This window comes from Xanthomonas hortorum, from assembly GCF_040279205.1.
Lineage (GTDB): Bacteria > Pseudomonadota > Gammaproteobacteria > Xanthomonadales > Xanthomonadaceae > Xanthomonas > Xanthomonas hortorum_F.
On the sequence record NZ_JBEOLS010000025.1, the window covers coordinates 1 to 57,671 of the forward strand.

Sequence of the window (57,671 nt, forward strand, 5' to 3'; positions counted from 1 at the left end):
TAAGGGCTGGGTTTTTTGTTTGGAGCGGGGTTCGGGGATTATAACATTTAAGAAAACCCCCCCCGCGCGCCCACGCCCGCTCCTACGCTGCATGGCCTTGCTAGCCGCGCGAGAGGCATTGCCGCATTTTGACAATGCCGCGTGCAACCCTGCATATCGCGGCGCTGCACGCGATGCGCTGGCTCAGCGCTTTTTCGCATCGTGATGCGCGCTCAAGAACGCACGCAACGAGGCCGGCTTCACCGGCTTGGTCAGCAACCGATAGCCACGCGCACGCGCGAGTTGCTTGAGTTCGTCGCGGCCGTCGGCAGTGAGCAGTGCGCCGGCGATCGGCGCAGTTGCGGCGGCCTGCACCGCGTCCAGCGTGTCCAGGCCATCGAGCCGGTCGTGCAGGTGGTAATCCACCAGCATCAGATCCGGTTGTTCGCGCGCGCGCTCCAGCGCCTGGTCCACGGTGCTGGCGGTGATCACTTCCACCTGCCAGCGGCCGAGCAGTGCGCACATGCCGTCGAGAATTTCGCGGTCGTTGTCCACGCACAGCACGCGCAATCCGGCCAGCGAATCGCCGCTGGGCAGGGCGCGTGTGGCGACCACCGGCACGACCGGCGCCACCGGCACTGCAGCGACGCGCGGCAACAGGATCGAAAACATGCTGCCGCGGCCGACCTGGCTGCGCGCACTCAGATCGTGATCGAGCAAACGCGAGATGCGTTGGCAGATCGACAGACCCAAGCCCAAGCCCTGCTCGCCCCAGTCGAACGGCTGCTGATAGCGGCGGAACTCTTCAAAGATCTGTCGCATATGGTGTTCGGGAATGCCGGGACCGGTATCCCACACCTGCAATTCCACCTGCTCGCCGCGCCCGCGCATGCCAAGCACGATGCGGCCCTGGCGTGTGTAACGCAGCGCATTGGCGAGGAAGTTCTGCATCACCCGGCGCAGCAGGCGGCGGTCGCTGCGCACCCATAACGCGCGGCTATGCACCTGCAACTGCAGGCCGCGGCTGGAGGCCACCGGTGCGTACTGCGCAGCCAGTTCGTGCATCAGCGCGCTGGCATCGAAGTCCTCGACGGTGGGCCTCAAGCCGCCGGCATCCAGCCGCGAGACGTCGAGCAGGCCATCGAGCAGTTCCTCGGCCGCACGCAGCGAGGCATCCACACGCTCGGCCAGATGGCGTTGTTCTTCGTTGTTCTGATGGCTCTCGCGCAAGGCCGAGGCGAACAGGCGTGCGGCATTGAGCGGCTGCAACACGTCGTGGCTGATCGCAGCCAGAAAGCGCGTCTTGGATTGCTGCGCCAGCTCGGCCTCGCGCGAGCGGTCGGCCACGCGTTGTTCCAGGTTTTCGTTGGCGTCCAGCAGCGCGCGCTCGGCGCGTTTGTAGTCGGTGATGTCGTTGTAACTGGTGACATAGCCGCCGCCCGGCAGCGCCTGGCCGCGCATTTCGATCACCTTGCCATCGCTGCGGGTGCGCTCGAACACATGCGGCGAGCCGGCACGCATATGGCGGATACGGCGATCGATCTGGTCTTCGGTATCGCCCTCGCCCAACTCGCCGCGCTCGGCGTTGTAACGGATCAGATCCGCCACCGGGCGACCGACATACAGCATCCCGTCCGGATACCCGAACAGCTGCTGGTAACGACGATTCCACGCGGTCAGGCGCATCTCCGGGTCGACCACGCTGACCGCGGCACTGATGTTTTCCAGCGTGGTGGAGAGGATTTCGCGATTGAAACGCAGCTCCTGACCAGCTTCGTCCAGCACCGCCACCACCTCGCCCAGCTCCATGCCCGAGCCGCGCAACAGGCTGGTCAGCACCAGGCGCGCGGAGGCGGCGCCGATCGAAGCAGCAAGCAGGCGCTCGGTAAATTGCACCCAGGCGCGATCGGCCACCACGGTGGGTTGCAGCTCGCGTTCCAGCAGCACCGCCTGGTCGACGAAGGCGCGGTGCGCATGCCGCTCGCCCACCACACGCTCGGCTAGCGCCTGCAGGTCGGCCACGCGCACATGGCCGGGCCAGTCGCCGGCCACCGCCGGACGCTGCGCATACGGGTCCAGGAACGGCGCCGCGCGCAAGCGTTCGTCCACACCCGGACGCCAGCGCGCCGACACCAGCATCATCGCGCCGACGTTGATCAGCAGCGACCAGAACGTGCCATGCGCCAGCGGGTCCCAGCCACGCATGCCGAACAGTTGCTGCGGCTGCAGCCAGGCGATGCCGAACGGGCCGTCCACCAGCCACTCCGGCTGCAACCAGCCCGCACGCGTGGCGGCCGGCAGCAGCAGTGTGTAGATCCAGGTCGCAAAGCCCAGCACCATGCCGGTCTCCACGCCCTTGCGGCTGGCGCCGCGCCAATACAGCCCGCCGATCACGCCCGGCGCGAACTGCGCCACCGCCGCGAAGGCCATCAGGCCGTAGGCCGCCAAGGTGGTGTCGTTGGCCACGCTGCGGTGATAGCCATAGGCAACCAGCGCCAGCAGCAGGATGGCGACGCGACGGATCCACAGCACCCGCGAGGCCACCGCCGCGCGCGCATCGGCGCTGCCGCGGCGGCGCAGCAGCACCGGCATCACCAGGTCGTTGCTGACCATGGTGGCCAACGCGATGCTGGCCACGATCACCATGCCGGTGGCGGCCGAGAACCCGCCCACATAGGCCACCAATGCCAGCACGGTGTTGCCCTGGCTCAGCGGCAGCGCTAGCACCACCGCGTCGTCGACCACCGTGCTGCCCTTGCCGAACAAGGCAACGCCGGCCGATGCGATCGGCACCACCATCGCCGAGATGATCACCAGGTACGCACCGAACAACCAGCGCGCACGCCGGATGTCGCCGACGTCGCTGCATTCCACCACCGCCACATGGAACTGGCGCGGCAGGCAGATCACCGCCAGAAAGCTCAGCAAGGTCTGCGAAATGAAGCCCACCGACGGGGTGTGCTCGAACAAGGTGCGCGCCGAGTCGGCGATGGGCACCTGGTGGTCGCTCAGCCACACCCAGGCGAACAGGCCCACCGCGACGATGGCGATCAACTTGATCACCGACTCCAGTGCGATCGCCAGCATCATGCCGCGGTGGTGTTCGGTGGCATCGACCTGGCGGGTGCCGAACAAGGTCGCGAACAAGGCCATCAACAGCGCCACGTACAACGCCGGATCGGCAAGGATGCCGCGCCCGGCACTGCTATGCCCGGTCAGCACTTCCAGGCTCATCGCCACCGCTTTGTACTGCAGCGCCAGATACGGAACGATGCCAACCAGCGCGATCACTGCCACCAGCGCGGCCAGCCGCCGCGAGCGGCCGTAGCGCGAGGAAATGAAATCGGCGATGGAGACGGTATTTTCAGCGCGGGCGATCAGCGCTAGCCGCTCGATGATGCGCCAGCCGAACAGCAGCAACAGCAGCGGGCCGAGGTAGATCGGCAGGTAACCGATGCCGTTGCGCACCGCCGAACCGACCGCGCCATAGAAGGTCCACGACGAGCAGTAGACCGCCAGCGCCAGGCTGTAGACCGCGGGGCGCAGCCATGGCCGCTCCGGGTACAGCGGACGGCGATCGCCCCACCACGCCACGCCAAACAGCAGCGCGGCATAGCCGACGGAGACCAGCAGCAGGATCCAGCTCGAGACCAATGGGTGTCCTAGGCGGTGCGGTGCGAGCCTGGGAGTTTACGCAGTGGGGATTGGGGATTGGGGGTTTCGCTGCAGGGCGGCTGATCTGCAGCTTGGCTGTAGGGCCCTTGCCCGCCCACCATCGCGGGACACGCCGCAAGTACGTCCATGTAGGCTCTTACGCGGCATCCATGCCGCGTAAGGTCCCGCGACGGTGGGCGGGCAAGGACCAGTCAAGATGGTCGGTGTGCATGGTGCAAGCAATGCATGACGTGCGTTGTTTGGATAACGGCGCGTCCGATCAGCTTCTCACTGCAGGCAGAGCAATAGGCAGGCTTTCAACAAAGCAACCTGCAAACTTTCTGGTGCGGTGCCCTTACCGATTGCGGGACCGTGTGGCGGCATGGATGCCGCCACCGAGCCTACATGGACGTACTTGCGGCGTGTCCCGCGAGCGGTAAGGGCACCGCGCACTCGACTAACCAGGCTTTTGACTGCATCCAATAAGATGCAGATAACAAAAAACTGCGCTCAGCCTCAGGCAGGCGCTAGCTACAGTTTGTTGATCGCTCTAGCCGGGCAGGCGCACCTGCACCTGATACGTACGCCCGGCGACGATGCCGTGCACGCGCTGGTCCGGGCAGCGAGCGCCATCTACTGCCACTTCTACCTGCGTGCGCTCCGGCTCACGCGTCAGCGTCACCTCGAACTGCGCGCCACGGAACTGGCGCGTCACCTGGGCATGCGGCCAGTGCGAAGGTAGCTGCGGGCGGATCGCCAGTGCGTCGCCCTCGCCGACCAGGCCAAACAAACCTTCCAGCACGCAGCGATACACCCAGGCCACCGTGCCGGTATTGAACAACTGGCTCGAACGTCCGGCCGTACGCGGGTATTGGTGCCAGGCACCGCGATAGTAGTTGGGCAGCGACACCGGCAAGTGACCTCGCTGCAGCGCGTCCTCGCGGGTGGGGCCGGGCAGCATCGCGCGCAGAATCTCCCAGGCGCGATCGGCCTCGCCGATCTGGTACAGGCTGTAGAGATAGAACGCCACTGCGTGGTTGTAGACCGCGCCGTTCTCCGCCGCGCCCGGCCACTTCTGCGTCAAGCGTCCCACGTCGTCGCGCATCTGCGTATAAGCCGGCGCCAGCATCATCGGCCCGTATGGCGTGTGCAGTTGTTCGCGCACCGCGTCCAACAATGCCTCGCGCTGCGCCGTATCGGCAGTGCCGGCCAGCAGCGCAAAGCTCTGCGGATTGAGATAGATGCGTCCTTCCACATCCTCGGCGATACCGAAGCGCACACCATCATCGGTAATGCCGCGTGCGTACCAGCTGCCGTCCCACAACTCGCGATTGGCATCGGCGTTGACCGTCTCGACTGCCTGCGCAAATTTTTCTGCCTGCGCAGTGCGGCCTTGCGCGGCGCAGATGCCCGACCACAATCGCAACGCATACGCGGTGGCCACCGTGAGCCAGCCGGATACGCCTTTGCCGCGCCAGCCGACCATGTTCATCGGGTCGCACCAATCGCCTTGCGCGATGAAACTCAAACCCCGCGCATCGCGGGCATCCAGCAACCACTGCATCGCCGCATCCAGGCGCTCGGCCACGCTGAGCGCGTGTCCGTCGTGCGTGCGCACCATTTCATCGAGCACGCTGGCATCGCCGGTTTCTGCCAGATACGCGCTCAGGAAGATCGGCAACCACACGCAGTGATCAGTATGCGGCACCTGGTTGATGTATTTCAGCTCGGCGCCTTCCACCAGCAAAATGCCGTCCGGCATCGCGCCACTGGGTTCCTGCTGCGAGAGCGCGTGCAATAACGCCGCGCGCGCAGTGGCCGGCTGCAGATACGCCATGCCCATGTGGTCCTGCAGATAGTTGCGCGTCTGCGGATCGGTGGTCAGGCGATTGACGTCGCCGTGATAGAACACCTGCCGCGGCAGCCAATGGTTGACCAGGTTGTCCAGGGCCGGATCGGGCGTGGCGATCTGCGCGCAACCCCGCCCGCCCTGCAGATACTGCGCGTAGTCACGCGCGGCGGCGGCAAAGCCGGCTTCGGACAGATAACGCGCACGCAGCGCGGCGATTTCCGCATCGTCCTTGGCCGGCCCGAATGCGAAGCGATACACGCTTGCCGCATCGGCTTCCAGCGTCAGCCGATACTGCAACGCAGCTGCCGGGTTTTCGTAGTGCGCATCGCTATTGCCCAGCTGCTCGGCCTGGATGGCCGAGGGCGCATGCAGACCGCCCTCGCCTTCGAATGCCATCTGCTGCGCATCCCATGCCACCGGGGGCTGCTCGTGCAGCAGGAAGGTGCAGTCCTTGAAATCGCGTTGGCGAAAGTAATCGTCCACCTTCTGATACGGCGCCACGCTGCGGCAGACGATGCCGCTCAGTGCCGGCTCATAAGCGCCGCTCTGATGCATCCACGACATGTAACCGATCGGGAAATACGGATACAGGCTCAGCCTGCGCGTGCGCCCGGACATGTTGTGCACGCGGCATTCCCACAACTCCACCGCATCGTCGGTCGGCAACGCCACGCACAGCTCCACCACGATGCCATCGTGGCGCACACGCCAACGCACATCATGCTTGCCGGCAGAAAACTCGAACTGCTCCGGCGACGCGCGCACCGGTTCGTGCGGCACCGAATACAGCGCGCCGGTCTCTTCGTCCTTGAGGTAGAAGAAACGCCCAGGGTGATGCGCGTAGTACGGTTGCTCGGGCATCATGAAATTGCGCGCTTCCAGCAGCGGCGCATGCGCATATTTGGCCGGCTCCGGTTGCATGAACTGCCCGGTGGCATAGCCGCGGCAGGTCAGCTGCAGCATCATGCGGCGATTCCACAAAAACCCGCCCGCGTTCGGCATCGCGATGGGGCTGTAGAGCGCATAACGCGCGCCGTCGGCGCTGGGCGCCATCAACGTGGAAAGATCTTCGGCGTTGGAGGTTGTTTCGGAATCGGCAATGGACGTTGCAGACACGGTCAGCGATGCTCCTGTTCGTCGCGCTTGCGCGCGGCCAGTTCGTGCTGGATGCGACTCAACAAGCCATCATCGAGCGGATAGAAACGCATGGTCCAGGCCGCCAGCAACGCGACCGCGCCGGGGATCACCGTCAGCAGCAGCACGATGCCAGTCAGCGAGCCGGCAGACTGCGCGCTGTTGGCCACATAGCCCATGCCGGCCAGCACCCAGGCGATGCCGGCCGAGGCCAGTGCACCGCCCAGCTTTTGCGAAAACGTAGCTGCCGCGAATGTCATCGCGGTCGCACGGCGGCCGGTGCGCCACTCGGTGTAGTCTGCGGTGTCGGCATACATCGAGAATGCCAGCGGCGATTTGGGCCCCAGCGCCAGACCGATCAACATGTTCAGCGCAAAGATCGCCCACACCGCATCGGCGGGAATGAAAAACATCAGGCAACTCAACACGCCAACGACCGCCATCAGCGTGGTCATCAGCCGGCGTTTGTCCCAGTGCCGGGTCAGCAACGGGGTGATGCCCGCGCCCACCGCCAACGCCACCGAATACCCGCCCAGAAACAGCCCGGTCAACTCCGGCCGCTGCACGTAGTACTTGAGGTAGTACACGCCGGCACCACCGCGCATGACAATGGTGATCATGATGATCAGCGACAGCACGAACAGCACGCACCACGGCTTGTTCTGCAGCAAATCGGCAATGTCCTGCCGCACAGGCGTGCGTTGTTGCGGCGGCGGTTGCACGCGCTCGCGCGTGGTCAAGGCCACGGTGACGAACAGTGCGACCGCCACCGCGCCGTACAGCATCATCGTGCGTTGCCATCCCAGCGCATCGTTGCCGGCACCGAACCAGGCCACCAGATCCAGCGTGCAGTAATTGACCAAGGTGGTGCCGGCAAAGGCCGCAATGAAACGCAGGCTGATCAGACTGGTACGTTGGCTGCTGTCGGCGGTGATCACGCCCGACAACGCCGAGTACGGAATGCTCACCACCGTATAGGCCAGCATCATCACCAGAAAGCTGATCGTGGCCCACCACATGCGCCCGTTCTGATCCAGCGCAGGCGTGGTGTAGGCGAGCACGCCGGTCACCGCCATCGGCACTGCGCCCCACAACAGATACGGGCGAAATTTGCCCCAGCGGCTGCGCGTACGGTCGGCCAATGCGCCCATCGCCGGATCGGCGATCGCATCGGCAATCTTGGTCAGCAAAATCATGGTGCCCACTGCCGCCGCCGGCAGATGCATGGTGTCTGTATAGAAAATCAGCAAGAACGCGGAGATGTTGGCCCAGTAAAGATTCAGGCCCAGATCGCCGCCGCCGTAGCCCAGTTTTTCGCGCCAGCGCAGGCGCGCCGATGCAGGAGACGTTGCAGGGGATGACGTCATCGGCTGGCCTTGGAGTGCGTTGAACCTGGCCGAGCGCGCCGTTACGCTGGGCGGCCGCTCACCTGGCGAGGAGCGCCGACGCTACACCACGCATCGGCTGCCGCCAACGTGGAATCCGGCAACATGCCGAATCGATCCGGAGATATAACCTGACGTGATGGACACCGCCGCAACCCACACACCCGCGTCCGCTTCGCCCCTGGCCATCGTCGTCATGGGTGTTTCGGGCAGCGGCAAGACCACCATTGCGCAGGCCCTGGCAGCCCACTATGGCTATCGTTTTCTGGACGCAGACGACTATCACAGCGTAGCCGCACGTGCGCAGATGGCCACCGGCCAACCGCTCACCGATGCGATGCGTTTGCCGTGGGTAGAGTTGCTGTCGGCCACCTTGCGCGACTGTGTACATGCGGGCGAATCGGTGGTGTTGGCGTTCTCGGGTTTGCGCGGTACCCACCGCCAATTGCTGCGCCGCAGCGGCGTGCCGATGCGCTTTGTGTTCCTGCATGCGGCCCCGCACGTCATCGCTGCGCGCCTGAGCGCACGCGCCGGCCACTTCATGCCGCCCAGCTTGCTCGACAGCCAGTTGCAGACCTTGGAACTGCCGCTGGATGAAGCGGACGTGGTGTCGGTGGATGTGGACGCGACGGTGCCGGAGGTGGTGCAGGATGCGATCGCGCAGCTGGCGCTGATCGCTCCTGATGCACTGCAGAAAGCTGCGCATTTGCCTCAACGCGCGTGATGCGCTGGATCACGCAGCCGGACCTGACTGTGCCCTTCTCCCTCCGGGAGAAGGTGCCCCGAAGGGGCGGATGAGGGTACGTGCGAAGCCTCGCAATCCAGGCTCCCGAGTGGCTTCGCCCCGTACCCTCACCCCAACCCCTCTCCCACAGGAGAGGGGCTTAATCCGCGCTAGGCGGTTGGCTTGTAGCGATGACACGCAGCTCGATCGCGCCAAGCGCTCCGCACAATCACCATTCGGCCAGATATTGCTGCGCATCGAGCAGACATCGCTGCTCAAATCACGTATGTGATCCACCACACAAGGTGGCGCAAAATTTCCTGGTTACTTTTTGCAGACCGCTGTTCTGTATGGAAATACCAATCGCCTCGACGAATCATTTTCCCTATCGCAGCACGCGTAAATAGTGATGAATCATCACCATTTGTGCGAATACCGAACGCGGTGAACGCAATTTTTTCGAGCTGGTGACACCAGATGCAAACAGACCCGACCGTTGCGTGAATGCGGCGGCGCGCCTGTGTTGCACGGTCACCACAATCGGCCATCTTCAGTCGGCAGATCCGGGGGGATCCAGCGCTTCCTTCCATCAATGGACATGCCGTGATGACCAACTCTATTCGCCGCTTGCGATTTCGCAGTTTGACGCTCGTTCCCTGCCTGCTTGCCAGCGCAGTGGCTTTCGCCCAGTCCAGCCCCGCAACCGCACAACAGCCGGTGTCGTCCCTGGATGCCCAGGCGTTCGCGCGCTCCGGCCAGGTCTGGCGCAGCTTCGGCAACGACCTTCCGTTCGCAAGCCCCAGCAGCTGGCCCAGCGCTGGTGGCGGCTATTTCAACTCGCGCTTCGCACCGGGCGAGTGGAAGATCAATCGCACCACCGCCAAGACACTCAAGCCCGCATGGACCTTGACCACCACCGGCGACATCTCGGCCACGCCGAGCGTGGAAGGTGGAACGCTCTACGTCCCCGACTGGGGCGGCACGCTGTATAGCGTCGACACCCAGACCGGCAAGCCGAACTGGCAGGCCAAACTGTCCGACTACACCGGCAACGCCAACTCTGTGACGCGTAATACGCCGGCCATCAGCGCCAAGAGCATCATCGTGGGCGACCAGGCTGCCGGCACCGTACTGGCGATCGACAAGAAGACCGGCAAGCTGTTGTGGTCGAGTACCGTCGAAGCCAACCCGCAGGCGCGCATCACCTCGTCGCCGGTCATCTACGGCAACCGCATTTACGTGCCCGTGTCCTCCGGCGACTGGGGCAACCTCGACGCGACCCACACCTTCAGCTTCCGCGGCAGCGTGGTGGCTCTGGATCTGAACACCGGCAAGAAGCTGTGGCAGTTCTACAACTTGCCCGAGGGCTACACCGGCGCATCGGTGTGGGGCCAGGTGGCGATCGATCCGATCAGCCGCCGCCTGTATTTCGGCACCGGCAACAACTACAACATTCCCGCCAGCGTGGGTAATTGCGTGTCCAACGCGCGCTCCTACCGCGGCAGCGAACTCACCGTGCAGGACGAGCTCGATTGCATGGCGCCGGACAATTACGTCGACTCGGTGATCTCGCTGAACCTGGACACCGGCAAGCTGGTTTGGGCCAATCGCGCGCAGGGCTACGACGCATGGAATCTGTCCTGCATCGTCGCGCCCACCAATGGCCTGTGCCCGAACACCCAGGCAACCAACCTCACCGGTCCCGATTACGACTTCGGCGGTGCTGGCGTGCAACTGTTCACCGTGTGGCGCGACGGTAAGCCGCAGCAGTTGATCGGCGCCGGGCAGAAGAGCGGCATCTACTGGGCCTTCGACGCCAAGACCGGGGCCAAGGTGTGGTCCACCCAGGTCGGCCCGGGCGGCACCACCGGCGGCGTCGAATGGGGCACCGCGTTCGACCCGTACAAGTCGCAGGTCTATGTGGCCATCAACAATAGCTCCAACGCCAGCTATACGCTGGGGCCGGCCAATACCGAACGTCACAATGGCGGTTCGTGGGCGGCGTTGGATGCAGCGACCGGCAAGATCAAGTGGCAGGTCAAGGTGCCCGGCATCAACCGCGTGAACCCGACCGTGCCGGCCGGCGGCCAGGGCTCGCTAACGGTGTCGCCGAACCTGCTCTATGCCGGTTCGATGGCCGGCAACATGGTCGCACTCGACACCGACACAGGCGCCACGCTTTGGAACTACGACGCTGCCGGCTCGGTGATCAGCTCGCCGGCGATTGCGGACGGCGCGCTTTACTGGGGCGCCGGCTACGGCCGCTTCAACTTCGGCACCGCTGCAACCAGCAACCAGCTGATCAAGTTCGTACCGGACAGCAGCGCAGCCAAGTAAGCGTCAACACACGTGAATTGCGTTGAATGACGGCTAGTCACGGCAGAACAACGGCGCCACCTTCGGGTGGCGTCGTTGTGTGTGGCGGGAACACGCCGCTACAGCCGCGTGACCTGGCATAAGCGGATTTGTCCCGCTTCCAGCCCGTGCGCCTCCGCCGCGCGACGACGCAACGCACACACCAATCCGGCGGCATCCAGCACGCCATCGGCAGGCACCTCCACGCTGTGGGCGAGTTGCCCCCACAGCACCGGCCGACCGTCGCAATAGCCCTCGTAGTCGGCGAAATAATGCAGCTGACGCAGCTCAGGTACCGACGTGGACATCGCCCCGGATCTCCGTGCAGCCCAGATGTTCGAGCGCGATTTCCAACCCCAGCAGATAGCTCTGCGCGCAGTAACCGCGCACCGTCGCAATGCGCTGCCCGAACCCTTCCGGGAGGCATCGCTCCGGCCGGTCCACGCTATCGTCGTGGGCTTCCACAAACGGATATGGCAGCGCGCTGAGCACGCGATGCAGACGCACGCTGTCCACGCAACTGCCCGGATCGATCAAGGCGATTTCCATCCGTGCCTGACCGGCCACACGCAAGGCATCCAGCAACTCCTGCTCGGATCCGCAAGCACGCAACGCCACCGTCTTGCCCGCATCCCCCGCGCATGCCACCAATTGCCGGATGACGGCACGCGGCAACGGCTGCGGACCACGCACCAGCGGCATCGCCGCCTCCGGCCCACGCACGATCATGATCGACATGTCAGCCCCTCAGGCAACAGCGCGCAATGGCGCGCGCAAGGTTGGCAAGCAACGCGCGGCAATCCCCAGCGACATCGCATACGCACGCGGCGCATCGTGCGGCGTGATCACCACCGCCAACGGTGCGTGCTGCGGATGCAGCCATGGCTCCAGTTCCTGCGCCGCATCGGTATGCAGTTCGATATATGGCGTGGGCAACGCATCCAATGCCGCGCGCAATGCCTTTGCATGCCCAAGCGCATGCTTGGACGGCGAAAGATCGCCCGAATCCAGCAATACCAACTCCACCTCCGCATCGCCACCGGCCGCATGCAACTCGGCGATCAAGCTATCCACATCGACACACGCCAACGTACGCAGCGCACGGCCAGCACACTCAGGCAACTGCATCGGCACCAACGGTGCCGGATCAGCCTGAGGACCTTGCAGAATCAGGATACACATCGTGTTTGGCTCAACGCACCACTGTGCGGGAGTGCCAAGGTAGATCTGCCCGGCATAAAGGCACTATCCGCGCCTTGGTGTCCCGGCATAAAGAGTGCGTAATGCCATGCCCAAGAACGGTAACGCGTAATAACTCGAGGCAGACCCGCTCACACATAAACTGTCTGGCATCACTTCGTCAGCGACACCCGAACCGTGCAAACCAACACCTGGCGTACCGCCATTAGCTGGCTTCACGAGGTCAGCAGCTGCTGGCTCCAACCGTCTCTACAAGCACGCGCACTTCATAATGACAAAGCGGAGCCGCGCTACTTCTCTCGCCGCCAATTCACTGACCCCTTGGTCTCCACCGTGCTGGATTCGGCTTCCACGTCGAAGCCGCGGCTGAGCAGGTATTTCAGCGTCAGGACCGAGCCGCTGCCGACCATCGAGACGCCGTAACCGACGTAGAGTTTGGGCGAGAGGTATTTGCCGAAGCCCACCACCGAGCCGACGGTGCTGGATTCGCTGACGCCGGCTTCGTCCAGGCCGAGCTTGGCGCCGATCTGCGAGGCGATCAGGCTGCTGCCGGCCGACAGGGCCGCCGAGGCGGCGCTGACCTGCTGGGTTTCGTCGCTGCTGGCGGTGGACAGGCCGCGGCCGAGCACCAGGTAGGAAAGTGCTTCGGATTGCGACATCGCCGGCTCCGACCACACATCCGCGCGTGGCGATTCTGCGCGGCCGCTGACGTCGATACCGGCGGTGACATCGCCGATCTTGCGTTCGGCGCGCAGGCTCACGCGCGGGTCGGAAACGATGTTGTTGTTCCAGGTCAGCTGGCCGCGGCTGATGGTCAGATCCTGGCCATAGGCCTTGTAGCGGCCGCGCACATCCAGCCCACCGTTGGCGGTCATTTCGCGGCCCGGGCGCGCGCGGATCTGCATCTGCCCGCTCAGACCGCCCTTCAAGCCGAAGCCACTCATGTTGACCTTGTCGCCGAGCACGATGGCAAGGTCCATATCCAGCGGCGAGGCCGGTGCGGCTTCCGGATCTACCGGGTCCAGCACCACCACGTCTTCGGATACCGAGGTGCCGCGATCCAGGCGTTCCAGGTCGATGTCGGCTTCGGGCACGGTGACCTTGCCGCGCAGCTGCATGGTGTTGTCGGTGATGCCGAACTGCATGTCCGGGTTGGCGATGATGCGCAACTCGCTGGTGTTGTAGGCCAGCACATTCTCGCCGCGGATATTCAGCAGCAACGGCGTGGTGGTACCGAACCACGACAGGCCGCCGTCGATGTTGAGCGTGCCCTCGCCCGACTTGGCCGATGCGGTGATCTTGGCCGAGCCATCCGGCAAGGCGTCGAAGCGGCCCTTGCCCTCGCTCAGGGTCAAACCCATCGAGGGATATTCGGCAGTGAAGTTACTCAAGGTGGCATCGCCGCCGAGCAGCGGTTTGTCGCGGGTGCCGCGCAGGCTCACATGGCCTTCGACCAGGCCCTTGGGCTGCACCACATCGGCAATCACCAGCTCCAGCCAGTACAGGCGCGACATATTGAGATACAGCTCGCCGTTGAGCGGCGCATATGCATCCCAGCCGGTATTGAACTTGGCATCGACAAAGCCGGCGCCCTGGAAACCAATACCGAGCTTGCCCTGGATCTGTTGCGGGTTGAAATCGGCCTGCATGCTGAATTGGTCGTAGCGCAGCAACTCACCGCGATTGGGATTGCCGGCCACCGCCGCATAACGGGTTTCGCCCAGACGAATACCACCCTCGGGCGAGGCGATCCGGAACGAACCTTCCCACGCATTGCCGCGCGGCTTGAAGCTGCCATCGAGCGCGAGCTCGCCACGCAGATAGATCTGCCGGCCTTGCTGCTTGGGCAACCACGGTTGCACCAGCGACAACGGCAATGCATCGCCGTGCACCACCATGCCTTCGCGCGGCCAGTTGGCGCTGGCGCACAACGCGCCACCGGTGGCGGCGCCCAGGCAGGTATCGGACAAGGTAAATGCCGCGCCGTCGGTGCTGAACTGCGCCGGCTGCCGCAGCGCCCACGCAGCGCCCTTGGCCGGTGCGATCCGCAGCGTGCCGACCTGGCCCTGCCAACGCTCGCCGTTACGGCGCACATCGCCCTGCAAGGCGACGCTGGCCATGCTGTTGGCGATGTCGGCATCCAGGCGCAAGGCTTCCACCGCGCCACGTGCCTGCACACGCACGCTGTCCAGCACCACGCCGGCTTCGATGGCAGTGCCTTGCAACGCCAGTTGTCCATCGCTGCCGCGCCACGGCAACCGTCCACGCAAACTGATGCTCTGCGCGCTGTAGTCGTTCCAACGCAAGCCATTGCCGACGATGTCGGCAGTGATGTCGGGCGCGTCGCGACGGCCGCTGACCTGCAATTGCCCGCGCACCGTGCCAGTGGCGCCGGGCAACACATCGTCCAGCTGCAGCGGCTGCAGTTGCGCGGCGATGTCGAGCTGGTCGCCGACCTTGCCCTTGGCGTTGATGCGGCTATTGCCCAGAGACAGCTGCAATTCGCCCTCGCCCTGTTCGCCACGCAGGGCGAACTTGCCATTGGCCGACAGCGCGCGTTGACGCAGCTGGCCGGTCAGGGTCGGAATATCCGCAGTGGCTTCGAACCCCGGCGATACGCCGCCGGCCGGTGCCGGCAACTGGCGACCCTTGGAGGCGACCTTGCCAGACAGATTGCCGTTCCAACCCGGCGCAAAATAGCCCGGATCGAACTTGGCCAGTTGCGCGGTGACATCCCATTGCAGCTCCGGCGTCCAGCCCACTTCGCCGGTGAGATCCAGCGAGCCGCCCGGGGTTTTGGCCTGCACCTGCTTGAGCTGCGCGCGTTGATCGTTGCCGCGGCTGTCGAACACCAGCGCGGCCTGTTGCCCGTCGCGTTCCAGCGTGGCGCGACCGATCGCCGCCCACGCTTTCAAGGTGCCGGCCACACCCAGACGCGCATCGACCAGTTCCACCGGCACAGCGGGCGCATCGGGGGTGGCCGGGTCCGGCGTCGGGGTGAAGCGCAAGCCGCTGGCATTGACCGCGAAACGGAAGCTTGGATTCTGGGTGTCGCGGAAATCCGCAGTACCACGCAACTGGGTGCGGCCTTCGAACGTGTCGATGACCAACGGCTCGACCGTGATGACCTGGTCCAGCAGGCTGATATGGGAGGGCTGCAGCGTGGCGCTCAGCTCGCCTTGTTTGACGCTGCCTTGCAGATCGGCGGCGCCGCCCTTGCCGGAGGCTTGCAGGTTCAGTGCGATCGGCGTGGCCGGGGCGGCGTACTGCCCGTTGGTGGCCGGCATCAGCAGCGAGGTATCCAGCGCATCGGTGACGGCCTTGAACGCCCAGGTCGGCGCGTCGCGCCCGGTAAACACCAGGCTGGCCTGCAGCGGGGCCGGCGCGCGGCCGGCGATGGCCACTTCCATCTTGTCCAGATCGCCGCGTGCAACTAGCCCCAGGCTGGCCGGTGTGCGCCCGCGTGCGGCCGGCAACACGGCGGTGGCGGTGAGGTCGGCGCGGTAATCGTCGTTAGGCACATAGTCGCCGTGCAGGCGGAAATCGCCCATGTCGGTGTCGACCACCAGATTGCGCGTGCGCAACTCGCCGGTCGCCACTTCCAGCCCGCCCTGCACTTTGTGCAGGACAATCATCGGCTGCTGCAACTGGGTGATACGCAGGTTGTCCACCGCGATCTTGTCGGCCTGGATCGCCAGCGGCACGTTGATCTGCGGCAACGATTCGGGCCAGCTCGGCAGCGTGAACGGTTCGTCGCTCTTGCCCAGATTCAGGGTGGCATTGCTGACCTGCACCGCATCCAGCTGCAGCTTGCGGCCGAGCAACGGGCGCAGGTCCGGTTCCAGATACACGCGCTCGGCGGTGAAATGGATGTCCTGATAACGAAAATCGACGTCGCGCAAGGTCAGCGGACCGGCGACCGGGCCTTCGACCTTGCCGTAGGTAAACGTGGCGCCGACCGGCAGGCGCGCCACCACCTGCGCCAGCAGCACATCGCGCCCGGCCACGGTCTGCAGCAACCAGTACACCGCGATCAGGGCCAGCAGCACCAATCCCAGCACGGTCAAGCCCGAGCCCACCCAGAACCGGCGCCGGCGATAGAAACGCGCGCGGCGCGGCGCGGGCGGCGGCGTAGGCGTAGGCGTGCTCACAGGTTGGCCCCGATATCGATATAGAGCTGAAACTGCGAGTCGGGGTCGTTCAGGCCATGCGCGATGTCCACGCGCACCGGTCCCACCGGCGAGCGCCAGCGCAGACCGAAGCCGATACCGGTATGCCAGTCGGGCGTGTCGTCGAAGGCGCTGCCGCTATCGACAAACACCGCGCCGCCCCACGGGCCGCCCTTGAGGTAATGCTCGTACTCGGCGCTGGCGGTGACCACGTTCTTGGCACCGAGCGCGAATTCGTCCGGCCTGGGCGTGCGTGGGCCGACTTCGCGGAACGCATAACCGCGGATGCTGTTGGCGCCACCGGCAAAGAAGCGCAGGCTCGGCGGCATCGCCACCAGATCGCTGGTCCAGGTGGTGCCGCCTTCGCCGCGCAGGATTACCCGGCCGTTGTCGCCGGCGCCCAGAAACCAGCGCAGCTGGCCGTAGACCTGGCCGAAGTTGGTGTCCGAGCCGGCGCCTTCGGCACCGCCGCGGATGAACGCCTGCCCGGACACGCCACTGCGCGGGAACAGGCGGTCGTCGACGTTGACGTAGTTCACCTGCAACTGCGGATAGACCAGCGTGGAAGTCTCGTACACCGCACCTTCGAAATCGTCGCCACTGCTGAAACGCCAGCGCTCGCGCAAGGCGTTGATCGAGGCGATCGCGCTCCAGCGCTCGTTGATCTGGCCACTGCGGCTGCCGGTGAGTTTGACGTTGCGCAGGTCGATGTATTCGGTCTGTTCGTCGTATAGCCGCGCCGAGGCGGTGTACCAGCCATCCAGCCAACGGAACGCCGGCACGCGGTAGCTGGTGGTCAGGCTCTTGCGGTTCTGCGCGTAGTCCAGCTGCGTGTCCATCTTGTGGCCGCGCGAATTCACGTAGCGCCGCTCCACGCCGCCACGCACACCGGCGCCGCTCTCGCTGCCGTAGCTCAAGCCCGAGGTGTAGACGGTGCGCTTGGCGCGGGTGAGCTTGACCTCCACCGGCACGCGGCCCTGGTCGTCGGCGTCTTCGGGCTTGGGCTGGATGTCGATGGTGCTGAAGTAATCGAGTTTGGTCAGCGACTCGCGCAGGCGATCCAGCTTGCCTTCGTGGTAGTAGCTGCCTTCGTCCCAGTACACCAACGGGTCGAACAGGCCTTCGCGGAAGTAGTCGTAATCGAAGTGCACCTTGCCCATGTCGTAGCGGCGGCCGCTGTCCCAGTTCAAATCGATATCGGCGGCATGCTCGGCACGCGTCACCGCGACCCTGCGCTGGGTGAAGTCGGCATCGAAGTAACCACGCTCGGCCAGGCGGCGGGTGATGCGCACCTTGCTGGCTTCGTACTGCGGGTGGCTGAAGACCTGACCCTCGTGCGGCTCGAACTGCTTGAGGTCCTGGCCCAGGTAGCGGTCCTGCTCGGCCCAGCCGGTGATGGAGATATGCGACTGCCGCACCCGCACCGGCTCGCCACGCTCTACCGTGATCACCACCGTGACCTTGTCGCCTTCGCGCGGTGCGGCCAGTTCGATGGTCGGCGAGTAGTAGCCGAACGGCTCCAACGCCTCACGCGTCTGCCGCTCGGCCTGCGCCAGCAAATACTCGATGCGCGACTCGCCCTGCTCCTTGCCGACAGCCTCATAAAGAGACAGGGAGACTTCGATGTTCTCGATCATCTCGGCGTCGTCGTCGCCGTCCAAGCCTTTGATTTCGATCTTGTCGATGGTTCCGCGGGCAGCCGCTTGCAGCGGAACGAGCAGGGTGCACACCAGGGAGAGAGCAAACACGACTTTAAGCATCGGCAAAGGATACCCAGCCTGGGCGTGAAGGGACAAAAAATCTAAGCAATCTCGACTATACGGACGCGCATGCGCTGGTTAGAGTCGGGGTGTTGTTAACGTTTCGTTGACAGCATGCCAAGCGGCCCTCCCCCGGATTGCCGCGCGCCCTGTTCCACACCTTTGGAGAGAGAGGTTTTCATGAAGCGTCATCTATTGGTCAATGCCGTCTGCGCCGCCCTTGCATTCCCGTCGCTTGCCCTGCCGTCGCTTGCGATCGCACAGAACAAGGACGAAGTGACCGAATTGAACAAGGTCACCGTGACAGGCTCGTTGATTCCCCGATCGCAGGTCGAAACGGCCAGCCCGGTGTTCTCCATCACCGCCCAGGACATCCAGCGCCGCGGCTTCAAGGATGTCTACGACGTGCTGCGTTCGCAGCCGATGGCCACCGGCTCGGTGCAGGACGGCCAGTTCAGTGGCGGCTTCACTGCCGGCGCCAAGTCGCTGAGCCTGCTCGGGCTGGACCCCGGCTTCACCCTGGTGCTGATCGACGGCCGGCCGATGGCCGACTACCCGCTGCTCTACAACGGCCAGAGCAACTTCGTCGATCTGGCCAGCGTGCCGGTGGGCATGGTCGAACGCATCGATGTGGCGCCCGGCAACCAGTCCTCGATCTACGGCTCCAGCGCCATTGCCGGTGTGGTCAATATCATCCTGAAGAAGCACATCGACGGCGTGCAGATGAATTACCGCATGGGCACCTACGACGGTGGTGGCGGCAACAACCAGCGCTTCCAGCTCACCGGCGGCAGCACCCTCGGCAAGGCCGATATCGTCTGGGGCCTGCAGCTCAACAATCAGGACCCGATCTACGGCTACCAGCGACGCGATTTCGATTCCACCTCCGACAATCCGGACCCGACCCTGCGCTATGGCTCGCGCATCGCACTGCACAACACGCCAACCACTTACATTGACCCGGGCGCCGCAAACTGCGATGCACTGGGCCCGCTGTTCAACGGCTCGGTGCAATACGACAACCGCGCCAATCGCGGCAACTTCTGCAGCAGCCGCACCGAGCCCGGTTACGCCAGCATCCTCAACAAGGAACGCAGCGCCAGCGGCTATGCCAACCTGACTTACGCTTTCAACGACAACACCGAAGGCTACGCAACGCTGCTGCTCAATCGCACCAAGGTGGAGGTCAACGGCGGCTCGCGCTTCTGGCAGACCTCGTCCGACACCGGCGGCTTGTTCTACAATCAGGATAGCCAGCAACTGGAGAGCTACCAGCGCATCTTCGCGCCCGAAGAAGCCGGTAGCCCGACCTTCAACAACGACCGCCAGACCGCCGATTCCTACAACATCGCCGCCGGCATCAAGGGCGGGCTGGGCGCCAGCAACTGGACCTACGATGCGTACTACGCGCGCGCCGAATACCGCATCGACAGCCGCCAGCAATGGCCGTTGGCCGACCGCATCGAAGATTTCTTCCGCGAACAGTTCCTGGGCGCGCCGCAGGGCGACTTCTCCGGCTACCCGATCTATTCGCCCAACGATGCCAACTTCTATCGCGCGTTGACGCCGGCGCAGTACCGCAGCTTCAACGACGAGATCCGCACCAAGTCCAGGACCTGGACCCAGAACGTCAACCTGCAACTCACCAACACCGAGTTGTTCAGTCTGCCGGCCGGCGCCGTGGGCGTTGCCGGCGTGCTGCAGGCAGGCAACCAATACTGGGAGAACCCGACCGATCAACGCGTCATCGCTGGCGATTTCTATCAGCTGACCGGCACCCAGGGCAGCGGCAAGCGCGAGAATTGGGCAGCGGCGTTCGAGACACGCGTGCCGATCCTGAGCACGCTTACCGCCAACCTGTCTGGCCGCTTCGACGACTACAAGAACCAGGGCGGTGGTAGCGATTCCAAGTTCACCTACAAGGCCGCGCTGGAATTCCGCCCGACCGATTCGCTGTTGTTCCGCGGCAACTACGCCACCGCGTTCAAGGCACCGGACATGGCGTTCACCTTTGCCGGCGATAGCGGCTTCTTCCAGGGCGTCAACGACTACTACCGCTGCGCGCTCGAAGAACCCGGCGTGCCGATCGCCGACTGCACTTACGCCGGCACCAGCATCCAGGGCCGCCGTGCCGGCAATCCCGAGCTACAGTCGATCACCGCCAAGTCCTTCGGCTATGGCGTGGTGTGGTCGCCCAGCGCGCGCTTCAGCGTCAATGCCGACTACTACAACATCAAGATCGACCAGAAAGTCAGCGACCTGAGCACCGACAATCTGTTGCAGACCGAATCGGCCTGCCGCCTGGGAAGCCTGGATATCAGCTCGCCCACCTGCGTGGATGCGTTGTCGCGCATCGATCGCACCGCAGCCGATGCCCCGGTTCCGAACCGCTTGAGCAATATCCGCATCAACCCGGTCAATATCTCCAACGAGGAAATTTCCGGCGTGCTCAGCAAAGCGACGTACAACCTGGCCACCGAATCCTGGGGCCTGTTTGTCTTCGACGCGCAATACAACTTGACGCTCAAGCACGAAAGCCAGCAGTTCCCGCAAGATCCGGTGCGCGATCTGCTCAGCGAGCCGTTCTTCTCCTCCGAGTTCCGCAGCATCGTCAATGCCTCGGTGACGTGGCAGAAAGATGCATGGACCACCACGCTGTTCGGCCAGCGCAATGGCCGCACGCCCAACTTCGTCGCGCAACAAAGCACCGATGGCTATGCGGTGGAAGGCGCACGCAAGGTCGGCGCGTGGACCACGCTCAATGCAACGCTGGATTACGCGGTCAACGACGACATCTCGCTGACGGCGACGGTCAACAACCTGGCCGACACCCGGCCGCCGCGCGACCGCACCTACACCAGCTACCCGTACTACAACATCTTCAATTACACCGGCTACGGCCGTTCCTACATGCTGGAATTGAACTGGCGCTTCGGCGCGCACTGAGTCACTGCGTTGCATTCGTCCAGCGGCAGCCACAACGGCTGCCGCTGGCGTCTTTGGCCCATGCAGGTTCGGGGCAGGCACGTTCGGGGCGGGCAAGACGCATCCGTCAGTTGTCTATCCGCTCCAAGGCAAAGCGTCCAGGACGTCGCGCGCGTCGTCGCAGCCGGATCGCCTGCTGCTCACTGAGAGAGTGCGTCGGCCGTGCAGGTAGATTGAAGACACGCGCAGGTCTTCAGGCGTGGCGCCTCAGATCTGTTCGGCCCCGCTAATGCAAGCCCACGTCGATCAGGCCTGCCTGCAACAATGCCTGCCGCAGCGGCTCCAGCTGCGTGGCATAGCGCCGCCATTCCTCCACGTTGCGCCCATGCACACCCTCGCGCACCTGCACGCTGCTTAGCGTGGCCGATGCGGCCGCATTGCGGGTGATATCGATCTGCCCAGGCTCGATCTCCAACCCACAGCGCAGCATCAACTGCTCCAGCACCATGGATGGCTCACGCACCATCTGCGCGTAGTCCACATCGATCACCCGGCCCGGCAACGCAGCGCGCCATTGCGCCATCAACGCGTGATACGCCTGATAGTGACGCGCCAGCGTGTGCAGATCGTAGCTGTAGGCATAGGAATCGCCGAACAGCGCACGGTAATTGGAAAAACACACCGCCATCGGCTCGCGTACCAGATGCACGATCAACGCACCTGGCAAAGCACGCGCGATCGCGCCGATCGCCACCGCATTGGTCGGCAACTTATCGATGTACCAGCGCGCCGATCCGGCGCGCCACTGCGTCTGTTCCAGATAGCGCGTGCCGATCTGTGCGTAATCCAGCGTTGGCAGCGCCTGCAGCAGGCGCGCATCCAGCAGGCTGCGGCCGGCCTGGTCGGCGCCCCAGCGCAGCTGATGGCCGAAGTCGTTCAATTCGCCGGCCGACACGATCTGCAAATGATTGCCCAGCATTCGCTCCAGAACCGTGGTGCCCGAGCGCGGCAAACCCAACACGAAGATCGGTTGCGGGCCTTGCGCGTTACTGGATTCCTGCGCGGCGAACACGCCCTGGTCAGCCAATGCACCCAACTGCGCGTACAGCGCTGCTTCTGCGTCGGCATCGTGACGCAAGCGCGCATGCATCACCGCATTGCCATGCTGCAGAGCCTCCCAGGCGGCATCGGTCTGGCCAAGGTCTTCGAGCTCCTTGTACAGCGCGAACGCCAGCCCGGCGTGATCTTCGCTGTCGGGCTTGGCGAGCTGCAGCTGCTGACGTAACTGATCGAGATGATTGCTGCTTGCAGTCTGACGGCGTAGCCGCGCACGCGTCAGCGCGGCGCGGCCATAGCCTGGCGACAGCGCCAATGCACGATCCAATGCCTGCGCTGCATCGTCTAGGCGATTATTGAATTGCAGTTGCACCGCAAGAAAGAAGCGGAAATCCGGGCCATCGAATCCGCACGCCTGCGCGCGCTGCATCATCGCCAGTGCTTCGACATGTTCGCCGAGGGATTGATGCACATGCGCGAGCAGCGCCAGGGTCGCACCATCCTGGCACTGCATCACCGATGGATGCCGTAGCAATACATGCAGTTCGCGATGCTCGCCGACGCGTAACAAGGCTTGCGCCACGCGGCAACGCATCGCCACGTCGTCACCAAGGTTTCTGGCGGCCAGCCGTAACTGCGCAACCGCCTCGCGCATCTTGCCGTTGGCCAACACGGTGCCGGCCAGCAGCACGCGTGCGGACACATGGGTGGGGTCCACTGCCAGCAGCGCCTGCAATGCAGACGCCGCCACACCCAGGTCGCGACGTGCCAACGCCGCCTGGGCGGTCTGCCAGTGCACCGCGCCGGCGGACGCTGCCATCAGCTGGACAGATGCTCGATGGCGGCGACGCTGCCGAGGCGGTCGCCGAGCTTCTTCAGCAACGCGAGCCGATTGGCGCGCAGCTGCGCGTCTTCGGCGTTGACCATCACACCATCGAAGAACGCATCCACCTGCGGGCGCAACCGCGCCAGGCGCGCGAGCACGGCGACATAGTCGTGGCGATGCAGCGCATCGCCGGTATCGCCGATGGCCGCTTCCACTGCTTCGGCCAGTGCTTCTTCGGCCGGCTCACGCAGCAGGCTGGTGTCGATATCGCCGGGAATCTCGCCCTCGACCTTGCGCAGGATATTGCGGATGCGCTTGTTGGCTGCGGCCAATGCTTCGGCCTCGGGCAGCGTGGCGAAGATGCCGATCGCATCGATGCGGCGGTCGAAGTCGTAGAGGGAACCGTGGGTCGCGCCCAGGTGCGCTCCTACGCCAAGCGCTGTAGGAGCGCCCTCGGGCGCGACCGAGAACAAGGCAGCGACCGCATTGAAGTGCGTGGCAGGCACGCCCTTGTCTGCGTAGTAGCCGCGCAGGCGGTCTAGGATGAAGTCGAAAATCTCCGCATCTTGACCAGCCAGCGCCAAGGCGGTGTGTGCTTCTTTTTCAACAGATGGCGGCAAAGCAGCGCCGGCATCTTTTGCCTTGGTAATCGCAGTTTCTGTCTTAAGCAATTGTCTGGCACTTGCTTGGACATTGATCTGATTCCTAGCCTCTACAAGCAGATTCTTCACATCCAGCTCAAACCCACTCTCAATCACCGTCCGCGCCAACCCCAACGCATTGCGCCGCAGCGCGAACGGATCCTTGTTGCCGGTCGGCTTCAACCCGGCCGCAAAGCCACCAGCCAACGTATCCAACCGCTCGGCAATCGCCAACACCTTGCCCAACGGCGACAACGCAATATCGTCGCCGGCAAAACGGGGTTGGTACGCTTCATCAATCGCCAGCGAAATCTCGCCAGGCTCGCCAGCAGCCTTGGCGTAATGTCGGCCGGCAATGCCCTGCAATTCCGGAAATTCGTTGACCATGCGCGACTGCAGGTCGTTCTTGGCCAATTCCGCGGCGCGACGCGCCTGCACCGGATCGGCACCAACCTGCGGAGCAATAATTTCGGCCAGCGCAGCCACGCGCGCCACCTTGTCGGCCACCGTACCCAGCTTGGCCTGATACGTGACGCTGGTCAGGCCCGCACCCATCGCCTGCAGCCCCTGCTTGAGGTCTTCGTCGAAGAAGAACTTGGCATCGGCAAAGCGCGGACGGATCACCCGCTCGTAGCCCTTGGCGACTTCGGCCACATCCTTGGAGACGATATTGGCGATGCCGATGAACTGCTCGGTCAACTTGCCGCCGGCATCCAGCACCGGGAAGAACTTCTGGTTGATTTCCATGGTTTCGATCAGCGCTTCCTGCGGCACCGCCAGGAAATCGCGCTCGAAGCTGCACAGCACCGCCGACGGCCACTCGACCAGGTTGACCACCTGATGCAGATTGTCCTCGCTGATGCGCGCACTGCCGCCGGCCTGCTTTGCGGCCGCTTCGACTTCTTCCACGATGCGCGCACGGCGTGCGTCCGCATCCACCAGCACGTGCGCAGCGCGCAGCGCTTCGACGTAATCGCCCGGTGCAGCAAGCGCTATCTCGCCCTGATGCATGAAGCGGTGCCCGCGGGTGAGGCGATCGCCACGCACGCCCAGCAACTCGGCTGGAATCACCGCATCGCCGAACAGCAACACCAGCCACTGCACCGGCCGCGCGAACGCGTATTCGTGCGCGCCCCAGCGCATCGGTTTCGGGATCGGCATGGCGGCGATGGCTTCGCGCAGGATGTCGGGCAACAAATCGGCGGTGCGCGCGCCCGATGTCACCGCGCGATGCACGAAGCGCTCGCCCTTGGCATCGCTGGTGCGCTCCAGCGCGGTCCAATCGATGCCGGCCTTGCCCGCGAAACCGGCCAGCGCCTTGGTCGGCTTGCCCTCGGCATCCAGCGCGATGTTGAGATACGGGCCCAGCACTTCGGAGCGCTGCTCGGGCTGCTCGGTGGCCACACCCGGCAGCAGCACCGCCAGACGGCGCGGTGTGGACAGCGGCTTGGCATCGCCACGCGTGACCGCAACGCCGCGCTTTTCCAGACCGTGCAGCACGCCATCGAAGAAGGCCTGCGCCAGACCCGGCAGCGCCTTGACCGGCAGCTCTTCGGTGCCCAGTTCGATCAGCAGGGGAAGTTGTTCGCTCATAAGACGTGGACCTTTACGTGTTCCCTTCTCCCGTCGGGAGAAGGTGCCTCGAAGAGGCGGATGAGGATACGGGCGAAGCTCTGTGGAGTTTGGGTGCACGAGGGCTACGCCTCCGTACCCTCACCCCAACCCCTCTCCCGGTGGGAGAGGGGCTTGCTGGTCCTTCTCCCGCCGGGAGAAGGTGCCCCAACGGGGCGGATGAGGGTACGGGCGAAGCTCTGTGGAGTTTGGGTGCAGGAGGGCTTCGCCTCCGTACCCTCACCCCAACCCCTCTCCCGGCGGGAGAGGGGCTCGGTTACTTCTTTACCCCTGGGAACCCCAGCTTCTCGCGTTGTGCGTAATACGCCTGCGCCACGCCTTGCGACAATGTGCGCACGCGCAGGATGTAGCGCTGGCGTTCGGTCACGCTGATCGCGCGGCGCGCGTCTAGCAGGTTGAACGCGTGGCTGGCCTTGGTGACCTGCTCGTAGGCCGGCAGCGGCAGGCCGACTTCGACCAGGTGCCTTGCTTCGGCTTCGCAGGCGTCGAAGCGATGGAACAGCTCGGCCACGTTGGCATGCTCGAAGTTGTAGGCGCTCTGCTCCACCTCGTTCTGGTGATAGACATCGCCGTAGCTCACCGGGGTGCCGTCCGGGCCGTAGGTCCACACCAGGTCGTAGACGTTGTCGCAGCTCTGCAGATACATGCACAGCCGTTCCAGCCCATAGGTGATCTCGCCCAACACCGGTTTGCACTCCAGCCCGCCAGCCTGCTGGAAGTAGGTGAACTGCGTGACCTCCATACCGTTGAGCCAGACTTCCCAGCCCAGGCCCCAGGCGCCGAGCGTCGGCGACTCCCAGTTGTCTTCGACAAAGCGCAGATCGTGCACCAGCGGGTCGATGCCCAGCGCCTGCAACGAGCCCAGATACAGGTCCTGGATGTTGTCCGGGTTGGGCTTCATCGCCACCTGGTACTGGTAGTAGCGCTGCAGACGGTTGGGGTTTTCGCCGTAGCGGCCGTCGGTGGGGCGGCGCGAGGGCTGCACGTAGGCCGCATTCCACGGCTCCGGCCCCAGCGCGCGCAGGAACGTGGCCGGATGGAACGTGCCCGCGCCCACTTCCAGGTCTAGCGGCTGGATCAGCACGCAGCCTTGCTCGGCCCAGTACTGGTTGAGGGTCTGGATCAGGCCCTGAAAAGTGATTGGAACGCGCCGGGAATCGGACATGCAGCAAGGGCCGTGCGGAAGGGGTGCGCTAGTATACCGGCCGACCCGCAGCGCTTTGCCGCGGAGCACCGCGGCAGGGGAACATCGAGCATGGAACAGCGGCGTACGGCCGATCCTGAAGGCGCAGTGGCACTGCTGCCGCGCGGCCGGCTGATGTTCGACCCGGTGGCTGCCGCGTTGCTTGCCGATGGCATGGTGGTGCCGCACGAACACGAGCGCGTGCAGTTCTCCGCCGCCGGCGTACGCAACGCCAGCGAAGTGCATCCGCTGGTGCTGCTGGCCAACCTCAAGCTGCATGCCGCGCAGCCGCCGGCCGGCGAACTCGGCCTGGAACGGCTGACCGAATGGATGGCCACCCGCACCGGCTTGCGTTATCTGCGCATCGACCCCACCCGCATCGATGTGGCCGCCGTCACCGGCGTGGTGTCGCATGCCTACGCACGCCGCCACCGCATCCTGCCGCTGGCGCTGGACGCCGAGCGCGTGCTGATCGCCACCAGCGAGCCGCTGGCGCTGGAATGGCTGGCAGATGTGCAGCATCTGAGCCGGCGGCGCATCGAGCTGGCGCTGATCAACCCGCTGGACCTGCATCGCTACACGATGGAGTTCTTCGGCGTCACCCAATCGGTGCGCGGCGCGCGTGGCGATGTGCGCAGCGCCGAGCCGGGCGCGGGCCTGCCCAGCTTCGAGCAATTGGTGGAACTGGGCCGCGCCGGCGACGTCAATGCCGACGACCACCACATCGTGCATATCGTCGACTGGCTGCTGCAATACGCCTACGAGCAGCGGGCAAGCGACATCCATCTGGAGCCGCGCCGCGAAGCCGGGCGCATGCGCTTTCGCATCGATGGCGTGCTGCACAAGGTGCTGGAAGTGCCGCCGTCGGTGATGACCGCGGTGGTCAGCCGCATCAAGGTACTCGGCCGCATGGACCTGGCCGAACGCCGCCGCCCGCAGGACGGCCGCATCAAGACCCGCTCGCCGGGCGGGCGCGAGGTGGAAATGCGCCTGTCCACGATGCCCACCGCGTTCGGCGAGAAGTGCGTGATGCGCATCTTCGACCCGGATTCGGCGTTCAAGAGCATCGAGCAGCTGGGTTTCAGCCCCGAAGAAGCGGCCGGCTGGAGCGCACTGGTCGAGCGCCCGCACGGCATCGTGCTGGTCACCGGCCCCACCGGCTCGGGCAAGACCACCACGCTGTATTCCACGCTCAAGCGCCTGGCCACGCCGGATGTGAACGTGTGCAGCGTGGAAGACCCGATCGAAATGATCGCGCCGGAATTCAATCAGATGCAGGTTCAGCAGAACATCGACCTGGATTTCGCCAGCGGTGTGCGCACGCTGCTGCGGCAGGACCCGGACATCATCATGATCGGCGAAATCCGCGACCTGGAAACCGCGCAGATGGCGGTGCAGGCCTCGCTCACCGGGCATCTGGTGCTGTCGACACTGCACACCAACGACGCCGCCTCGGCGATCACCCGTTTGCTGGATCTGGGCGTGCCGCACTATCTGGTCGCCTCCACGCTCAACGGCGTGCTGGCGCAGCGGCTGGTGCGCACCTTGTGCGTGCACTGCAAGCGCCCGCACACGCTCAGCGACGACGACTGGGCGGCGATCCGCGAGCCGGGCGAAGCGCTGCCGGAGGTGCTCAACGTGCACGCGCCGGTCGGCTGCCTGGAATGCCGACGCACCGGTTATCTGGGCCGTGTGGGTTTGTACGAATTGCTGCCGGTGACCCCGCGCCTGCGCAGCCTGATCCGCGCCGACACCGACCTGGCCAGCTTCAGCCACGCCGCTCGCGGCGAGGGATTGCGCACGTTGCGCCGGACGGGCCTGGAGAAGGTCGCAGCCGGGCTGACCACGGTGGAAGAAGTGTTGTCGGTGTTGCCGCCTCGGGAGTAGCGGATTGCGGGGTTTGCGCCGTTATCGTCGCAGGCAACCCTCACCCCAACCCCTCTCCCGGCGGGAGAGGGGCTCACTCAGTTCTCCCACCGTTGTTCCCTTCTCCCTGCGGGAGAAGGTGCCCGAAGGGCGGATGAGGGTACGTCAGCACGCACATGCCGCAATCGGCAGAGAATTCGGCCTCACCATTGATCAGCTACACGGCACGGCCGAGGACGGCCGGATCAGTGGCGCGGCGATCACTGCGGCAACCAAGCCGGGGACCAACGTGACCCAAACCATCTCCGCCATCACTGCTCTTACCCACACAGTGCGCGTGGCCAGCTCCCGCCCAGCCAGCAAATCATCAACACATAGCCATCCGGCATAACCTTAGCTGGATGCGTTGGCTCGCCAGTTGAAAAAAACCGGCTGGAGCTGCATACAATCGGGCACATCAGTCGCCGCTGGATTTCTCGACCGCATGTCCGCCTTGCCGTTCCTGATCATCGAAACCGGGCACCCCGTGCCGGAGATGAAGCGATACGGCCGTTTTCCGCACTGGATCCGCGTGGCGGCCGGGCTGGCCGAGCGTGAGACCGTGGTCATCGATGTCGCCAACGGCGATCGCCTGCCGGATCGCGACGGCTTTGCCGGCACCATCGTCAGCGGCTCGGCCGCCTATGTCACCGACCGCGCCGAGTGGAGCGAACGCAGCGCCGACTGGCTGCGCGAGGCTGCCCACCAGGGCATGCCGCTGCTGGGCATCTGCTACGGGCACCAGCTGCTGGCGCATGCGCTGGGCGGCGAGGTCGATTACAACCCGGCCGGGCGCGAGTCCGGCACCATCGCGCTGGAACTACACCCGCCTGCCGAGCAAGACCCCTTGTTTGCCGGCCTGCCGGCGCATTTCCCAGCGCACGCCACGCATATGCAAACCGTGGTGCGCGCCCCCGATGGCGCCATCGTGCTGGCGCATTCGCGCCAGGACCGCTGCCATGCGTTCCGCTGGGGTCAGGCCACCTGGGGCGTGCAGTTTCACCCGGAGTTCGCCACCCACCATATGCGCGGCTATGTGCAGGCGCGCGCCGAGTGCATCGCCCGCCACGGCCACTGCGCGCGCACGGTCGCCCGCGAGGTCACCGCCGCGCCGATCGCCCGCAAGCTGCTGCGCCGCTTCGTGCATCACGCACGCGGCCTGCAAACAGTGGCCACTCATTCCGCCGCGCACACCTAAAAGCAGCGATAATCGCCACACGCCGGATGGTCCGGTGCGTGTCGATCCGGAATGGGAATGAGCGAAATCCGCAAGGTGCCGGCGTCTGCCGGCGCAGAATGGCTGTTGACCGGTTTCTCGCTGCTGAAGCGGGCGCCGCTGGCGCTTGGCTCGCTGGGGGTGATCTGGAGCGTGACCGCCACCCTGGTGGTGTCGCTGTCGGTGCTGGTGCCGCTGCTTGGCCCAGCGTTGCAGTTCCTGCTGGTCCTGGCCGGCCCGTTGTTCATGGGCGGCATGCTGTGGGCGATCCGCGAGGTGGACGAAGGCCGCATCGCCAAACCGTCGCATCTGCTGCACGGCCTGCAGGACGGCCGCGCGCCGCATCTGCTGGTGTCGCTGCTGCCGCAGCTGATCGCCGGCCTGCTGCTGGGCGTGCTGCTGCTGGTGATGATCGGCGCCAACGGGCTGCAGCAATTGTCCGAGGTGATGGTCAAGATCAATCAGATCAGCCAGTCCGGCGCGCAACCGGACCCGGTGCAGATCGAGCAGCTCGCCGCCAGCCTGCCGGCCGGCCGCATCCTGCTATGGCTGCTGCTGACCATCGCCACCTTTGCGGCAATGACGCTGGCGCTATTCGTGATGCCGCCGCAGGTGATGTTCGACCGCAGCACCGGCGGCCACGCGCTGCGCGAAAGCCTGCGCGCCAGCCTGCACAACCTGCCGGCGATGCTGGTGTTTTTCGTGCTGGCCTTCATCAGCATCTTCGCGATCTATTTCGCGGTGATGATCGTGGCGCTGATCGTTGGCCTGGTCGCCGGGCAGACCGTGGCGATGTGGCTGGCCCAGCTGCTGCTGATGGCGGTGCTGATGCCGGTGTTCGCAGGCTCGGTCTACGCCGCCTGGAAGCAGATGTTCACGCACGAAGGCGCCGTTGCACAGCCGGCCCCGCCGTCGCGCCCGGACGTGTTTGCTGCCTGAAGTGTAGGAGCGCACTCGTGCGCGAAGAAGCTTTCCCGGGAAAGCCTCTATCGCGCCCGGGTGCGCTCCTACGATGAGCGGCACCTTCGGTGCCAGCTAGCACCTGCGTTGGCCTGGCGCCTTGTGCAAACAGGCGTCCATTTCGCACATCCAACCGTCGTCCTGGCACGTCAAGCACTGCGCTCTGGCCATCAAGCGCATATGTGCTTGCGACCGGATCACTTGGGATCGTAGTAGCACGCTTGCGCGCGATGAAGCTTTCCCGGGAAAGCTTCATCGCGCACAAGTGCGCTCCTACAAGGAGATGCCTGGCCACTGTCGGTGCCCGACGCGGGGCGCGCTAGGCGGCTTTCGGCCCGACCGCGCGTGAGGCGACGATGCCGAGTTCGTAGAGCAGGCACATCGGGATCGCGAGCATCAGCTGCGAGACCACGTCCGGCGGGGTGAGGACCGCGGCCAGGATGAAGATGCCGACAATGGCGTAGCCGCGGCCTTCGCTCAGTTGCTTGGGCGTGACCCAGCCCAGTAGCACCAGGATCACCAGCGCCACCGGCAACTCGAAGCTCGCACCGAAGGCGAAGAAGATCGCCAGCACGAAATCCAGATAGGAATTGGCGTCCGGGGTAATGGCGATCACGTCCGGCTTGAACGTGGTCAGGAAGTGAAACACCGCCGGCAGCACCAGGAAATAGGCAAAGGCGCAGCCGATATAGAACAACGCCACCGCCGAGGCCAACAGCGGAAACGCTAGCTTCTTTTCGCGCTGATACAGGCCAGGCGCCACGAATGCCCAGGCCTGATACAGCAGCCACGGCACGCTGAAGAACACCGCCACGAAGAAGGTCAGCTTGAGCGGGGCGAAGAACGCGCCGGCCGGGTTCATCGCGATCATCGTCTGCCCCAGCGGCAGCTGCGAAATCAGCGGTGCGGCCAGCCAGGAATAGATCGCCCGCGAAAACGGCAACAGCGCCAGCAGCACCACGCCCAGGCCGATCAGGGCGCGCACCAGCCGCGCGCGCAACTCGACCAGATGCTCGATCAGACTGCTTTCGGCCTGTGCGTCGTCGAACAGGCTCACGGCTGCTTCTCCTGGATCTTGGTTGGCGCAGTCGGCTCGGTCGGCTCGGTCGGCGCCTTCAGCGTGCTTGGCTCCATCGGCGTGGTGGTGACCGGCGTCCGAGCCTGCGCGCTGGTGCTGCTGAGATGCGCTGCATGCGGTGCCGGCACCACAGAGTCATGTGGGGCCGGCACCAATGTCTGATGGGGCGCCGGTGCAATGGGCTGTGCCTGGGCAATGACCGGTGCCGCAACCGCTGGAGCAGCGGCTGCGTCGGCAAGCGCCGACGTCCCTGCGACCGACTCAGCACTGGTCCCAGCCGACAGATCCGCATGCGCCAGCTCCAGCGGCGTCGCCACCGGTGTCGCACTGCTGCTGCGGATATCGATATCGCGGCCCACCTCGTCATGCAGCGCGCGGGCGCCCTGCTCCAGGTGCTGCTGCTTGTTGCGCAACTGGTCTTCGGCCTCGCGCAGCGAGGTCTGCACGTCCTGCAGGCTGCGCTTTAGCTCTTCGGCCTCCAGCTCGCGCTCCAGTTCCTGCTTGACCGAATCCCACTGCATGCGCGCGCGGCGCACCCACAATCCGGCAAACCGGGCCGCCTTGGGTAAACGCTCGGGACCGAGCACCACCAGGGCGACGATCGCGATCAGCGTCAGTTCGCCAACACCTATGTCAAACACCGACGCCGCTCCGGATCAACGCGCGTCGCGGTCGCGCTCGGCCTGCGCCTCACGCGCCTGCTCGGCCGTGCGTGCGTCGTCGCCAAGCTTTGCGGCCGGCTTGTCGTCGTCGTGCATGCCTTTCTTGAATTCCTTGACCGCGCTGCCGAGATCCTTGGCACCGCTGGTGAGCCGCTTGGTACCGAACACCAGCAACACGATCACCAGCACGATCAGCCAGTGCCAAATGCTGAAACCGCCCATGATCTGCTCGCTTGCTGAAAAGAAGGAAGACGCAGGATACCCCAGCGCACCGCGCAGGGGGATGACAGCGGTTTAGCGGTTGCCGTCCAGCGATTCGGTACGAATTTCGCCATCGGAGACCGGCTGGAATCCCTGTTGCGGCGGCGGCGTGGTGCTGGGCTGCATCGGCACGGTGCTGGCCTCGTTGGCCGGCGGCGGCGGAGTGCTCGCGGCCTGTGCCGGTGACGGGGTCTGCGGACGCGGTGCAGGTGCGGTGCTCTCGGCGGCGCCGTCGGTGCCGCGGTTGGCGCGCGCTGTGTAAGTGGCCTCTTCCAGGCGATCGCGGAAGGCGATCACGTCGGTGGAGGCACGCTCGTTGGTACGGCCTTCGAAGATCATGCGCGGGGTGGCGCCACCGCCGTAGGCATTCAGATCGGCGGCATCGTCGATCTGCAGGATCGCGCCATCCAGTGCGACGCCGGCGAACAGGCCGCGGGCGCGCGACCACGACCAGATTTCGGCCTTGAGCTGGCCGTCGGTGGCGGCGGCGGCATTGCGGCCGACCGGGCCGGCGGCCACGCCGGCATCGGCGCCGAGGGTGAATTTGCCGTTGACGATGTTGTCCAGGCTGCGGTCGTTGCGGAACACCAGCACCACGTCGGAGGACTGCACGCCGGCCTGGAAGCCGATGCTGCCGCCGGTGAGCTTGACGAACACCGGCTGCGACCAGCTGCCGTCGGCGTTCTTCATCGACATCAGGCCGTGGCCGCGACGGCCGCCGATCACCAGACCGGCCTTGAGCGTGTCGGGGATGACCACGATGGCGCGCGCCTCGTCGAGCAGCTTGTCCGGAATGGACTGCTCGGGGATCTTCATGATCTCGTTGAGCACGCGAACCGCGTTACGCGCGCGCTGGTCCTCTTCCGGGCCGGCAACGGCATGGCCGGCGGCGAAGGTCAACGACAACAACAGGGCCAGGCGCGACAAACGGGGCATGACAAGCTCCAAAGGACGATCCGTCAAAGATAGCAATGGCGTGACGTTAGTGGTGGCGCAATGAATCGGTGGTGAGCGCAACCGGGCGATCAAGAGGCCGTCAATCAGGTCGATCGGTGCGCTGTCCTCGGCAGCGCTGCTGCGCTCTGCCAGAATGCTCGGCATGAATACCACCTCCGATACCGCCCTGCTGGTCGTCAATCTCGGCACGCCCGAGTCGCCCACCGCCCCGGCCGTGCGCCGCTACCTGGCCGAGTTCCTCAGCGACCGCCGTGTGGTCGCGATCCCGCCGCTGTTCTGGAAACCGCTGCTGTACGGGGTGATCCTGCCGATCCGCGGGCCCAAGTCGGCGGAGAAATACGCCAAGGTGTGGCTGCCGGACGGCTCGCCGCTGGCGGTGTACACGCGCCGCCTGGCCGAGGGCCTGAAAGAGGTCATGCCCGATTGGCACGTGGAATGGGCCATGCGTTATGGCCAGCCCGCGCTGCGCAAGACGCTGGACGGCCTGCGTGCGCGCGGCATCAAGCGCATCGTGGTGCTGCCGCTGTATCCGCAGTATTCGACCACCACCACCGCCTCGATCCAGGACGTGGTGGATGCCTGGCGCCCGAGCGCGCCGGAGATCGCGGTTGAGGTGATCCAGGACTATTGCGAAGACGCCGGCTGGGTCGCAGCGATTGCCGATTCCATCCGTGCGCACTGGCAGGCGCACGGGCGCAGCGAGAAGCTGATGTTCTCCTTCCACGGCCTGCCACAACGCGTGGCCAATGCCGGCGACCCGTACCCGCAGCAATGCGAGCGCAGCGCGCAGGCGATCGTCGCCGCGCTGGGCCTGAGCACGGACGACTGGGAGATGGGTTACCAGTCGCGCTTCGGCGCGGAGCGCTGGCTGCAGCCCTACGCCGAACCCACGCTGTGGAAACTGGCCGAAGGTGGCGTGCGCAGCTTCGATCTGGTCTGCCCGGGCTTTGCCACCGATTGCCTGGAAACGCTGGAAGAAGTGGCCTTGGGCTTTGCCGAAACGCTGGCCGAGCGTAACGCCACACTGAGCTATATCCCGTGTCTCAACGCCAGCCCGGCACATGCGCAGGCACTGGCCGCGTTGGCACGTCGCGTATGAGGTTGGAGCCGTTTGCGTGCGACCTGGACATTGGCCGGATCACAGGGTTACGCAATCACGAACGCGGCCCGCGCCGGGTGCTGGCCCTGCATGGCTGGCTCGACAACGCGGCCAGCTTCCTGCCGCTGAGCGCGCATCTGCACGCGCAGGATCTGGATCTGGTGCTGCTCGATCTACCTGGTCATGGCCACAGCGCGTGGTTGCCGAGCGGTGCCGAATACACGCTCAGCAGCGCGATCGGGATTCTGCTGCAGGTGGCCGATGCGCTGGGCTGGGAGCGCTTCAGCGTGCTCGGCCACTCGCTGGGCGGCGGCGTTGCCAGCCTGCTCGCGGCCGCAGCGCCGGAACGCGTGGAAGCCTTGATCGCGATCGAGGCATTGGGCGCACTGGCCGAGCCGGTGGAGAGCACGGCCACTCGCCTGCGCGATGCAGTGGCCTCGGCTCGCACGCTGGCGCAGCGGCCGCTGCGGGTGTTTCCATCGATGGAGATGCCGGTCCGCGCACGCATGATGGCCAACCAGCTCACCGAACCGGCCGCACGCCTGCTGGTGGAGCGCGGCGTGCGCGCGGTGGAAGGCGGCTATAGCTGGTGCAGCGACCCGCGCCTGACCTTGCCGACCGCGATCCGCATGACCGAGGCGCAGATCGACGTATTGCTGGCCTCCATCGCCTGCCCGACCCAGGCCATCTTCGCCACGCCGGCGCAGGTGTATTTCCCGGATGCGTTACGCGATCACCGCGTGGCGCTGATGCGCGATGCGCGCCTGCATCTTCTGCCGGGCACGCACCACGTGCATATGGAAACGCCGGAAGCGGTGGCGGCGGTGATCAATGGGTTTTGGAAATGTCTCTGATCAGCCCACCCAAATCAAATGCATATCTCGTATCAAACAAGAATTTAGATCCAAAGCAGGCTGCAATCCTGTAAAAGCCCGAAGATTATCTATACAGAGAGAAAAGGATTTCCAGATGGGAGACGTCTCGCTATGAGAAGCCCGTTGTTCAAGACCGGTATGACGCTGTGTCTGTTGGCGCTTGCCTTGGTAGCGGGCCTTTACTTATCTAGCCAGCTAACTCTGGCGTTGTTGAAGCTTACTGTGCCGCTCCGCTGGGGCGCCTACTGGTCTTACGTCAAAGCGCTCGACCTCCCGCAGTTCGCTCCCTATGCCAGCAAGATCAAGCTGGCCGGCGCCATTGGCTTCGGTGTGCCGCTCCTGGCCTGGTTCGCGTTGCTGATCCCCCTGTTCAAGCCAAAGGCCGCCGCCTTGCATGGCGACGCGCGCTTTGCCTCCGGAAGTGATCTGGCCAAGAAGGACATGCTCAAACCGTCGCCAACCGGCATTGTGGTTGGCAAGCACGGCGGCAAGCTGGTGCGCTTGCCTGGTCAGCAGTTTGTGATCCTGGCCGCGCCGACGCGCTCAGGTAAGGGGGTGGGCATCGTCATTCCCAATCTGCTCGACTACCAAGGCTCAGTGGTGGTTCTAGACATCAAGCAGGAAAATTTTGATCTGACTTCCGGCTGGCGCAAGAGCCAAGGCCAAGAGGTCTTTTTGTTCAACCCCTTTGCCGAAGACGGGCGCACCCACCGCTGGAATCCACTGAGCTACATCTCTCCGGATCCGGCGTTTCGCGTGTCGGATCTGATGAGTATCGCGGCGATGCTCTACCCGGATGGCTCCGATGCCCAGAAGTTCTGGGTGAGCCAGGCCCGCAATGCTTTCATGGCGTTTACGCTCTATCTGTTTGATAGCCTCGATGATCAGATCAAGCGCAAGCACCCGAAAGACACCTGGATGTTCCCAACCCTTGGGATGCTCTATCGCGTGTCGTCCGGCGATGGGAGCGACTTGAATGGCTACCTCAAAAAGCTCTCGCAGCGCGACTTCCTGGGCCGGGACGCCAAGACGGCGTTCGACAATTTGCTCTCGCAGGCTGAAGAAACCTTTGCTTCGATCATGGGCACGTTCAAGGAGCCGCTCAACCAGTTCATCAATCCGATTCTCGATGCGGCAACCAGCGGCAACGATTTCTTGCTGACCGATGTGCGCAAGAAGAAGATGAGCATCTACATCGGCATCCAGCCGAACAAGCTTGCCGAAAGCCGCTTGTTGATCAACCTGCTGTTTAGTCAGCTCATCAACCTCAACACCAAAGAGCTGCCGCAAAACAACCCAGCGCTCAATCATCAATGCTTGCTACTCATGGACGAATTCACGTCCATCGGCCGGGTCGACATCATCGCCAGCGCGGTGAGCTACATGGCCGGCTACAACATCCGCTTGCTGCCGATCATCCAGAGCATGGCGCAGCTGGACGCGACCTATGGCAAGGATGTCTCGCGCACCATCATCACCAACCATGCGTTGCAAATCGTCTATGCCCCGCGCGAGCAGCAAGACGCCAACGACTACTCGGACATGCTCGGCTACACCACGGTCCGCAAGAAGAACAAGTCGCACACCAGTGGCAAGCAAAGCAGTGTGTCTTACTCGGAGACCGAGCAGCGCCGCGCCTTGATGCTGCCGCAAGAGTTGAAGGCGATGGGCTTCGATAAGGAGGTCTTTCTCTACGAAGGCATTCCAAACCCGGTGCTCTGCGAGAAGATCAAGTATTACGAAGATGCCTACTTCACCAAGCGCTTGTTGCCGAAGGTGAAGATCGAAGCCTTAAAGATGGTCCCCGCATGAGTGATAGCACGTCTTCCAATAGGCATCTAAGTAGATCAAAGGCTGATGGAGTCCATGGTCAACAGCGGCTGCGTGATCTGGGAATAATCAATGCGCGCACTGTGCAGCAGTTGGGGCAATTGCAACCAGGTGCGTTCGTAGCAACGCCTAAGCGCAAGCCCAATCTTCCACGTCCAATGCAACGCCTAGATCAGGAGGCTGCCATGATCCAGAATAACGATTTCTCTCCTGATTCGATCGGCAAACGACCGCCAGTGCCACAAGGCTTGCGCGAAAGCTTCAAGGATTACCCCGATCACATCGCGCGGTTGGAAAGCGCCCTCCAAGAGTCGGTCGATAAGCCATCGCCGATCACCCCTCCGTTGGAGTTTGCGATCTGGGCGATCGAGGGCTGTATCGATACTTTCATTGACGAGTCAAGCGAAAAGCTGCGCATTGCGGAGCAAACAGGTGACCAAGAGGCAATCGCACTAGCGAGGTCAACGCATCTGCTTATGCTTCACAGCGCCGCTAAGGGCGCATGGAAGGGGCAGAACTTGATGGATTATTTTGGCTTCCCGAGTTCGAAGTATCCCAATGGTCAAAGCCAGCGCACTGATCAGGATGTTCAAATGATACAGGAAAATTCTCCTTCATCTGGCTCCATTGGCGAATATCCTCCCGTTCCCGAAGGGTTGCAGAAAATTTTTCAGGAATACCCTGAATATATGGATAGATTGAAATCGGCCCTCAAAGAGTCGGTGGATAGTCCGTCATTGGTCACTCCTCCTCTTGAGATTGCAATATGGAACTTAGAAGATTGCTTGGATTCCATCTTGGGTGAAGTCAACAGGGAGCTTAGGGAAGCTGAGGAGGACGGTGACCCGGTAAAATTGGAGGCGGCCGAGAAAAAGCGTAGGCAGCTTGGGCCTGCGGGGTTCAGTCACAACTGGAAAGGCAGCAATATGCTTGCCTACTTCGAAGAACGCATGCCTGCGCCAACCTCTCCTGGCAGGGGAAATTCCGACATGTTCAAGCGCGATAATGAAAAAAAACTACTTCCGCCTCCCGTGCCGCAGAGCTTGCGTGAACTACTCGCAGACTACCCCGAGCTGATCCAAAGTCTTCAGGAAGTTCTCGATGCGTACATCAAGAAACCTTACATTTTAATGCCATTTGAAGGCGCCATTTGGGCTCTTGAAGGAAGGATTGGATCTTTCATGTCCGAAGCCAGCGAGGAACTCGAAGCCGCCTATGCCAGTGGGGATCCTGCGGCGATTGAGAGGGCCGAGAAGAAGGACTTTGCTGTTGGATACAGTCGTTTAAACATGGGTGCAATGTCTGATTTAGCCTCTTACTTTGATGGCACGCAAGGTCATGAGTGATTACGCGCTTACCCATGATGAGCACGGGAAGATTCTCAATGAAAAAATCTTTCCAAGAAGTGGCTTGTTACAAAAAACGTCGTTCGATCATCCCAATGCGATCATCCTGGCAGGCCAACCGGGTGCAGGTAAGGGAGGGCTTGCCAAAGTAGCTCAGCTTGAGCTCATCGGGGATGTAGTAAAGATCGATCCAGACGAATTACGCGACTTTCATCCCCAAGTAAGAGCTATCCGCAATGCTCACCCCTACACCTGGTCCGGCTACACCCATCCCGATGCCAGTCAGTGGGCCGATGAGCTGCTGCAGGCCACCATCGAAGGCAGGAAGAACCTGATCTTCGACACCACGCTCAGTAATGGCCAGTGGAGTTCGGAACTGATCAAGGATCTGCAATCGCGCGGCTACCATGTCGAGGTGCGTGCAATGGCCGCGCACAAGCTGGAAAGCGAGCATGGGGTCGACGCAAGGTTTGCTCAACAGCTGGATCTGGAAGGCCACGGCCGCTACGTGCCCGAAGGCGCGCGCGAGGCCATTTACACCAAGCTGCCGATCAGTCTGGACACCGTACATGAGCAAACCAGCGCGCCGATCCGTATCTTCAACCGCCAAGGTGCTGAGGTTTACGATAGTCGCACTGATGCACGTCCACCGGGACAGGTATTGGAGCAGGCGCGCAACGCGTGGTTCAAAGATCCTGTCGCGACACAGAAGCTCCGCGAGAGTTGGCAACAACAGGCCGATTGGCACCGTGATCTACCGGAACACGCGCAAGCGATTCCGAAATCCGATCCTGCTCTCCGAGCGAAGTTGCTCGCAGAGCATGCCGAGTTGCACGTCAGTGACGGCGTGAACAGCCGGCTGGAAGGCATTGCCACTATTGATGAACTCGTGCGGCCAGGGGCTCCGCCTGCACGCGTGCCTGTGCCCGAGCCGGAGATCCCAGGCTTGCGTCGCGCCGGCATGACAGCAGGGCTTGCGGGTTTAGGTGTTGCCGCCACTGCCTACGATGCGTCGCAAACCGGAGAGCGTGTTGGCACGCTGTTGGCACAAGACAACCTCACCGCTGCACGCTCAGAAGCGTTGCACTTTGCTGCGCGAGGCACGGGCGGCTGGGCGGGAGGCGCCGCCGCCGCTGCCGTTGTTGGCACAACCGGCGCCGGGCCTGTCGCGTTGGTGGTGGCCGATGGTTATCTGTTCAGTGCCGCTGCCGACAAGGCGGCGACGCTGTGGGACAACCGTCAGATCTATACACAGACCGACAAGCAGGGCGTGAGCTGGGAGTTCAACGGCAGCCAGTGGCTTCGCCAAGAAAAAGCCGACCTGCAAGACGATGGCGTGGATACGCCACAGAAGCAGGGCATGTTCGCGCTGCCCGAAAAAGCGCGCGAGCTGAACTATCACGCCAGTGGCGAAGCGACCGAGCAAGCGCTTGGCAAGGTGCAACCCAGTAATCCTTATGTGCAGCCATCCAGTGAGACAGACGCTGCGCATCTTTACGCACGGGATTGGCGGCATGATCCGGCAAGTGGCCAGTGGTCTCGGATGGTCGCCGACGAAGTCGATCGGAACGATCGGCCCATCTGGACGGTGGATCCAGCAAGCACTGAGCGCAATGCCGCGTTGGACCAGCAAGCAGCCCAGGTAGTTGACGCCAACATCGCCCGAGGTCCGGCCGCAATTGCAGCAACCTATCAAGCTGCGTATCAGCGCAATGGTTGGGGGGACTTCGGCCCCGTGCCAGCGGCCGTGCAAACAGCCTTGAACCCGGACTCGTTGCAAGCCTCGGACGGCAAGCAGTATCAGCGCGATACGCAAGGTCAGTGGCGCCACGACGGCGTTGCTGCCGAAGGCAATGTCCCGTTGGAACTCAACGCAACGCGCGAACGCTTGCAACCGGCATTGGAGCAGCACGCGCAAGCGTTGGCACAGATGCCGGCAAGGCAAACGCCAACGCCACAGCAACAAGACCAGGCCAACACCGAGGCGACCTATGCCGCCTATGGCGTTGCGCCCAATGGCCAGACTGCGGACGCGATCCAGCTTGCGGTGCAAAGGACACGTGAGGCAAACGGGATTGATGCCGCGACCAGCTCTTTGGCATTGGAGCGTGATGCGACCGGCCAATATTCGGTGGACAGCCCCATCCAGCATCTGAGCCGTGGTGCTGATGGTCTGGTGCGCGTCGCAGCAACCACCAGCACCGCCGACATCCATCAGGCACTCGGCGAGGTGCAGTCACTTCGGCAGGAGCAGCCCCCTTCGGCCGGTGCACCAGACCTGCGCATTGATGCGCAATCGCCACAAGAACGCGATGCTTACGAGCAAGCGTTGCGGGAGGCCAATCGGCAAGGTGTGTCCACGCAAGAAGCGCAACAGGTCGCAAGCTTTGCGGCGACAGCTGTTACCGCCCCGCATGTGGACGAAACCCGAGCGCCTCAGGCAGCCATTGATGCGCAGAGGGATAGAGACGTTGCACGCGCTGCTGAGCAGCCTGCTGTAGCAGAGGCCGGCACACCTGCTCCGGTCGTGATGCCTGTCCCCGTCAACGCGCCTCTGCCAGAAGACGTGCGCCCGGTCGCCAAGCCTGCCGAACCGAAGCCCGAACCTGTCCAACAACGTAAACCACAGGAGACCCAAGCGCCTGAGGTTGCCTCACCCCCGACAGCCGGCGCAGTCCAGCCTAAGGCGGAGGCATCGGTTCCAACGGCGGCGAGCGCGTCTGCGCCGAGTGCCGGGCCGGCATCATCAGTTTCAACCTCTCCCGATCAAGCGCCTACTCAGGCCGCTGCGCCAGTGTCGCCGGCATCCCATGAAGTGGAAGTGCTGCGCCTCGGCGACCGAGGGCAGGAGGTCGAGTTCTTGCAGTATCGCTTGCAGCAAGTGGATGCCCGTGGTCCAAACTGTCAGGCCGTGCCGCAAGACGGGCACTATGGTCCGGAGACCGAACATGCCGTGAGGCAGTTCCAGCAAGACCAAGGGTTGCCGGCAACAGGCGTTGCCGGCCAAGACCTGGATGCGGCGTTGTCCCAGGCACAAAGCGCGCGCCGAGATGCCTTGAAACCCACAGCGCCGACACTGGCAAATGGGCCGGTGGAGCAGGGCAGTGAGCAGCAAGCCCGAGTAGGCACGCCACAGAACGATGCGCCATCGGCTGTTCCATTGCAGGCAGAGCAGCAAGAGGCGATGCAGGCCTCGTCGCCGGCAATTCCAACGCAAAGCGAAGTGCCGGCGCAGATCGTATTGCCGGAGCGCCAACCCGCTGCCTATGCGTCATCGCCAGGTTTGGGTGGGACAACTGCCCGCTCTAACGCACACGAACACGATGAGGATCGGGTCGAGCAAGCAAGGCCCTTCCAAGATGCCGCTCAGCAGGCGTTTCCCTCTGATCATCGGGATTATGCGTTGTTCTCTGCCATCCAGGCGCAGCTCCCGAAAGGCACCTCCGATGAGAAGACCGCTGAGGTATTGCATGCCGTCAAAGAGTCAGGGATCGAACGTGCGGCTGAACTCCGCAAAGTGATCATCCAAGATGATGTCGCCTTTGTCTTTGGCAAAACGCCCGGCTTTCACTCGGAAACCTCGCTCAACACGCCATCGCCTGGCATCAATGAGACCTTGCAGAAGACGGAGGCATTGGATCAGCAACGGGCGCAGGAGATGGTGCAGTTCCAGCGCGAGCGCGAAGAAATCGACAAGAACCCAACGGGCCCAGTGATGACGCTTGCTGCGCGCTCCCAGCAGCAGGGGATGTCGGACGCGTCTAGTGGTGATGGAGGCGGTGGCGGAGGGAATGGTTGAAAATTAACTTAACATCTAAAAATAATTAAGTATGTACGCCATCGCGCGCCGCATGAAATAGAGCGCGCCGGGGTATTTTCCATAATCTACGGCATATCAGTTTATTTAAATTATAAAATCCCCCTAAAAACAAACTCCATTTAACATGAATTAAAGCCTAAATCCTTCTAGCGAAAAATCTAAGAATTGGCTAAGCAGGGCTAAATTAATTTTAGTCTGGGTTATTTCTTTATTTATTTTTATAGCCACATATTCACGCACTTTATTTATAATAATGATGTCCGAGTACGATTTCTTTTCATATGATTTATTTAAAGAGGGCGTATTTGGAATGACGGTTTTCTATGTAACGACCGAGTTGATGATGATGTTGGCAGGCATAGCGCTTTTTGGCTTCTTTATTCCTGCAGCCGAATGGATTAAAAACAAAAAATTTCCGAGATCCAATTTTATATTTTTTGGATTTATTAACATTTTGTGCTGGTTAATTTTCTTTGGCGAAATTTACAAAAGTGGCTGGAGTTTCGAGCGAACTTTTCCCCCACTGGCTCTCTCGGCGGTAGCCGCCCTTTATCTTGCGTCTTTACTCCACGCATCACGAACGCGCAGAATAAAATCAGCTGTAGCGCTAATAGTGACTTTGTGCTCACTCGCCGCAATTTGGCAAAAGCCCATGGTTGAACTACTTTCCAAAGGTTTGCGTGCTTATGGTGTAGGCGGTGAGCTCCTAGTTCAGATCGAGTATCCTGACGGAAAAGTGACGAAGGGCAAGCTAATCCTCCTTTCTCCAGAAAACGCTTACGTCATTCCAGAAGGCGACCCTGGCTCTATTGCAACAATCCGGCGTAGCGCTATAAAAATCATCAAAGTCACTAATAAAGCGCCGGTCACTCCGCCTGCAACAACCGCCGCAACTGCGCCTTGAGTTGGCGGCCGTGTTCGTGGAAATAGCTGCGTTCGTCGCGCCAGGCAGGAAAGCGCTGTTCCACTTCGGCCCAGAACGCGGGCGAGTGATTGGCCTGTACCAGATGGCAGAGCTCGTGCACCAGCACGTACTCGAACGCGGACGGGCGGCCGAGTACCAGCGCCAGATCCAGCGCCATCGAGCCATCCGGTGCGAGCGAGCCCCACTGCGAGGACATTACCTTCAGCCGCACCCGTGCCGGTGCGCGCGGCAAGCCGGGCAGATAAGTCGGTAGCCAACGGCCGACGTCGGCACGTGCCTGCGCTTCGTAAAATTCCTTCAGCGTGCGGCGCAGACCTGCATCGCCCAGTCGTGTGGGCACATGGAATTGCGCGCCGTCATCAGTGATGTCGATGCGTGCGTAGCGCCCGTCGTGCCAGCTCAGCGGCAGCAAGGCGCCGCGTAACGGCAGCAGCCCCGGCACGCCACGCTCCAGCGCGGGGAAGGCATCCACCTGCTGATAGCGCGACAGCTGCGTGCTCAGCCACTCCAGGTGCGCCATCAAAAAACGTTCGCCGGAAATCAGGCTGGCGCGGATCGGCAGCGTCAGCCGGGCGCCGCGTTCGTCCACGCTGAGCTTGATGCGCCGCGCACGCGGGTCGCGCACGCGCAACACCTCGATCTGCCGCCCCTCCAGTTCAAGACGCACGCAGTCGCGTTCGACAAGCTGCGGTGTGGGCGCGATGAGGCGGCGGACGGGCTTGAACATGGGCACAGGATAGCGCTGCGATGTGTCAGGTGGTGAGATGGAATGATTGAGACATCCGATGACGGCGCGCGCGTGATCTGTGGTGGCACTGCATCCATCACGCCATCCCTGGCGCAATGCGCAACGCGCAGCTCAACGCGCCCTCAACCAGCTCGGCTTGGCAACATCCAGACGATGCTGAAGCTCTCGGTCACCTTGAGAGGTGATTGAACGGTGTGGATGCGTCGGTTGTGGAGCGGATGATCTGCGGCTTGGTTGCAGGGCCCTTGCCCGCCCACCGTCGCGGGACACGCCGCAAGTAAGACCCTGTAGCTCTCGGTCACCTTGAGAGGTGATTGAACGGTGTGAATGCGTCGGTTGTTGGGCGGCTGATCTGCGGCTTGGCTGTAGGGCCCTTGCCCGCCCACCATCGCGGGACACGCCGCAAGTACGTCCCTGTAGGCTCTTACGCGGCATCCATGCCGAGTAAGGTCCCGCGACGGTGGGCGGGCAAGGACCTGTCGAGATGGTCGGTGTGCATGTTTTCAAGCAACCAGCAAACTGTCTAGTGCGGTGTCCTCACCGATTGCGGGACCGTGTGGCGGCATGGATGCCGCCACCGAGCCTACATGGACGTACTTGCGGCGTGTCCCGCAAGCGGTGAGGACACCGCGCCCTCGACCATCCAGGCGTTTGACTTAAACCCCCAATCGCCCCTCAACGACGCCACTGTTCGACGTTCCGTTTACTCCGCCTTGCTCAGCTTCAACGCGGTTTCCAGCAACAGGAACAGGCGGCGCACTTCGGCGCTCATCAGCGCGAAGCGGGCGTCGAGTTCGGCGCGTGCGCCGTCGTCGTCGCTGTGTTCGAGCTGGTCCAATGCGCCGTCGAGGAACTTGAGCTTGCGGATCACCAGATCGTCGCCGAGCACGAACGACAGATTGTCGTCCAGCACCAGCGCCAGCTTGGTGACCTGCTTGCCGGATTCCAGGTGCTTGTCGATCTCCTCGCCGCGCAGTTCCTGATGCTGGCACTTGACCACCGCGCCGCCTTCGATCGGATCCTTCATCTCGCACTCTTCGCCCAGGCTCAGGCCTTCGGGCAGGGGCTCGCCGGCGATCCAGCCGGTGAGGATGGCGCGCGGGGCGACTTCGGCATTCAACGGCAGTGCCGGGAAGCTGCCGAGCGCGCCGCGGATCTCGCTCATCACGTTCTCGCCGCTCTTGCGACTGGAGCTGTTGACCGCGATGTAGCCGTGCTGCAGATCCAGGATGGCATCGGTGCGCGAGCTCTTGACGAAGGCGCGCGGCAACAGTTCATGGATTAGGTCGTCCTTGAGGCGCTTGCGGGCCTTGCCGCCGGGGCGACGGCCTTCCTTCTCTTCGATTTCGGCGACCTTGCGCTCGAGCAGGTCGTTGACCACCGCACCGGGCAGGATCTTGTCCTCGCCACCGACGGTGAGCCAGAGGAAATCTTCCAGACGATGCGAGAGCACTTCCTGCTCGTCGCGGCCGAACGGGGAGATGAAACCGCGCGAGCTCATTTCCAGTGGGCCGACTGGCTTGAGCTGCACTTGCGGCAGCAGCGTGTCGATTTCGGAGAAATCCAGCGTGGTCGGAAAGCGGAACAAGGTGAGATTGCGAAAGAACATGCGTAAGACCGAAGAGGAGGAAACGTGGAGGGTGGAAGACCGACGGCGGCCGGATGGGCCGCGTCAGTCGCTGTCGTGTGTGATATCGCTTGCGGCGAGCCAGGCGTTGGAATCGGGATCGGGCGATGCTGCGTCATTGCAGCCGCCCAGCGACAGGAAATCGAACAGGGTGCGGTCGGCCAGTTGCTCGGGCCGCACATCGCCCAGCGCGCGGGCGATCTGTTCGACCCGCCCGGGCTGCTCGCGATCCCATTGCTGCAACATGCGGCCGACCTGCTGGCGCTGCAAATTTTCCTGGCTGCCGCACAGGTTGCACGGAATGATCGGGAACTGGCGTGCCTGCGCGTAGGCGGCGATGTCGGCTTCACGCACATAGGCCAGCGGGCGGATCACCACATGCTGGCCATCGTCGCTGCGCAGCTTGGGCGCCATTGCCGCGAGCCGGGCGTGGTGAAACAGGTTCATGAAGAACGTGGCCACGATGTCGTCGCGATGATGGCCGAGCGCGATCTTGGTCACGCCGTGCGCCTGCGCGTAGGCATACAGCGCGCCGCGCCGCAGCCGCGAGCACAACGAACACATGGTCTTGCCGGCCGGAATCACCCGGCTGACCACCGAATAGGTGTCCTGCTCGACGATGTCGAACGGCACGTCCAGGCCACGCAAATAGGTGGGCAACACCTGCGCGGGAAAGTCTGGCTGCTTCTGGTCCAGATTCACCGCCACCAGGGTGAACGGCACCGGCGCCTTGCGCTGCAGGTGCAGCAGCATGTCCAGCAAGGTGTAGCTGTCCTTGCCGCCGGACAGGCACACCATGATCTTGTCGCCGGCGGCGATCATGCCGAAATCGGCAATCGCCTGGCCCACCTGGCGCTGCAGGCGTTTGCCCAGGCGCAGCTGCTCACGCTGCAACCGCTGGCGCGGGTCGCGCGGCGCAGGGTCGGCCAGGGGTTGCGGCAGCGGCAGGACAGCGGTCATAAGCCGGCCATTGTAGCTGCCCCGCGCGCGGCGGGCCGGGGCGCGGCGCGTGCGGCTGAATGAGCGGTCAGTTGCTTGTAGGTGGGGCGTGCTGCGGTCGTTCGCCGTGCCGCATGGCTAGCGAGCCCATCACGGCTGCGCGGTGCGCCGCGGGGCCGGTTGCACGGCGGACATCTCGCAGCGCAGCAAGCCTTTCTGCGCCGGGCTGGGTAAAGTCCGGCAGACCGCTTCACTCGGGATCGGCATGGCATCTTCGGCTTCGCTGCATGGCGCGGCTTTTTTCAGTCGCGATTTTGGTAGCGCTAACATTCTCAGGAGTTCGACCGTATGAGCAACACTGTCTACATCGGCGCCAAAGAATATTTCCCCGGCATCGGCAAGATCGATTTCGAAGGCCGCGACTCTGACAACCCGCTGGCCTTCAAGGTCTACGACGCCAACAAGCAGATCGGCGACAAGACCATGGCCGAGCATCTGCGCTTTGCGGTGGCCTACTGGCACAGCTTCTGCGGCAACGGCGCCGATCCGTTCGGCCCGGGCACGCGTGCGTATCCGTGGGATGTGGGCAACACCGCGCTCAATCGTGCCGAAGCCAAGGCCGATGCCGCATTCGAATTCTTCACCAAGCTCGGCGTGCCGTACTACTGCTTCCACGACATCGATCTGTCGCCGGATGCGGACGACATCGGTGAGTACGAGAGCAACCTCAAGCACATGGTCGGCATCGCCAAGCAGCGCCAGGCCGATACCGGCGTCAAGCTGCTGTGGGGTACCGCCAACCTGTTCTCGCACCCGCGCTACATGAATGGTGCCTCGACCAATCCGGACTTCAATGTGGTGGCGCGTGCGGCGGTGCAGGTCAAGGCCGCGATCGATGCCACCGTCGAGCTGGGCGGCGAGAACTACGTGTTCTGGGGCGGCCGCGAAGGCTACGCCTGCCTGCACAACACGCAGATGAAGCGCGAGCAGGACAATATGGCGCGCTTCCTCACCCTGGCACGCGACTATGGCCGTGCGATCGGATTCACCGGCAACTTCCTGATCGAGCCCAAGCCGATGGAGCCGATGAAGCACCAGTACGACTTCGACAGCGCCACGGTGATCGGCTTCCTGCGTCAGCACGGCCTGGATCAGGATTTCAAGCTCAATATTGAAGCCAACCACGCCACCTTGTCCGGCCACAGCTTCGAGCACGACCTGCAGGTGGCTTCCGATGCCGGCCTGCTGGGCAGCATCGACGCCAACCGCGGCAACCCGCAGAACGGCTGGGATACCGACCAGTTCCCGACCGACCTGTACGACACCGTCGGCGCGATGCTGGTGGTGCTGCGTCAGGGCGGGCTGGCACCGGGCGGCTTGAATTTCGATGCCAAGGTGCGGCGTGAGTCGTCCGACCCGCAGGATCTGTTCCTGGCGCATATCGGCGGCATGGACGCGTTCGCACGTGGGCTGGAAGTGGCCAACGCGCTGCTGACGTCCTCGCCGTTGGAACAGTGGCGCGCCGAGCGTTACGCCAGCTTCGACAGCGGCGCCGGTGCGGCATTCGCCGATGGCACCAGCACGCTGGTGGATGTGGCCCAGCACGCGGCCGGCAATGCGCCAAAGCAACTCAGTGGCCGTCAGGAAGCCTACGAGAACCTGATCAATCAGTATCTGACGCGTTGATGCTGTGCAGATGATCGTCTGTACACGCGGGCGATCATCTACTGCCTGCGCGCATGGCCGCGTGCAGCGTTACGGTTGTTCTGCTGCATCCGGCGCTGCCGGTGCGGCTACCGAATCCCGCTTGACCAGCAGGTGCGCGACCACATGATCGACCATCTTCGCCGTACGCTCCTTGGCACGAATCGTCTTCAACAGGATATCCAGTGCGGCGTCGGCCATGGCGGCGATAGGCTGCTGCACGGTGGTGAGTTCGGGCCACACTGCGGTGGCGGCGGAAGTATCGTCGAAACCGACCACCGACAGATCGCGCGGCACATCCAGCCCGCGCCGGTGCGCGACCGAGATCGCGGCGGCGGCCATATCGTCGTTGCTGGCGAAGATTGCGCTGGGGCGGCGTTTGCGCGCCAGCAATTTTTCCGCAGCGACCAGACCCGATTTGTAGGTGTAGTCACCCGGCTGCACCAGATGCCGATCCAGGCGCAAGCCGGCATTGGACAGCGCCGCTTGAAAGCCTTCGAAACGGCGTGCGCTGGCGGACAGATTGGGATGCCCGGCGATGTAACCAATGCGGGTATGCCCCTGCGCTATCAGATGCTCGGTGATCTCCTTGGCAGCGGCGAATTCGTCGATGCGCACGCAGGCGACATCCGGGCTGAAGTGGTTGGAGGCGATCGCCACCACCGGCACCTTGGCGCGTACCAGCTCCAGTACCGCGGCCTTGGACTCACACAGCGGCGGCGGCAGGATCACCCCGGCCACGCCCTTGGCGAGCTTGCGTGCGGCACGGCGTTCGGCGTCGGCATCCAGGTCGTCCCAGCAGTCGATCACCAACTGGATCGAGGTGCGCGAGGCCACCCGCAACACGCCCAGCAGCAACTCGCGCAAATACGCGCCACTGGGGTCGCTGTAGATCAACGCGATACGCAAGCTTTGCGCGGCGGCGAGTGCACTGGCGGCCAGGTTGGGCGTATAGCCGAGCTTGTCCACCGCGCGCAGCACGCGCGCACGGGTGGCATCGCGCACGCTGCCGTTGTTGTTGACCACGCGCGAGACCGTCATCGGCGAGACCTTCGCCAGCGCCGCCACCTCATTGATGGTGATCGCGCGGCTGGTGCGGCGGACCGATTTCCTGACCTTCTCCAAGCGTGGCCTCTTCAAGTGGGTGGCGAATCTGCACGATGCACACATGCTGCAGTGAGAACGCAAGCGCCGCATGCATGCGTGACGATGCGAGGCATGGTACCGGGAAGCAGGCACAGCGGCGATACACGGCTGCGTGCGTTCGCGCCGATGGAGCATGCCGTATGAGCAGATGTTTGACTGGTCGCCGCGTCGCGGATTGCCGCGCGTTCTCATGGCAGTGGTTGCTGGCGATGCTGCTGCTGTGCGGGTTGGCGCTGGCCAGCACCAGTGCGCAAGCCGAAGATGGCTATGATTTATGGTTGCGCTACCAACCGCTGGCCAATGCGGCGCAGCTGCGTGATAGCGCGAGTGAATTGATCGTCGCTGGCGACTCGCCGAGCCTGCACGCAGCACGTGACGAGTTGCAGCGCGGGCTGTCGGGCCTGCTTGGCAGCGCGCCGCGGTCGGCCACTGCGATTACCCGCGATGGTGCGATCGTATTGGGCGCAGCCACGGCGCCGCAGATCGCTGCATTGAAGCTGCAGACCACCGGCCTGGGCCGAGAGGGCTATCTGATCCGCAGCGTCAGCGTGGGCGGGCATCGCATCACCGCCATCGTCGGCGGTAGCGACATCGGCGCGTTGTACGGCGCGTTTCACTTCCTGCGCCTGCTGCAGACCGGCCAATCGCTCACCGCACTGAATGTGCGCGAGTCGCCGCGGCTGCAGCTGCGCATGCTCAATCATTGGGACAACCTGGATGGCGTGGTCGAGCGTGGCTATGCCGGTGCCTCGTTATGGAACTGGCAGACCCTGCCCGGCTATCTGGACCCGCGCTACACCGATTACGCACGCGCCAATGCATCGCTGAGCATCAATGGCACTGTGCTCAACAACGTCAATGCCAAGGCATGGAGCTTGACACCGCAGTATCTGGACAAGGCCGCGGCACTGGCCAAGGTCTTTCGTCCCTACGGCATTCGTGTGTTTCTCAGCGCGCGCTTCAGTGCGCCGATCGAGATCGGTGGTTTGAAGAGCGCCGATCCGCTGGATCCGCAGGTGCAGCAATGGTGGCGCGACACAGCCGACGCGATTTACGCGCGCATTCCGGATTTTGGCGGTTTCTTGGTCAAGGCCAATTCCGAAGGCCAGCCCGGCCCGCAGGATTACGGGCGCAGCCATGCCGATGGCGCCAACCTGTTGGCCGACGCGCTGGCGCCGCATGGCGGTGTGGTGATGTGGCGCGCGTTCGTCTATTCGCATGAGCAGCCGGACGATCGCGCCAAGCAGGCGTACAGCGAGTTCGTGCCGCTGGATGGCCAGTTCCGCGACAACGTGATCGTGCAGGTCAAGAACGGGGCGATCGACTTCCAGCCGCGCGAGCCGTTCCATCCGCTGTTCGGCGCGATGCGCAAGACGCCGTTGATGCCGGAGTTTCAGATCACCAAGGAGTACCTGGGCTTTTCGACGCATCTGGCCTACCTGGGCACGCTGTTTGCCGAAACCCTACAGGCCGATACCTATGCGCGCGGCAAGGGCTCCACCGTTGCCAAGACCGTGGATGGCACGCTCTTCAACGATGCCAAACGCACGCGGCTGACCGGCATTGCCGGCGTGGCCAACATCGGCGCGGACCGCAACTGGAGCGGGTCGATCTTCGATCAGGCCAACTGGTATGCGTACGGGCGGCTGGCCTGGAGCCCGGACCTGTCGCCGCAGACGATCGCGCAGGAATGGGTATGCATGACGTTTTCCAACGATGCTGCCGTGGTCACGCCCGTGGTCGACATGATGCTGCGCTCGCGCGAAGCGGTGGTGGACTACATGACGCCGCTTGGCCTGCATCATCTGATGGGACGCGGCCATCACTACGGTCCGGCACCATGGGATGCAGGCAGCGAGCGCCCGGATTGGGACCCGGTGTACTACCACCGCGCCGACCGCAACGGCATCGGCTTCGACCGCAGTGCCAGCGGCAGCAATGCGGTGGCGCAATACACGAAGCCGGTGGCGCGCATGTTCGGCGATGTACAGCGCGTGCCGGAACGCGATTTGCTGTGGTTCCACCATGTGCCCTGGGACCACCGCATGGCCTCCGGGCGGCCGTTGTGGGACGAGTTGGTGTGGCATTACGACCATGGCGTGGACGAGGTGCGTGCCATGCGTGCCACCTGGCAGGGGCTTGCCGGCAAGATCGATGCACCGCGTTATCAGCAGGTGGCGAACTTCCTGGCGATCCAGCAGGACGAGGCGCAGTGGTGGCGTGATGCCAGTATCGCCTACTTCCAGAGCGTGTCCGGGCGGCCGTTGCCTGCCGGCACGGCGCCACCGGCGCATCCGTTGACGTACTACCAGGCATTGAAATTTCCGTATGCGCCGGGGAATCCGAAATGAGCCTGCGTGGTTTTCCCGTGGTCATCGCCATGCTATTGGCGTCGCTGCTACCACGCATCGCGCATGCAGCCGACGCACCGCTGCTGCATGCGCTGTTTCAGGAGCATGTGGTACTGCAGCGCGATGCGCCGATCCGCGTGTGGGGAGACGCACCCCCTGGCGCGCGCGTGAGCGTGCAACTGGATTCGCAACAGGTGCAGGCACGCGCAGACCGGCAAGGTCATTGGCAAGCGCGCCTGCCTGCGCATGCCGCTGGCGGCCCGTATACCTTGAGCGCGCGCACGAATAAGGGCGTGGCACAGCAGGTCAACGACGTGCTGATCGGCGATGTGTGGCTGTGCTCTGGCCAATCCAATATGGAATTGCAGGTGCATCGCACATTGGATTCGCGCAGCGAGATCGCCGACGCCGGCAACTCGCGCATTCGCATGTTCAAGGTACCTGCGCAATCCAGCCCGACGCCACAGCGCGGCTTCGGCGGCAATGCGGCGTGGCAGCTCACCACGCCGGAGACGGTGAAGGACTTCTCTGCGGCCTGCTACTACTTCGCGCGTGAGTTACAGAAGACCGTCGATGTGCCGATGGGCTTGATCAACGCCTCGTGGGGCGGCTCGCAACTGCAGGCCTGGATCGGCGAGAACGCATTGCGTGCTGCCGGCGATGACGGCCCGGCACTGGATGTGCTTGCGCGTTACGCACGCGACCCGGTGGATGCCGCGCCACATTGGGGCGCACTGTGGGAGGCCTGGTGGCATGCGCACGGTGAAGGCGAGCCCTGGCAACCGGATGCGCCCGGCGATTGGCAAACCGCACCAGGCACGCTGGGCGCGTGGGATGACTGGGGCGTGCCGCAGTTGGTCGGCTTCAACGGCGTGGTCTGGTATCGCACCAGCATCGAGTTGACCCAGGCGCAGGCCGCACAGGACGCCACCTTGCTGCTGGGGCCTGTGGACGAGCTGGACCAGACATGGGTCAACGGGCGCGGCGTGGGCAGCAGTTACGGCGCCGATCAGCCGCGTCGTTACAGCTTGCCGCGCGGTCGCCTGCATGCCGGGCGCAACAGCATCGTGCTCAATGTGCTCAACACCTATCGGCGCGGTGGGCTGCTGGGCGATGCGCAATCGCGTGCGCTGCAGTTTGCCGATGGCAGCACGCTAGCGCTGGATGCGCCCTGGCAGTACCGCATCGTGCCGCCGCAACTGGGCTCGCCACCGCGCGCGCCGTGGTCGTCGGCGGCCGGGCTGACCACCTTGTACAACGGCATGATCGCTCCGCTCGGCCAGCTCGGCCTGCGTGGCGTGCTGTGGTACCAGGGCGAATCCAATGCCGGCGATGCCGCGCATTACCCGGCCTTGCTCACGGCCTGGCAACGCGATTGGCGGCAACGCTTCGGTGCGCAGTTGCCGCTGCTGATCGTGCAACTGGCCAACTACGGCGCGCCGCCCACGCAGCCGATCGAAAGCGGTTGGGCGCAACTGCGCGAGGCACAACGCCGTTTCGTTGCCAACGATGCGCATGCAGGCCTGGCGGTGGCCATCGATATCGGCGACCGCTACGACATCCATCCGGCCAACAAGCAGGAACTGGGCCGGCGCCTGGCGCGTGCAGCGCGACATGTGGTGTATGGCGAGGCAATTGCACCTTCCGGCCCGGTGCCGCGTGGCGTGCGGCGTGACGGCGACGCACTGCGCATCGACTTCGACGACGTCGACACCGCATTGCTGAGCTACAGCGCCGATGCACCGATCGGCTTCGAAGTGTGTGGTGCTGCACCCGGCAGTTGCCGCTATGCCGCCGCCACCTTGCGCGAGCGCGCCATCGGCGTGCGCATTCCTGCCGGCCTGGATGCCACACGCGTGCGCTACTGCTGGGCCGACAGCCCGGTGTGCACGCTGTACGACCGCAGCGGCCTGCCCGCCGGCCCGTTCGAACTCTCCATCACTGCCGCTTCTTCCCCATGAGCGAGACCCCGATGTCACAGACTCCCGACTCCCCTGCTCCGCTGCAAGGCTCGGCCCGCGATCGCGAGATCGTCGAGGCGCGGGTCATCGTCACCTGCCCCGGGCGCAACTTCGTCACCTTGAAGATCCGCACCCGCTCGGGCATCACCGGGCTGGGCGATGCCACGCTCAATGGCCGCGAACTGGCGGTGGCGGCGTATCTGCAGGAACACCTGGTGCCGAACCTGATCGGCCGCGATGCCGGCCGCATCGAAGACATCTGGCAGTTCTTCTACCGCGGCGCGTACTGGCGGCGCGGCCCGGTGACGATGAGCGCCATTGCCGCGGTGGACGTGGCGCTGTGGGACATCCTGGGCAAGATGGCCGGCATGCCACTGTATCAATTGCTCGGCGGGCGCTCGCGCGAAGGTGCGCTGGTGTACGGCCATGCCAATGGTCGCGATATTGCCGAAACCAGCGAGGAAGTCGGTCGCTTTCGCGAGCTCGGCTTTATCGCGATTCGCGCGCAGTGCGGCGTGCCCGGCATCAAGAAGACCTACGGCATTTCCAGCGGCGGCAAACCCTACGAACCGGCCGAAAGCGAGCTGCCGACCGAAACTGTGTGGTCCACGCCACGCTATCTCGGCGTGGTGCCAAAATTGTTTGAGCAACTGCGCAACGATCATGGCGATGAGATCGAGCTGCTGCACGATGCGCATCACCGGCTCACCCCGATCGAGGCCGCCCGCCTGGGCCGCGACCTGGAGCCGTACCGATTGTTCTGGCTGGAAGACGCCACGCCTGCCGAGAACCAGCGCGCCTTCGAAGTGATTCGCCAGCACACAGTCACACCACTGGCGGTGGGCGAGGTGTTCAATTCGCTCTGGGATTGCAAGCATCTGATCGAGCAGCAGTTGATCGACTACATCCGCACCACTATCGTGCATGCCGGCGGCATCACTCATGTGCGGCGGCTGGCCGACTTCGCCGCGCTGCATCAGGTGCGCACCGGCTTCCACGGCGCAACCGATCTGTCGCCGGTGTGCATGGGCGCGGCGTTGCACTTCGACACCTGGGTGCCCAACTTCGGCATCCAGGAATACATGTTCCATTCCGACGAGGCCAATGCGGTGTTCCCGCACGATTACGTGTTCCGCGATGGCCGCCTGCATTGCGGCGAGACACCCGGGCACGGCGTAGACATCGACGAAGCACTGGCCGCGAAGTATCCCTACGTGCCCAAGCAGTTGCCGGTTGCTCGCCTGGAAGACGGCGCGATGTGGGACTGGTGATGCGCCTGCTGCCGGCCGTGCTTGCGGCACTGCTGATTGCCGTGGCCGCGCCTGCAAATGTGCAGGCGCAAGCGCAAGCCGATGTCGCCTTCGATTGGTTCGACTATCGCGGCGACGATGCGGTGTTCGCCACACCGTTGCCGGCCGGCCATTACCGCAACCCGGTGCTGGCCGGGTTCTACCCGGACCCCAGCGTGACGCGCGTGGGCGAGCGCTACTACCTGGTCAATTCCACCTTTGCGTATTTCCCGGCGATCCCGGTGTTCGAGAGCACCGATCTTGTGCACTGGACGCAGATCGGCAACGTGGTCGAGCGCCGCGAGCAGTTGAATTACGATGGCCTGGGTGTCTCGCGCGGCATGTTCGCCGCCAGCATTCGCCATCACGACGGGCGCTTTTATGTGGTGGGCACGTCGGTCGATAGCGGTGGCAACTTTATCGCCAGTGCAAGCAACCCCGCAGGGCCGTGGTCGCCACTGACCTGGCTGCCGAGCATCGACGGTATCGACCCGTCGTTGTTCTTTGACAGCGATGGCAGCGCCTATCTGCTCAACAATGGCCCGCCGCAAGGCACGCCGTTGTACGAAGGCCATCGCGCGATCTGGATGCAACGCTTCGATCTCGCCAGCAATCAGCCGATTGGTCCGCGCAAGGTGCTGCTCAACGGTGGCGTGGATCTGGCCAGCAAGCCGATCTGGATCGAAGGCCCGCACCTGTATCAACGCGACGGTTGGTATTACCTCTCGTGTGCCGAAGGCGGCACCGGGCCGCAGCATTCGCAAGTGGTGCTGCGCAGCCGCAACGTGTGGGGGCCGTATGCAGCCTCGCCGCATAACCCGATCCTGACCCAACGCGACCTGCCGGCCGAGCGCGCACACCCGATCAGCAACGCCGGCCATGTGGATCTGGTGGACACGCCGGATGGGCAATGGTGGGCGGTGTTTCTGGCCAGCCGGCCGTATGCGGGCGAGCGCTACAACACCGGGCGCGAAACCTTTTTGCTGCCGGTGCAATGGCGCGATGGCTGGCCGTCGATCCTGCCGGCCGGCGAGCCGATTCCGTATCACGCACAGAGCCCGCGCGGCTGGAAGACACCCGCCGATCAAGCACCGTTGTCGGGCAACTTCACTTGGCGCGATGACTTTGCCAGCACCTCGCTACAGCGTGAATGGCTCTATTTACGTGTGCCCAAACACGATGTGGCCGACCTGCGCGCACGCGCCGGTTGGTTGACCCTGCATGCCAGCGCACACGGCCTGGACAGCACCGCCACACCGGCCTTCCTCGCGCGACGCCAGCAACACACGCGCTTTACCGCGAGCACCGCGTTGGCGGTACCTACGCAGGCCGGCATCAGTGCCGGGCTTGCCGCCTTTCAAAATTCCAATGCGTGGTATGCACTCGGCGTGCGACGCAACGGAGATGTGCTGGAAGTATTTGTGGACAAGCGCGATGGCGTAAAAACCACCACGCTCGCACGCACCCGCATACCGGCAACCACACAGTTGCGCCTGCAGATCAGCGGCGACGGCGGCGCCTACAGCTTCGCCTTCGACACAGATGGTCGCGGCTGGCAATCGCTGCGCCGCAACGATGATGCGGGCATGCTCAGCACCGCACAGGCCGGCGGCTTCGTCGGCAGCATGATCGGGCCTTTTGCCCAGCTGGAACCGGACCGCACCAAGGAGGACTGACCATGCATTCGCACTTCGCACCATCCGTTGCTCGCACACCCCGAGCACGCGCACGCGCCGTGCTGCTGGCGATTGCACTTGCCGCAACCACTGCGCACGCCGCAACACCCCCGCCGTATCTGGACACGCAACGCCCCTTCGACGCCCGCGCTGCCGATCTGGTGTCGCGCATGACGCTGGAAGAAAAGGCCGCGCAGATGCAGAACGCCGCCCCGGCGATCCCGCGCCTGCAGGTGCCCGAATACGATTGGTGGAACGAAGCGCTGCACGGCGTGGCGCGTGCCGGCGGCGCCACCGTGTTTCCGCAGGCGATCGGCCTGGCGGCCACCTTCGACACGCCGTTGATGGCCGAGGTGGCCACTGCCATCAGCGACGAAGCGCGCGCCAAGCACCACGCGTTCCTGGCACGCGGCGAACACAAGCGCTATCAAGGGCTCACCTTCTGGTCGCCCAATATCAACATCTTTCGCGACCCGCGCTGGGGACGCGGGCAGGAAACCTATGGCGAAGATCCGTTCCTCACCGCGCGCATGGGCGTGACCTTCGTACAAGGTCTGCAGGCGCAGCAAGGTCCGTATCGCAAGCTCGATGCCACCGCCAAACACTTCGCCGTGCACAGCGGGCCGGAGGCCGACCGTCATCACTTCGATGTGCATCCCAGCGAACGCGATCTGCACGAAACCTATCTGCCTGCGTTCCAGGCGCTGGTGCAGGAGGGCAAGGTCGCTGCGGTGATGGGCGCCTACAACCGCGTCAACGGCGAATCCGCCTCGGCCAGCACGCGGCTGGAAGGCATCCTGCGCCGCGAGTGGGGATTCGAC

General features: G+C 63.8%; 37 protein-coding genes and 1 pseudogene (1 of these 38 running past the window's edge). 19 read left to right on the top strand and 19 right to left on the bottom strand.

Going from position 1 to position 57,671, the window contains the following annotated elements:
- Positions 1–183: 183 nt before the first annotated feature.
- The 3 genes from ABS769_RS11685 to ABS769_RS11695 form a co-directional block, all read right to left on the bottom strand.
- On the bottom strand, positions 184–3,633 hold the full coding sequence (locus ABS769_RS11685; RefSeq protein ID WP_317062237.1) for a PAS domain-containing hybrid sensor histidine kinase/response regulator: 3,450 nt from the start codon (positions 3,631–3,633) through the stop codon (positions 184–186).
- Between the two features lie 550 nt (positions 3,634–4,183).
- Complete coding sequence (locus ABS769_RS11690; RefSeq protein WP_430544170.1) at positions 4,184–6,601, bottom strand: GH36-type glycosyl hydrolase domain-containing protein; 2,418 nt, start codon at positions 6,599–6,601, stop codon at positions 4,184–4,186.
- Positions 6,602–6,603: 2 nt separating this feature from the next.
- Positions 6,604–7,986 (bottom strand): MFS transporter, encoded by a 1,383-nt coding sequence (locus ABS769_RS11695; protein WP_046932188.1) that lies wholly within the window; start codon positions 7,984–7,986, stop codon positions 6,604–6,606.
- A 157-nt stretch (positions 7,987–8,143) separates the two neighbouring features.
- Here ABS769_RS11695 and ABS769_RS11700 point away from each other — a divergent pair, with 157 nt between their 5' ends.
- Positions 8,144–8,728 carry a gluconokinase gene (locus ABS769_RS11700; RefSeq protein WP_350498164.1) on the top strand — a complete coding sequence of 195 codons (585 nt, stop codon included), beginning with the start codon at positions 8,144–8,146 and terminating at the stop codon, positions 8,726–8,728.
- 606 nt (positions 8,729–9,334) lie between these two features.
- Complete coding sequence (locus ABS769_RS11705) at positions 9,335–11,065, top strand: PQQ-binding-like beta-propeller repeat protein (RefSeq protein ID WP_350498165.1); 1,731 nt, start codon at positions 9,335–9,337, stop codon at positions 11,063–11,065.
- A gap of 98 nt (positions 11,066–11,163) precedes the next feature.
- Here ABS769_RS11705 and ABS769_RS11710 read toward each other — a convergent pair whose 3' ends face one another.
- From ABS769_RS11710 to ABS769_RS11730, 5 genes are all read right to left on the bottom strand, one after another.
- Positions 11,164–11,391, bottom strand: a complete 228-nt coding sequence (locus ABS769_RS11710) for a hypothetical protein (RefSeq protein WP_006449106.1) — start codon at positions 11,389–11,391, stop codon at positions 11,164–11,166.
- Positions 11,372–11,821, bottom strand: a complete 450-nt coding sequence (locus ABS769_RS11715) for a 3-dehydroquinate dehydratase (protein WP_176341126.1) — start codon at positions 11,819–11,821, stop codon at positions 11,372–11,374. The genes ABS769_RS11710 and ABS769_RS11715 overlap by 20 nt, the downstream gene beginning before the upstream one ends.
- Before the next feature lie 9 nt (positions 11,822–11,830).
- Entirely contained in the window at positions 11,831–12,265 is a 435-nt protein-coding gene (locus ABS769_RS11720; protein ID WP_317062240.1) for a hypothetical protein, read from the bottom strand.
- A 308-nt stretch (positions 12,266–12,573) separates the two neighbouring features.
- Complete coding sequence (locus tag ABS769_RS11725) at positions 12,574–16,434, bottom strand: translocation/assembly module TamB domain-containing protein (protein WP_317062241.1); 3,861 nt, start codon at positions 16,432–16,434, stop codon at positions 12,574–12,576.
- Entirely contained in the window at positions 16,431–18,212 is a 1,782-nt protein-coding gene (locus tag ABS769_RS11730) for an autotransporter assembly complex protein TamA (RefSeq protein WP_115039126.1), read from the bottom strand. The genes ABS769_RS11725 and ABS769_RS11730 overlap by 4 nt, the downstream gene beginning before the upstream one ends.
- 180 nt (positions 18,213–18,392) lie before the next feature.
- Here ABS769_RS11730 and ABS769_RS11735 point away from each other — a divergent pair, with 180 nt between their 5' ends.
- Positions 18,393–21,158 carry a TonB-dependent receptor domain-containing protein gene (locus tag ABS769_RS11735; RefSeq protein ID WP_430544171.1) on the top strand — a complete coding sequence of 922 codons (2,766 nt, stop codon included), beginning with the start codon at positions 18,393–18,395 and terminating at the stop codon, positions 21,156–21,158.
- A gap of 265 nt (positions 21,159–21,423) precedes the next feature.
- On the opposite strand, the gene ABS769_RS11740 is transcribed toward ABS769_RS11735, so the two are convergent.
- From ABS769_RS11740 to glyQ, 3 genes are all read right to left on the bottom strand, one after another.
- Entirely contained in the window at positions 21,424–23,013 is a 1,590-nt protein-coding gene (locus ABS769_RS11740; protein WP_350498166.1) for a tetratricopeptide repeat-containing sulfotransferase family protein, read from the bottom strand.
- Entirely contained in the window at positions 23,013–25,253 is a 2,241-nt protein-coding gene (glyS, locus tag ABS769_RS11745; RefSeq protein WP_317062243.1) for a glycine--tRNA ligase subunit beta, read from the bottom strand. Before glyS ends, ABS769_RS11740 begins: the two co-directional genes overlap by 1 nt.
- A gap of 295 nt (positions 25,254–25,548) precedes the next feature.
- Positions 25,549–26,457, bottom strand: a complete 909-nt coding sequence (gene glyQ, locus ABS769_RS11750; RefSeq protein WP_317062244.1) for a glycine--tRNA ligase subunit alpha — start codon at positions 26,455–26,457, stop codon at positions 25,549–25,551.
- A gap of 90 nt (positions 26,458–26,547) precedes the next feature.
- Here glyQ and ABS769_RS11755 point away from each other — a divergent pair, with 90 nt between their 5' ends.
- The 3 genes from ABS769_RS11755 to ABS769_RS11765 all read left to right on the top strand — a co-directional run bounded on the left by ABS769_RS11755 (position 26,548) and on the right by ABS769_RS11765 (position 30,535).
- Positions 26,548–28,362 carry a GspE/PulE family protein gene (locus ABS769_RS11755; protein WP_317062246.1) on the top strand — a complete coding sequence of 605 codons (1,815 nt, stop codon included), beginning with the start codon at positions 26,548–26,550 and terminating at the stop codon, positions 28,360–28,362.
- 463 nt (positions 28,363–28,825) lie between these two features.
- On the top strand, positions 28,826–29,578 hold the full coding sequence (locus ABS769_RS11760; protein WP_317062247.1) for a glutamine amidotransferase: 753 nt from the start codon (positions 28,826–28,828) through the stop codon (positions 29,576–29,578).
- A gap of 57 nt (positions 29,579–29,635) precedes the next feature.
- Positions 29,636–30,535, top strand: coding sequence for a BPSS1780 family membrane protein (locus ABS769_RS11765; protein ID WP_043907497.1), 900 nt, complete (start codon positions 29,636–29,638; stop codon positions 30,533–30,535).
- Between the two features lie 340 nt (positions 30,536–30,875).
- Here ABS769_RS11765 and tatC read toward each other — a convergent pair whose 3' ends face one another.
- The 4 genes from tatC to ABS769_RS11785 form a co-directional block, all read right to left on the bottom strand.
- Positions 30,876–31,613 carry a twin-arginine translocase subunit TatC gene (gene tatC / locus ABS769_RS11770; protein WP_006449088.1) on the bottom strand — a complete coding sequence of 246 codons (738 nt, stop codon included), beginning with the start codon at positions 31,611–31,613 and terminating at the stop codon, positions 30,876–30,878.
- A complete protein-coding gene (tatB, locus tag ABS769_RS11775; RefSeq protein WP_317062248.1) occupies positions 31,610–32,275 on the bottom strand; it encodes a Sec-independent protein translocase protein TatB in 666 nt (221 codons plus the stop codon). The genes tatC and tatB overlap by 4 nt, the downstream gene beginning before the upstream one ends.
- A 15-nt stretch (positions 32,276–32,290) precedes the next feature.
- Positions 32,291–32,518 (bottom strand): Sec-independent protein translocase subunit TatA, encoded by a 228-nt coding sequence (tatA, locus tag ABS769_RS11780; protein WP_006449086.1) that lies wholly within the window; start codon positions 32,516–32,518, stop codon positions 32,291–32,293.
- A 72-nt stretch (positions 32,519–32,590) separates the two neighbouring features.
- On the bottom strand, positions 32,591–33,493 hold the full coding sequence (locus ABS769_RS11785; RefSeq protein ID WP_317062249.1) for a lipid-binding SYLF domain-containing protein: 903 nt from the start codon (positions 33,491–33,493) through the stop codon (positions 32,591–32,593).
- A 154-nt stretch (positions 33,494–33,647) separates the two neighbouring features.
- On the opposite strand from ABS769_RS11785, the gene hemH reads away from it, so the two are divergent.
- The 6 genes and pseudogenes from hemH to ABS769_RS11815 all read left to right on the top strand — a co-directional run bounded on the left by hemH (position 33,648) and on the right by ABS769_RS11815 (position 43,388).
- On the top strand, positions 33,648–34,613 hold the full coding sequence (gene hemH, locus ABS769_RS11790) for a ferrochelatase (protein ID WP_317062250.1): 966 nt from the start codon (positions 33,648–33,650) through the stop codon (positions 34,611–34,613).
- 2 nt (positions 34,614–34,615) lie between these two features.
- Positions 34,616–35,467 (top strand): alpha/beta fold hydrolase, encoded by an 852-nt coding sequence (locus ABS769_RS11795; protein WP_317062257.1) that lies wholly within the window; start codon positions 34,616–34,618, stop codon positions 35,465–35,467.
- 159 nt (positions 35,468–35,626) lie between these two features.
- Complete coding sequence (locus tag ABS769_RS11800; protein WP_317062258.1) at positions 35,627–37,300, top strand: type IV secretory system conjugative DNA transfer family protein; 1,674 nt, start codon at positions 35,627–35,629, stop codon at positions 37,298–37,300.
- Between the two features lie 266 nt (positions 37,301–37,566).
- Positions 37,567–37,779: pseudogene (locus tag ABS769_RS11805) on the top strand (hypothetical protein); the annotation flags it as partial.
- Between the two features lie 862 nt (positions 37,780–38,641).
- Positions 38,642–42,463: a zeta toxin family protein gene (locus ABS769_RS11810; protein ID WP_317062251.1), complete on the top strand. Its 3,822-nt coding sequence runs from the start codon at positions 38,642–38,644 to the stop codon at positions 42,461–42,463.
- Between the two features lie 277 nt (positions 42,464–42,740).
- Positions 42,741–43,388 (top strand): hypothetical protein, encoded by a 648-nt coding sequence (locus ABS769_RS11815; protein ID WP_317062252.1) that lies wholly within the window; start codon positions 42,741–42,743, stop codon positions 43,386–43,388.
- Here the strand turns inward: ABS769_RS11815 and ABS769_RS11820 are convergent.
- From ABS769_RS11820 to ttcA, 3 genes are all read right to left on the bottom strand, one after another.
- Positions 43,351–44,136 (bottom strand): YgjP family zinc-dependent metalloprotease, encoded by a 786-nt coding sequence (locus ABS769_RS11820; protein WP_317062253.1) that lies wholly within the window; start codon positions 44,134–44,136, stop codon positions 43,351–43,353. The genes ABS769_RS11815 and ABS769_RS11820 overlap by 38 nt on opposite strands.
- 724 nt (positions 44,137–44,860) lie before the next feature.
- Positions 44,861–45,766, bottom strand: a complete 906-nt coding sequence (locus ABS769_RS11825; protein ID WP_006451137.1) for a recombination-associated protein RdgC — start codon at positions 45,764–45,766, stop codon at positions 44,861–44,863.
- Between the two features lie 63 nt (positions 45,767–45,829).
- Positions 45,830–46,744: a tRNA 2-thiocytidine(32) synthetase TtcA gene (ttcA, locus tag ABS769_RS11830; protein ID WP_317061434.1), complete on the bottom strand. Its 915-nt coding sequence runs from the start codon at positions 46,742–46,744 to the stop codon at positions 45,830–45,832.
- Between the two features lie 327 nt (positions 46,745–47,071).
- On the opposite strand from ttcA, the gene xylA reads away from it, so the two are divergent.
- Positions 47,072–48,409, top strand: a complete 1,338-nt coding sequence (xylA, locus tag ABS769_RS11835) for a xylose isomerase (protein ID WP_317061433.1) — start codon at positions 47,072–47,074, stop codon at positions 48,407–48,409.
- Between the two features lie 69 nt (positions 48,410–48,478).
- Here xylA and ABS769_RS11840 read toward each other — a convergent pair whose 3' ends face one another.
- Positions 48,479–49,495 carry a LacI family DNA-binding transcriptional regulator gene (locus tag ABS769_RS11840; protein WP_317061432.1) on the bottom strand — a complete coding sequence of 339 codons (1,017 nt, stop codon included), beginning with the start codon at positions 49,493–49,495 and terminating at the stop codon, positions 48,479–48,481.
- On the opposite strand from ABS769_RS11840, the gene ABS769_RS11845 reads away from it, so the two are divergent.
- From ABS769_RS11845 to ABS769_RS11870, 6 genes are all read left to right on the top strand, one after another.
- Positions 49,446–49,607 (top strand): hypothetical protein, encoded by a 162-nt coding sequence (locus ABS769_RS11845; RefSeq protein WP_023905715.1) that lies wholly within the window; start codon positions 49,446–49,448, stop codon positions 49,605–49,607. The genes ABS769_RS11840 and ABS769_RS11845 overlap by 50 nt on opposite strands.
- A gap of 175 nt (positions 49,608–49,782) precedes the next feature.
- Positions 49,783–51,924, top strand: coding sequence for an alpha-glucuronidase family glycosyl hydrolase (locus ABS769_RS11850; protein WP_430544154.1), 2,142 nt, complete (start codon positions 49,783–49,785; stop codon positions 51,922–51,924).
- Complete coding sequence (locus tag ABS769_RS11855) at positions 51,921–53,885, top strand: sialate O-acetylesterase (RefSeq protein WP_317061430.1); 1,965 nt, start codon at positions 51,921–51,923, stop codon at positions 53,883–53,885. Before ABS769_RS11850 ends, ABS769_RS11855 begins: the two co-directional genes overlap by 4 nt.
- 11 nt (positions 53,886–53,896) lie before the next feature.
- On the top strand, positions 53,897–55,156 hold the full coding sequence (gene manD, locus ABS769_RS11860) for a D-mannonate dehydratase ManD (protein ID WP_317061429.1): 1,260 nt from the start codon (positions 53,897–53,899) through the stop codon (positions 55,154–55,156).
- Entirely contained in the window at positions 55,156–56,850 is a 1,695-nt protein-coding gene (locus ABS769_RS11865) for a glycoside hydrolase family 43 protein (protein WP_317061428.1), read from the top strand. The genes manD and ABS769_RS11865 overlap by 1 nt, the downstream gene beginning before the upstream one ends.
- A gap of 2 nt (positions 56,851–56,852) precedes the next feature.
- On the top strand, positions 56,853–57,671 hold the start of the coding sequence (locus ABS769_RS11870) for a glycoside hydrolase family 3 protein (protein ID WP_317061427.1). It continues 1,869 nt past the right edge of the window; the window shows 819 of its 2,688 coding nt (coding positions 1–819); it begins with the start codon at positions 56,853–56,855; the stop codon falls past the right edge of the window.

Coding starts and splice junctions, on each gene's coding strand:
- ABS769_RS11735 (WP_430544171.1), top strand. CDS start 18,393: ATGAAGCGTCATCTATTGGTCAATGCCGTCTGCGCCGCCCTTGCATTC.
- ABS769_RS11810 (WP_317062251.1), top strand. CDS start 38,642: ATGGCACGCAAGGTCATGAGTGATTACGCGCTTACCCATGATGAGCAC.
- ABS769_RS11865 (WP_317061428.1), top strand. CDS start 55,156: ATGCGCCTGCTGCCGGCCGTGCTTGCGGCACTGCTGATTGCCGTGGCC.
- ABS769_RS11815 (WP_317062252.1), top strand. CDS start 42,741: ATGTCCGAGTACGATTTCTTTTCATATGATTTATTTAAAGAGGGCGTA.
- ABS769_RS11740 (WP_350498166.1), bottom strand. CDS start 23,013: ATGGCAGCGTCCGCCGGCGCGGTGCACTGGCAGACCGCCCAGGCGGCG.
- ABS769_RS11765 (WP_043907497.1), top strand. CDS start 29,636: ATGAGCGAAATCCGCAAGGTGCCGGCGTCTGCCGGCGCAGAATGGCTG.
- hemH (WP_317062250.1), top strand. CDS start 33,648: ATGCTCGGCATGAATACCACCTCCGATACCGCCCTGCTGGTCGTCAAT.
- ABS769_RS11800 (WP_317062258.1), top strand. CDS start 35,627: ATGACGCTGTGTCTGTTGGCGCTTGCCTTGGTAGCGGGCCTTTACTTA.
- ABS769_RS11700 (WP_350498164.1), top strand. CDS start 8,144: ATGGACACCGCCGCAACCCACACACCCGCGTCCGCTTCGCCCCTGGCC.
- ABS769_RS11820 (WP_317062253.1), bottom strand. CDS start 44,136: ATGTTCAAGCCCGTCCGCCGCCTCATCGCGCCCACACCGCAGCTTGTC.
- ABS769_RS11715 (WP_176341126.1), bottom strand. CDS start 11,821: ATGTCGATCATGATCGTGCGTGGGCCGGAGGCGGCGATGCCGCTGGTG.
- ttcA (WP_317061434.1), bottom strand. CDS start 46,744: ATGACCGCTGTCCTGCCGCTGCCGCAACCCCTGGCCGACCCTGCGCCG.
- ABS769_RS11695 (WP_046932188.1), bottom strand. CDS start 7,986: ATGACGTCATCCCCTGCAACGTCTCCTGCATCGGCGCGCCTGCGCTGG.
- ABS769_RS11760 (WP_317062247.1), top strand. CDS start 28,826: ATGTCCGCCTTGCCGTTCCTGATCATCGAAACCGGGCACCCCGTGCCG.
- ABS769_RS11730 (WP_115039126.1), bottom strand. CDS start 18,212: ATGCTTAAAGTCGTGTTTGCTCTCTCCCTGGTGTGCACCCTGCTCGTT.
- ABS769_RS11710 (WP_006449106.1), bottom strand. CDS start 11,391: ATGTCCACGTCGGTACCTGAGCTGCGTCAGCTGCATTATTTCGCCGAC.
- ABS769_RS11755 (WP_317062246.1), top strand. CDS start 26,548: ATGGAACAGCGGCGTACGGCCGATCCTGAAGGCGCAGTGGCACTGCTG.
- ABS769_RS11720 (WP_317062240.1), bottom strand. CDS start 12,265: ATGTGTATCCTGATTCTGCAAGGTCCTCAGGCTGATCCGGCACCGTTG.
- glyS (WP_317062243.1), bottom strand. CDS start 25,253: ATGAGCGAACAACTTCCCCTGCTGATCGAACTGGGCACCGAAGAGCTG.
- glyQ (WP_317062244.1), bottom strand. CDS start 26,457: ATGTCCGATTCCCGGCGCGTTCCAATCACTTTTCAGGGCCTGATCCAG.
- ABS769_RS11785 (WP_317062249.1), bottom strand. CDS start 33,493: ATGCCCCGTTTGTCGCGCCTGGCCCTGTTGTTGTCGTTGACCTTCGCC.
- ABS769_RS11825 (WP_006451137.1), bottom strand. CDS start 45,766: ATGTTCTTTCGCAATCTCACCTTGTTCCGCTTTCCGACCACGCTGGAT.
- ABS769_RS11705 (WP_350498165.1), top strand. CDS start 9,335: ATGACCAACTCTATTCGCCGCTTGCGATTTCGCAGTTTGACGCTCGTT.
- manD (WP_317061429.1), top strand. CDS start 53,897: ATGTCACAGACTCCCGACTCCCCTGCTCCGCTGCAAGGCTCGGCCCGC.
- tatA (WP_006449086.1), bottom strand. CDS start 32,518: ATGGGCGGTTTCAGCATTTGGCACTGGCTGATCGTGCTGGTGATCGTG.
- ABS769_RS11850 (WP_430544154.1), top strand. CDS start 49,783: ATGCTGCTGCTGTGCGGGTTGGCGCTGGCCAGCACCAGTGCGCAAGCC.
- xylA (WP_317061433.1), top strand. CDS start 47,072: ATGAGCAACACTGTCTACATCGGCGCCAAAGAATATTTCCCCGGCATC.
- ABS769_RS11855 (WP_317061430.1), top strand. CDS start 51,921: ATGAGCCTGCGTGGTTTTCCCGTGGTCATCGCCATGCTATTGGCGTCG.